At 52.4% G+C, this 54,696-nt stretch carries 67 protein-coding genes, 1 tRNA gene and 6 pseudogenes (1 of these 74 only partly in view); 61 read left to right on the plus strand and 13 right to left on the minus strand.

What is annotated here, in order from left to right:
• From AU509_RS12120 to AU509_RS12135, 4 genes and pseudogenes are all read right to left on the minus strand, one after another.
• Positions 1 to 286 (minus strand): annotated as a pseudogene (locus tag AU509_RS12120) (hypothetical protein); the annotation flags it as partial.
• A 191-nt stretch (positions 287 to 477) separates the two neighbouring features.
• The gene (locus AU509_RS12125; protein WP_094118440.1) at positions 478 to 816 is read right to left on the minus strand and encodes a transcriptional antitermination N peptide; all 339 of its coding nucleotides are present in this window, start codon (positions 814 to 816) and stop codon (positions 478 to 480) included.
• Positions 817 to 1,326: 510 nt separating this feature from the next.
• Positions 1,327 to 2,271, minus strand: coding sequence for a hypothetical protein (locus tag AU509_RS12130; RefSeq protein WP_094118441.1), 945 nt, complete (start codon positions 2,269 to 2,271; stop codon positions 1,327 to 1,329).
• A 163-nt stretch (positions 2,272 to 2,434) separates the two neighbouring features.
• Entirely contained in the window at positions 2,435 to 3,145 is a 711-nt protein-coding gene (locus AU509_RS12135; RefSeq protein ID WP_094118442.1) for a LexA family protein, read from the minus strand.
• 106 nt (positions 3,146 to 3,251) lie between these two features.
• Between AU509_RS12135 and AU509_RS12140 the strand changes: the two genes are divergently transcribed.
• The 39 genes and pseudogenes from AU509_RS12140 (at position 3,252) to AU509_RS12335 (ending at position 25,086) form a co-directional block, all read left to right on the plus strand.
• The gene (locus AU509_RS12140) at positions 3,252 to 3,449 is read left to right on the plus strand and encodes a Cro/CI family transcriptional regulator (RefSeq protein ID WP_094118443.1); all 198 of its coding nucleotides are present in this window, start codon (positions 3,252 to 3,254) and stop codon (positions 3,447 to 3,449) included.
• Between the two features lie 114 nt (positions 3,450 to 3,563).
• A complete protein-coding gene (locus tag AU509_RS12145) occupies positions 3,564 to 3,842 on the plus strand; it encodes a CII family transcriptional regulator (RefSeq protein WP_094118444.1) in 279 nt (92 codons plus the stop codon).
• A gap of 32 nt (positions 3,843 to 3,874) precedes the next feature.
• A complete protein-coding gene (locus AU509_RS12150; protein ID WP_094118445.1) occupies positions 3,875 to 4,582 on the plus strand; it encodes a GIY-YIG nuclease family protein in 708 nt (235 codons plus the stop codon).
• Between the two features lie 12 nt (positions 4,583 to 4,594).
• Positions 4,595 to 5,322 (plus strand): annotated as a pseudogene (locus tag AU509_RS19105) (helix-turn-helix domain-containing protein).
• Entirely contained in the window at positions 5,319 to 6,035 is a 717-nt protein-coding gene (locus tag AU509_RS12165) for a replication protein P (protein WP_094118446.1), read from the plus strand. The pseudogene AU509_RS19105 and the gene AU509_RS12165 overlap by 4 nt, the downstream one beginning before the upstream one ends.
• Entirely contained in the window at positions 6,025 to 6,168 is a 144-nt protein-coding gene (locus tag AU509_RS18180; protein ID WP_162896361.1) for a hypothetical protein, read from the plus strand. The genes AU509_RS12165 and AU509_RS18180 overlap by 11 nt, the downstream gene beginning before the upstream one ends.
• The gene (locus AU509_RS12170; protein WP_094118447.1) at positions 6,158 to 6,409 is read left to right on the plus strand and encodes a hypothetical protein; all 252 of its coding nucleotides are present in this window, start codon (positions 6,158 to 6,160) and stop codon (positions 6,407 to 6,409) included. The genes AU509_RS18180 and AU509_RS12170 overlap by 11 nt, the downstream gene beginning before the upstream one ends.
• Positions 6,406 to 6,624 carry a hypothetical protein gene (locus tag AU509_RS12175; protein WP_094118448.1) on the plus strand — a complete coding sequence of 73 codons (219 nt, stop codon included), beginning with the start codon at positions 6,406 to 6,408 and terminating at the stop codon, positions 6,622 to 6,624. The genes AU509_RS12170 and AU509_RS12175 overlap by 4 nt, the downstream gene beginning before the upstream one ends.
• A gap of 3 nt (positions 6,625 to 6,627) precedes the next feature.
• Complete coding sequence (locus tag AU509_RS19110) at positions 6,628 to 6,801, plus strand: DUF551 domain-containing protein (protein ID WP_094118449.1); 174 nt, start codon at positions 6,628 to 6,630, stop codon at positions 6,799 to 6,801.
• 76 nt (positions 6,802 to 6,877) lie between these two features.
• Entirely contained in the window at positions 6,878 to 7,177 is a 300-nt protein-coding gene (locus AU509_RS12185; protein WP_094118450.1) for a hypothetical protein, read from the plus strand.
• Positions 7,178 to 7,355: 178 nt separating this feature from the next.
• Positions 7,356 to 7,628, plus strand: coding sequence for a hypothetical protein (locus tag AU509_RS12195; RefSeq protein WP_094118452.1), 273 nt, complete (start codon positions 7,356 to 7,358; stop codon positions 7,626 to 7,628).
• Positions 7,629 to 7,631: 3 nt separating this feature from the next.
• A complete protein-coding gene (locus AU509_RS12200; RefSeq protein WP_094118453.1) occupies positions 7,632 to 7,829 on the plus strand; it encodes a hypothetical protein in 198 nt (65 codons plus the stop codon).
• Positions 7,826 to 8,275 carry a recombination protein NinB gene (locus tag AU509_RS12205; protein ID WP_094118454.1) on the plus strand — a complete coding sequence of 150 codons (450 nt, stop codon included), beginning with the start codon at positions 7,826 to 7,828 and terminating at the stop codon, positions 8,273 to 8,275. The genes AU509_RS12200 and AU509_RS12205 overlap by 4 nt, the downstream gene beginning before the upstream one ends.
• A 575-nt stretch (positions 8,276 to 8,850) precedes the next feature.
• A complete protein-coding gene (locus AU509_RS12215) occupies positions 8,851 to 9,450 on the plus strand; it encodes a recombination protein NinG (RefSeq protein WP_094118456.1) in 600 nt (199 codons plus the stop codon).
• On the plus strand, positions 9,447 to 9,863 hold the full coding sequence (locus AU509_RS12220) for an HNH endonuclease (RefSeq protein WP_094118457.1): 417 nt from the start codon (positions 9,447 to 9,449) through the stop codon (positions 9,861 to 9,863). Before AU509_RS12215 ends, AU509_RS12220 begins: the two co-directional genes overlap by 4 nt.
• Positions 9,860 to 10,000 (plus strand): hypothetical protein, encoded by a 141-nt coding sequence (locus AU509_RS18185; RefSeq protein ID WP_162896362.1) that lies wholly within the window; start codon positions 9,860 to 9,862, stop codon positions 9,998 to 10,000. Before AU509_RS12220 ends, AU509_RS18185 begins: the two co-directional genes overlap by 4 nt.
• 106 nt (positions 10,001 to 10,106) lie before the next feature.
• Positions 10,107 to 10,916, plus strand: coding sequence for an antitermination protein (locus tag AU509_RS12225; protein ID WP_094118458.1), 810 nt, complete (start codon positions 10,107 to 10,109; stop codon positions 10,914 to 10,916).
• 159 nt (positions 10,917 to 11,075) lie between these two features.
• A tRNA-Ile gene (locus AU509_RS12230) sits at positions 11,076 to 11,153 on the plus strand.
• Between the two features lie 154 nt (positions 11,154 to 11,307).
• The gene (locus AU509_RS12235; RefSeq protein ID WP_100053526.1) at positions 11,308 to 11,637 is read left to right on the plus strand and encodes a phage holin, lambda family; all 330 of its coding nucleotides are present in this window, start codon (positions 11,308 to 11,310) and stop codon (positions 11,635 to 11,637) included.
• A complete protein-coding gene (locus AU509_RS12240) occupies positions 11,624 to 12,061 on the plus strand; it encodes a lysozyme (protein WP_094118460.1) in 438 nt (145 codons plus the stop codon). The genes AU509_RS12235 and AU509_RS12240 overlap by 14 nt, the downstream gene beginning before the upstream one ends.
• Positions 12,062 to 12,089: 28 nt before the next feature.
• Positions 12,090 to 12,539, plus strand: a complete 450-nt coding sequence (locus tag AU509_RS17845; protein WP_100053525.1) for a lysis protein — start codon at positions 12,090 to 12,092, stop codon at positions 12,537 to 12,539.
• Positions 12,536 to 12,685 (plus strand): DUF1378 family protein, encoded by a 150-nt coding sequence (locus AU509_RS12250; protein WP_094118462.1) that lies wholly within the window; start codon positions 12,536 to 12,538, stop codon positions 12,683 to 12,685. The genes AU509_RS17845 and AU509_RS12250 overlap by 4 nt, the downstream gene beginning before the upstream one ends.
• 58 nt (positions 12,686 to 12,743) lie before the next feature.
• Positions 12,744 to 12,896: a hypothetical protein gene (locus AU509_RS18190; protein ID WP_162896363.1), complete on the plus strand. Its 153-nt coding sequence runs from the start codon at positions 12,744 to 12,746 to the stop codon at positions 12,894 to 12,896.
• Between the two features lie 189 nt (positions 12,897 to 13,085).
• Positions 13,086 to 13,790: a phage antirepressor KilAC domain-containing protein gene (locus tag AU509_RS12255; RefSeq protein WP_094118463.1), complete on the plus strand. Its 705-nt coding sequence runs from the start codon at positions 13,086 to 13,088 to the stop codon at positions 13,788 to 13,790.
• Between the two features lie 354 nt (positions 13,791 to 14,144).
• Positions 14,145 to 14,750, plus strand: a complete 606-nt coding sequence (locus AU509_RS12260; RefSeq protein WP_094118464.1) for a hypothetical protein — start codon at positions 14,145 to 14,147, stop codon at positions 14,748 to 14,750.
• Entirely contained in the window at positions 14,750 to 16,222 is a 1,473-nt protein-coding gene (locus tag AU509_RS12265) for a terminase (RefSeq protein ID WP_094118465.1), read from the plus strand. Before AU509_RS12260 ends, AU509_RS12265 begins: the two co-directional genes overlap by 1 nt.
• 10 nt (positions 16,223 to 16,232) lie before the next feature.
• Entirely contained in the window at positions 16,233 to 17,669 is a 1,437-nt protein-coding gene (locus tag AU509_RS12270; protein ID WP_094118466.1) for a DUF1073 domain-containing protein, read from the plus strand.
• Between the two features lie 37 nt (positions 17,670 to 17,706).
• Positions 17,707 to 18,591 carry a phage minor head protein gene (locus AU509_RS12275; protein WP_100053527.1) on the plus strand — a complete coding sequence of 295 codons (885 nt, stop codon included), beginning with the start codon at positions 17,707 to 17,709 and terminating at the stop codon, positions 18,589 to 18,591.
• A gap of 22 nt (positions 18,592 to 18,613) precedes the next feature.
• Entirely contained in the window at positions 18,614 to 20,023 is a 1,410-nt protein-coding gene (locus tag AU509_RS12280) for a DUF2213 domain-containing protein (protein WP_094118468.1), read from the plus strand.
• 6 nt (positions 20,024 to 20,029) lie between these two features.
• On the plus strand, positions 20,030 to 20,467 hold the full coding sequence (locus tag AU509_RS12285) for a hypothetical protein (protein WP_094118469.1): 438 nt from the start codon (positions 20,030 to 20,032) through the stop codon (positions 20,465 to 20,467).
• A gap of 9 nt (positions 20,468 to 20,476) precedes the next feature.
• Positions 20,477 to 21,554 (plus strand): annotated as a pseudogene (locus AU509_RS12290) (major capsid protein).
• An 8-nt stretch (positions 21,555 to 21,562) separates the two neighbouring features.
• A complete protein-coding gene (locus tag AU509_RS12295) occupies positions 21,563 to 21,778 on the plus strand; it encodes a hypothetical protein (protein WP_094118470.1) in 216 nt (71 codons plus the stop codon).
• Positions 21,759 to 22,130, plus strand: a complete 372-nt coding sequence (locus AU509_RS12300) for a DUF7370 family protein (RefSeq protein WP_094118471.1) — start codon at positions 21,759 to 21,761, stop codon at positions 22,128 to 22,130. The genes AU509_RS12295 and AU509_RS12300 overlap by 20 nt, the downstream gene beginning before the upstream one ends.
• A gap of 168 nt (positions 22,131 to 22,298) precedes the next feature.
• Entirely contained in the window at positions 22,299 to 22,649 is a 351-nt protein-coding gene (locus AU509_RS12310) for a hypothetical protein (protein ID WP_094118473.1), read from the plus strand.
• Between the two features lies 1 nt (position 22,650).
• The gene (locus AU509_RS12315) at positions 22,651 to 23,019 is read left to right on the plus strand and encodes a hypothetical protein (protein ID WP_094118474.1); all 369 of its coding nucleotides are present in this window, start codon (positions 22,651 to 22,653) and stop codon (positions 23,017 to 23,019) included.
• On the plus strand, positions 23,016 to 23,399 hold the full coding sequence (locus tag AU509_RS12320; RefSeq protein WP_094118475.1) for a phage tail termination protein: 384 nt from the start codon (positions 23,016 to 23,018) through the stop codon (positions 23,397 to 23,399). The genes AU509_RS12315 and AU509_RS12320 overlap by 4 nt, the downstream gene beginning before the upstream one ends.
• 21 nt (positions 23,400 to 23,420) lie before the next feature.
• Positions 23,421 to 24,158, plus strand: coding sequence for a phage tail tube protein (locus tag AU509_RS12325; protein ID WP_094118476.1), 738 nt, complete (start codon positions 23,421 to 23,423; stop codon positions 24,156 to 24,158).
• A 49-nt stretch (positions 24,159 to 24,207) separates the two neighbouring features.
• Positions 24,208 to 24,888: a DUF6246 family protein gene (locus tag AU509_RS12330; RefSeq protein ID WP_094118477.1), complete on the plus strand. Its 681-nt coding sequence runs from the start codon at positions 24,208 to 24,210 to the stop codon at positions 24,886 to 24,888.
• Positions 24,889 to 24,900: 12 nt separating this feature from the next.
• Positions 24,901 to 25,086 carry a hypothetical protein gene (locus AU509_RS12335; RefSeq protein ID WP_094118478.1) on the plus strand — a complete coding sequence of 62 codons (186 nt, stop codon included), beginning with the start codon at positions 24,901 to 24,903 and terminating at the stop codon, positions 25,084 to 25,086.
• Here the strand turns inward: AU509_RS12335 and AU509_RS12340 are convergent.
• Entirely contained in the window at positions 25,083 to 25,271 is a 189-nt protein-coding gene (locus AU509_RS12340) for a hypothetical protein (RefSeq protein ID WP_094118479.1), read from the minus strand. The two genes, AU509_RS12335 and AU509_RS12340, sit on opposite strands and share 4 nt — an antisense overlap.
• Before the next feature lie 147 nt (positions 25,272 to 25,418).
• Between AU509_RS12340 and AU509_RS12345 the strand changes: the two genes are divergently transcribed.
• Both AU509_RS12345 and AU509_RS12350 read left to right on the plus strand, forming a co-directional pair.
• Entirely contained in the window at positions 25,419 to 25,757 is a 339-nt protein-coding gene (locus AU509_RS12345) for a hypothetical protein (protein ID WP_162896364.1), read from the plus strand.
• 65 nt (positions 25,758 to 25,822) lie between these two features.
• The gene (locus AU509_RS12350) at positions 25,823 to 26,107 is read left to right on the plus strand and encodes a hypothetical protein (RefSeq protein ID WP_139824051.1); all 285 of its coding nucleotides are present in this window, start codon (positions 25,823 to 25,825) and stop codon (positions 26,105 to 26,107) included.
• Between the two features lie 44 nt (positions 26,108 to 26,151).
• Here AU509_RS12350 and AU509_RS12355 read toward each other — a convergent pair whose 3' ends face one another.
• Positions 26,152 to 26,529, minus strand: a complete 378-nt coding sequence (locus AU509_RS12355; RefSeq protein WP_094118481.1) for an Arc family DNA-binding protein — start codon at positions 26,527 to 26,529, stop codon at positions 26,152 to 26,154.
• Between the two features lie 116 nt (positions 26,530 to 26,645).
• Here AU509_RS12355 and AU509_RS12360 point away from each other — a divergent pair, with 116 nt between their 5' ends.
• From AU509_RS12360 to AU509_RS12380, 5 genes and pseudogenes are all read left to right on the plus strand, one after another.
• Entirely contained in the window at positions 26,646 to 26,819 is a 174-nt protein-coding gene (locus AU509_RS12360; RefSeq protein ID WP_094118482.1) for an Arc family DNA-binding protein, read from the plus strand.
• The gene (locus AU509_RS12365) at positions 26,809 to 27,474 is read left to right on the plus strand and encodes a BRO-N domain-containing protein (RefSeq protein WP_094118483.1); all 666 of its coding nucleotides are present in this window, start codon (positions 26,809 to 26,811) and stop codon (positions 27,472 to 27,474) included. Before AU509_RS12360 ends, AU509_RS12365 begins: the two co-directional genes overlap by 11 nt.
• 79 nt (positions 27,475 to 27,553) lie before the next feature.
• Positions 27,554 to 28,336 carry an ORF6N domain-containing protein gene (locus AU509_RS12370; protein ID WP_094118484.1) on the plus strand — a complete coding sequence of 261 codons (783 nt, stop codon included), beginning with the start codon at positions 27,554 to 27,556 and terminating at the stop codon, positions 28,334 to 28,336.
• Between the two features lie 418 nt (positions 28,337 to 28,754).
• Positions 28,755 to 30,188: pseudogene (locus AU509_RS12375) on the plus strand (tape measure protein); the annotation flags it as partial.
• Positions 30,185 to 31,828 carry a phage tail tape measure protein gene (locus tag AU509_RS12380; RefSeq protein WP_094118486.1) on the plus strand — a complete coding sequence of 548 codons (1,644 nt, stop codon included), beginning with the start codon at positions 30,185 to 30,187 and terminating at the stop codon, positions 31,826 to 31,828. The pseudogene AU509_RS12375 and the gene AU509_RS12380, both read left to right, overlap by 4 nt.
• Positions 31,829 to 31,849: 21 nt before the next feature.
• On the opposite strand, the gene AU509_RS12385 is transcribed toward AU509_RS12380, so the two are convergent.
• Complete coding sequence (locus AU509_RS12385) at positions 31,850 to 32,080, minus strand: hypothetical protein (RefSeq protein ID WP_118895066.1); 231 nt, start codon at positions 32,078 to 32,080, stop codon at positions 31,850 to 31,852.
• A 55-nt stretch (positions 32,081 to 32,135) separates the two neighbouring features.
• On the opposite strand from AU509_RS12385, the gene AU509_RS12390 reads away from it, so the two are divergent.
• The 7 genes from AU509_RS12390 (at position 32,136) to AU509_RS12415 (ending at position 39,690) form a co-directional block, all read left to right on the plus strand.
• Positions 32,136 to 32,486 (plus strand): phage tail protein, encoded by a 351-nt coding sequence (locus AU509_RS12390; RefSeq protein ID WP_094118488.1) that lies wholly within the window; start codon positions 32,136 to 32,138, stop codon positions 32,484 to 32,486.
• Positions 32,483 to 33,187, plus strand: a complete 705-nt coding sequence (locus AU509_RS12395; RefSeq protein WP_094118489.1) for a phage minor tail protein L — start codon at positions 32,483 to 32,485, stop codon at positions 33,185 to 33,187. Before AU509_RS12390 ends, AU509_RS12395 begins: the two co-directional genes overlap by 4 nt.
• A complete protein-coding gene (locus tag AU509_RS12400; RefSeq protein WP_094118490.1) occupies positions 33,187 to 33,918 on the plus strand; it encodes a C40 family peptidase in 732 nt (243 codons plus the stop codon). The genes AU509_RS12395 and AU509_RS12400 overlap by 1 nt, the downstream gene beginning before the upstream one ends.
• On the plus strand, positions 33,861 to 34,385 hold the full coding sequence (locus tag AU509_RS12405; RefSeq protein ID WP_094118491.1) for a tail assembly protein: 525 nt from the start codon (positions 33,861 to 33,863) through the stop codon (positions 34,383 to 34,385). The genes AU509_RS12400 and AU509_RS12405 overlap by 58 nt, the downstream gene beginning before the upstream one ends.
• 63 nt (positions 34,386 to 34,448) lie before the next feature.
• A complete protein-coding gene (locus tag AU509_RS12410) occupies positions 34,449 to 37,595 on the plus strand; it encodes a TipJ family phage tail tip protein (protein ID WP_094118492.1) in 3,147 nt (1,048 codons plus the stop codon).
• Positions 37,596 to 37,860: 265 nt separating this feature from the next.
• On the plus strand, positions 37,861 to 38,559 hold the full coding sequence (locus tag AU509_RS17985; RefSeq protein ID WP_139824052.1) for a hypothetical protein: 699 nt from the start codon (positions 37,861 to 37,863) through the stop codon (positions 38,557 to 38,559).
• 15 nt (positions 38,560 to 38,574) lie between these two features.
• Entirely contained in the window at positions 38,575 to 39,690 is a 1,116-nt protein-coding gene (locus AU509_RS12415) for a tail fiber domain-containing protein (RefSeq protein WP_139824053.1), read from the plus strand.
• Positions 39,691 to 40,147: 457 nt separating this feature from the next.
• Here the strand turns inward: AU509_RS12415 and sapB are convergent, their stop codons facing one another.
• The 3 genes from sapB to pspF form a co-directional block, all read right to left on the minus strand.
• Positions 40,148 to 41,113: a putrescine export ABC transporter permease SapB gene (sapB, locus tag AU509_RS12420; protein WP_094118494.1), complete on the minus strand. Its 966-nt coding sequence runs from the start codon at positions 41,111 to 41,113 to the stop codon at positions 40,148 to 40,150.
• The gene (sapA, locus tag AU509_RS12425; RefSeq protein ID WP_094118495.1) at positions 41,110 to 42,807 is read right to left on the minus strand and encodes an ABC transporter substrate-binding protein SapA; all 1,698 of its coding nucleotides are present in this window, start codon (positions 42,805 to 42,807) and stop codon (positions 41,110 to 41,112) included. Before sapA ends, sapB begins: the two co-directional genes overlap by 4 nt.
• A gap of 152 nt (positions 42,808 to 42,959) precedes the next feature.
• Positions 42,960 to 43,949: a phage shock protein operon transcriptional activator gene (gene pspF / locus AU509_RS12430; protein WP_094118496.1), complete on the minus strand. Its 990-nt coding sequence runs from the start codon at positions 43,947 to 43,949 to the stop codon at positions 42,960 to 42,962.
• Positions 43,950 to 44,172: 223 nt separating this feature from the next.
• Between pspF and pspA the strand changes: the two genes are divergently transcribed.
• From pspA to tyrR, 7 genes and pseudogenes are all read left to right on the plus strand, one after another.
• A complete protein-coding gene (gene pspA / locus AU509_RS12435; protein WP_094118497.1) occupies positions 44,173 to 44,838 on the plus strand; it encodes a phage shock protein PspA in 666 nt (221 codons plus the stop codon).
• A gap of 64 nt (positions 44,839 to 44,902) precedes the next feature.
• A complete protein-coding gene (gene pspB, locus AU509_RS12440) occupies positions 44,903 to 45,130 on the plus strand; it encodes an envelope stress response membrane protein PspB (RefSeq protein WP_085651870.1) in 228 nt (75 codons plus the stop codon).
• Positions 45,130 to 45,486: an envelope stress response membrane protein PspC gene (gene pspC, locus AU509_RS12445; protein ID WP_085651869.1), complete on the plus strand. Its 357-nt coding sequence runs from the start codon at positions 45,130 to 45,132 to the stop codon at positions 45,484 to 45,486. Before pspB ends, pspC begins: the two co-directional genes overlap by 1 nt.
• Positions 45,487 to 45,630: 144 nt before the next feature.
• A pseudogene (locus AU509_RS12450) lies at positions 45,631 to 47,038 on the plus strand (YcjX family protein).
• A pseudogene (locus tag AU509_RS12455) lies at positions 47,035 to 48,073 on the plus strand (TIGR01620 family protein). The pseudogenes AU509_RS12450 and AU509_RS12455 overlap by 4 nt, the downstream one beginning before the upstream one ends.
• A gap of 101 nt (positions 48,074 to 48,174) precedes the next feature.
• On the plus strand, positions 48,175 to 49,416 hold the full coding sequence (locus tag AU509_RS12460; protein WP_085651866.1) for an MFS transporter: 1,242 nt from the start codon (positions 48,175 to 48,177) through the stop codon (positions 49,414 to 49,416).
• A 100-nt stretch (positions 49,417 to 49,516) separates the two neighbouring features.
• Positions 49,517 to 51,091 carry a transcriptional regulator TyrR gene (tyrR, locus tag AU509_RS12465; protein ID WP_085651874.1) on the plus strand — a complete coding sequence of 525 codons (1,575 nt, stop codon included), beginning with the start codon at positions 49,517 to 49,519 and terminating at the stop codon, positions 51,089 to 51,091.
• Between the two features lie 191 nt (positions 51,092 to 51,282).
• On the opposite strand, the gene AU509_RS12470 is transcribed toward tyrR, so the two are convergent.
• Positions 51,283 to 51,819, minus strand: coding sequence for a GNAT family N-acetyltransferase (locus AU509_RS12470; protein ID WP_085651865.1), 537 nt, complete (start codon positions 51,817 to 51,819; stop codon positions 51,283 to 51,285).
• Positions 51,820 to 51,860: 41 nt separating this feature from the next.
• A complete protein-coding gene (locus AU509_RS12475) occupies positions 51,861 to 52,739 on the minus strand; it encodes a helix-turn-helix transcriptional regulator (RefSeq protein WP_094118498.1) in 879 nt (292 codons plus the stop codon).
• 117 nt (positions 52,740 to 52,856) lie between these two features.
• Between AU509_RS12475 and AU509_RS12480 the strand changes: the two genes are divergently transcribed.
• Positions 52,857 to 54,314 carry an MFS transporter gene (locus AU509_RS12480; protein ID WP_094118499.1) on the plus strand — a complete coding sequence of 486 codons (1,458 nt, stop codon included), beginning with the start codon at positions 52,857 to 52,859 and terminating at the stop codon, positions 54,312 to 54,314.
• A gap of 54 nt (positions 54,315 to 54,368) precedes the next feature.
• On the opposite strand, the gene tpx is transcribed toward AU509_RS12480, so the two are convergent.
• Positions 54,369 to 54,696, minus strand: the 3' portion of a protein-coding gene (gene tpx / locus AU509_RS12485; RefSeq protein WP_094118500.1) for a thiol peroxidase. The gene runs 176 nt beyond the window's last position; only the last 328 of its 504 coding nucleotides appear in the window; its start codon lies off the right edge, out of view; the stop codon is at positions 54,369 to 54,371.

Genomic DNA, 54,696 nt, shown 5'->3' on the forward strand with positions numbered 1-54,696 from the left:
GCCCACACCATTCACTAATGGATTCAACCGTTGGCATATCCATGTTGTTCAGGGTCTCGATCATCTTGTTGCCAGCAGATGCTTCAGCCTGGGGCAGTTCTGGAGTTCCAAAAAATGACTGGTACATTTTTTCAGTAAGCCAGCCCGCATCTTCAAATCGATTATCGTTAAGCAACCCCTGGTGGATATCCGCATAGTCGCCACCTTCTGGAAATTTATTCAAAAACCAGCGATATCCATCAATGCATGCTTCCCAATTTTTTACCTGCTCTTTGGTGATTTTCATGTTTATTCCTGAAATTTAGGCGTAAAAAAAGCCGCATATAGCGGCGTGGTTTCCCGGTGTTGGCGACAATTCGCCGTTAATTCATTCGAATATCAGCTCCCACAGATAGAACGCTGTGGCGGTGATTACTGACAGCCCAGCGAGGACCGCCATAGCTAGAAGAATTTCCATAACAGCCCTCGCTAGGTTGATTAGATTAGTGGGATGGATTTCCCTTTGAACTTCTGCGTTCCGCGACAGGTGATGTTCTCGCATTTGCGATGGCCGGCAGCGTAGATAGCGACGTTAGGCAGACACTGTCCGGCGGATGGCTGAACCTTCTCAGTGCGAGCTGGCTTCATCTTGCCTTCGATGGTGCCGATCGCCTTATCAACGCGGCCTTGCGCCGGTTTGCACTCTGCGCCAAACACCGCATCAATGATCCCGCACAATGAGTCACGTTCGATTGCGGCTTCCCGGCGGCGCGCCTGACGACGTGTCTTGGCGTTACCGCGTGGTGATACTGATTTGCTGTAGATAATCGTTGCCATGATTTCCCCCTCAGATGGTTTTGGTGGTGTGGTGTAGCGGCTGGCATTGCCTAATTCGCTGTACCTGGTGTTGGCGTCACCACACCCCAAAAACATCTTGGTAATTTCGCGCTTTGTCAGCGCATCAGATTCTTAATGAGCATCCCGTTGCCGGGAGCGGCTGGTTGTTTCGTTTGCCGCGTCGCTGTTTCGTTGCGATGAATAAACAATACCGCAAGTATTAATCATGATCAATACCGCAAGTAATAAAAATATTACCGATAGTATTAATTTGGTGATTTCTAAGGGAATTTAATTTTTGCGGCGGGCTTGGGTTGCGAATGCGTGTAGGGGAGGGCGGGTGGTTAACGATGTCATCACTGGTCAACGGTTAACCAAGCGTGACATCGTTAACCTAAATATTGGATCGCCGACAGGATCAGGCTACATGCGGGTTTGCAGAGGATTTATAGCGAAAATTGTACGTGCGGTGGATCACCAAAAAACCCGGCGTGGCCGGGTTGGATGAAATTAGGGCTTAGAAATTTGAAGTGGCTTGAAGGCTTCGATTAATTTTTGTGCATCGTCTTTACCGCCCGCAAGTAAATTTGCCTTTTTGAGTATATATGGAGGGAACTTTGTAGGGAGATACTCGTGCCTAAACCACCTTCTAAACTCCGGTAGAGATGAGTTCGGATAAGCATTGATAATCTGAGGATTTGATTTTGCTTGGGCAAAATCATCTGGGTAAAAATGCTCACAATCTGTGGCATCCCCAAATTTGGAGCTAAGAGAATTTTTTTTCCAAAAATTTGCCCAGCATGAGCCTACGCTTCCGTCAGGTACGGTATGCGCGTTTACTAATAACCCTGCTTGTATCAAGTCTACCATCATACCTGATATTTCATTGAAAATTATGTAGAATCCGTCAGGAACAGATCCCATTTCTTTCAAAATTGAAACGCGATCATGATAATGTTTCCAGGGGTCTTCTGGTTTATATTTCAGTGCCTCATAAATATATTCTTTGAGGCCTTTCTTCGCTAATTCTCTATAAGATCTTAGGGCTGTTTCCGATTCTGCCTGCTTCGACTCGAATGCGTAATATTCAATGATAGCCATGCATACAACGTCAGGATATGCATGATTCTCTGTTCCTTTTTTCATCACTGGGATAAAAAGCTTAGGTTCTGCAAAACCTTCCCTTAGAAGGTAAGAACCAATAAACGTCATTTTCCCTTTTTTAAAAATTCCAGACTCAACAGAATCATACCATTCGTCTGTTATTTCTTTGATTCTAAGGCGTTGAACACCACAAACTGTAGCCAGCCCACTCTGTGTTAGATACGGTATTCCATTGTCTAGGACTCCCATTTCAACGCCATGGATTACACCTTCTTGCTTTATATCTAGGTCTAAAGGGATGGTGTGATTAGAGGGCGATCTCTGCGACTTCTTTTTTTCTGGTAACGACATGATAATTAATCCTTTATAGGGGGTTCCCCCTCATATTCCCTAGCAAACATATTACGACCCGATCTATTGTCAGGTTCGCGCTGTGTGTAAATAATCGGCAACTGCTGAAAAAAATTAGGCCGCATTTCTGCGACCTGTTTCTGTCAATGTATCCACGTTTTTACTAAACAAACCGCATCTTCGACTCGACGGCCACGCCGATTATCTTGCAGTTGCCGTTTATCGGAACGATAGGCCAGTTTGGGTTCAGGCCTTTCAGGTAGCGATGTCCACCTTCGATCACCAGTTTCTTAAACGTAGCTTCGTTGACGTCAGACATCTTGGCGACAACTAGGCTGCCGTTCACCGCTTCGCGGCCCGTGTCGAACAACACATAGCTCCCCTGCGGGACGCTGACACCTGTGGGCGCCGTCATAGAATCACCCTCGACCAAAAGCCAGAAAGCTTTACCTTGAATATGCGCGTCAGACTCAAGCCACGTCGATATCTCATGGAGGGTGTAGGGTTCGATAGCCTCCGCCCATGCTCCGGCCTGTATGCTGCTTATGACGGGGTATTTGGGGGATTCTTTATGCCGTCCTGCGTAAGTAAAGTTTTTTTCTATAGACCCTGCGTACTGCGCTGCATCTTTCGCAAGTGACGGGCTGAACTCTGCTATTGAAGCCTTGAGAGCGTTAGCGAATGCTGATGCAACAGCAACGTTTAAAGCGTTCCGTCCATTCAAGTAATGACCCACCGCCCCCTGAGTTATATCAAGAGCATCAGCAATCGTCTGTTGGGTGACGCCCAACTCACGCTTTTTTGCCTCATACAAAGACTTTAAGCGCTTAGCGTCATCGATCTGTTCTTGTGAAAGCTTCTTTTTCTTTTCCATGACCTGATTGTAATACCTGAGTTATTTAAATATGAAATACCGCAAGTATTGATATAAATAATACTCGTGGTATTATTGTCGTATGCGTAATCACATGGAGCAGAAGATGGAAAAGATTCCATTAGCTGATTACGTCAGGGAGAACGGGCAAGCCAAAGCGGCTAGCGAAATAGGCGTTCACCAGACGGCAATCAGCAAGGCAGTTCGCGTTGGCCGGAAAATCTTCATTACCAGAACTCCGGATGGAAAGGTTGAAGCAGAAGAACATCGACCTTTCCCAAGTAACAAGCATTTAGCCGTATAGCACCACCGCTCTTTACCAATTTGCACCGCCGTCAACGCGGAACACTACACAAGCGACAGCATCGGCTGATCGCTCAATTAACAATGCAATATTTAACTAGGGAAATTATCAAGTATGGAAAGTGCAACTCAAAGCAAAAACGCGAGACGTATCGAATCCGCGCTGCTTAACAAATTAGCTCTCATGGGCCAGAAAGCTTTTGCTGCTGCAATGGGGGTTCCTGAGTACCAAGTAAGCCGCTGGAAGAACGGTTTCTTCAGCCAAGTGAGCCTGATGTTGTCCGTGCTGAATTACGGCATTGATGACGATGAGATGGCGGAATTAGCCAAGCGGCTGGTGGGGTATCTCGAAAATGAAAAAACGCCGAGCTGCGGTAACAGCTTCGACGCTTAACGGAATTACTGGATCAATTCACAGGAGAGATTATGCACCTAGAACCCATTGAAAGGCAACCTGACGTATTACAAGAGATGCCAATGCCGGCCAATTTTCGCATGGCGGGATGGGTGTATGTGCTTAGCAACGAATTCATGCCGGGTATCTACAAAGTAGGAATGACGACAACTAGCCCTGAAACAAGGGCTAAGGAGCTTTCATCTGCAACGGGTGTTCCTTTTCCGTTCGTAATCGAAGCTGCTTTCCACTGTGAGGACCCTGCATCTTCTGAGCGAGCCATACACGAAGCTCTTAAGGATTGCAGGGTCAGCCAATCTAGGGAGTTTTTCCAATATGACCTTGAAGGCCTAATTGATGAATGTAGGCAGCACTGTGATGCCAAGGTTGGAGATGAAGTTCAGATTTTAGCAATGGACTACGACGTCATCTCTTTTGAAAGCCTGAAAGGCCTTGATTTGAATGATCTCTTTGAAGATATCGGAATCAATATTTTTGGTGACAAGTTGGCTGTAGCCGAACGTCTAATCAGGTTCGGTGCTGAATTCATAATCAACAGCTTGAACACCAAAAACATCTCTGCTGTTTTTTTCGAGAATAAAGCTTATGCCGTCGAAAATGCCGAAGCTGCATTTGTCAGACGGCATGAAGAAGAACTTAGGGAATGGGAAGAACAGCAAATCGCAGCAGGAATATACGGCCCTCAGCAACCCCCGATTGACGAGCCATTACCTTTCTAATCCGGACTAATTATGAGCATGAATTTGATGGCCAAAGCCATGAACATCAGAGTTGGCAACCCATTGAGGAAGCTTGTGCTGATCAAGTTGGCTGATAACGCCAATGATAAGGGTGAATGCTGGCCTCTTACCAGCATATTGCTGATCAGTGCGAAATAGGACGATCAACGGTAAAAAGCCACATAAGAGCACTTGAAACATTAGGGCTCTTGCGAAGGGAGTTCCGCAGGAATGGAGAATTAAACCAATCAAATCTTTTTTATCTCACGCTAGACAATTCTTGCATAAAACGAGTTTCCGAGGGTGGGGCAGGAGCTGCCCTAGGGCATGAGTTGCCCGAGGGTGGGGCAGGAGCTGCCCTAGGGGGTGGGGCAGGAGCTGCCCCCAGAACCAGTCACTCTTTTGAACCAGTCATAGAACCTAAACAAACACCAGTCGCATCCGCTCCTTCTGATAAGTCAGTTCAATCTTCAAAATATTCTTTTGAAGGTAAAGTCGTGAAGTTAAATCACGATGACTTTCACAAATGGGCGACTCTCTACTCCAGCATTGATTTGGTGTATGAACTGCAAAAACTAGACATTGAGTTCAGCCGTGAAAAACCTAAAAACTGGTTCGTTACGGCAAGTCAGAAATTGAGCTACCAAAATAAACAAGCGATTAATCGCGGCATAAGACCCGGATCTGTAAAACAATCTCCACACTGGAACAGCCCTGAATCGTGGGAGGAATTCCTATGAGTAAACGCCTGATGTCGGTTATCCAGAATCGCGATGGCAAGTCCCTCGCAGCGATGTACAGCGGTCATCCAGCCAACGTCCAGAACATCGTCAATCCAGAGGCTGAGAAGCTGGTTGACGCGTTATTTCGCCAGTTGAGGCAAGTATTCCCCGCGGCTGGGAATACCAATCTACGAACCGAGGCTGATGAAAGCGCGGCTAAAAAGCAGTGGATAGCCGCATTCGCTGAGAACGGAATCCGAAGCAGAGAACAGCTTTCGGCAGGAATGCAGTACGCCCGAGCCAATTCATCACCGTTCTGGCCGTCTCCTGGGCAGTTCATCGAGTGGTGCCGCCAGGGTGAGGTTAGCAAGTACGGATTACCGGGTTCTGACGAGCTCTACCTGATGGTCATGAAATACAGCGCAGAACGGGGATATTACGAAAGCCCGGAAAGATATCCGTGGCCCAGTAACGCCTGCTGGCTGATGGTCACCAAGCTCTACTCGCAAATGCGGTCGTTCAACCTCACGGAATCAGAGCTGAGAAAACGATGTGAACGCGAGTTGAAAGATATGGCTCGCCGCGCGGCAAGAGGTGAAACGTTCCCGGCGCCAGTGGCTCAGATACCGAAGCTGCATATCCCGGTGAGCGGCGAGAAGGGGTTAGACAAGATCGCAGAGATTCGACGCAAGCTGAAAATTGGTAAAGCAGGAGCACAACATGACAGTTGATTTTAATCAGGCAGAGATTTCAGTCCTTCTCGAAGCAATCGAAGGGGCGCTTAGCGAAGGTTGGGCAGACGATGAGCTGGAGTCAGCATTCGAAAAGCTGAAAGAAGCTGAGGAGCAGGATGATGAGCGATAAAACCATTTACGTAACCAAGTACGCCCTGACGAAAGGTCCGTTCGAGGTAGAGGCTGAAGTTCGCGATGATGGTAAAAGTGCATATTGGCGTGATAATTATCATACGAATTCCGCATACGGCAAGGAGTTCTACGCCACCAAAGAGTCAGCCATTGCCGACTGCGAACGTAGACGCAAAGAAAGGCTGGCGTCACTCAAGAAGCAGATCGCCAAGCTGGAGAAGATGGAGTTTAAGTTATGAGCAAAATGAATTTTGAGCAGCGGGAAATCCGGCGTGCAATGACTGGGCGTAAGTACGTTTCTGACATAAATCACCCTGCAGAAATAGCTGTAACAGTTTTTGACGTAAGGAAAGCCGGCCGCGGTCTTTCCGTATTGTTCCATATCGGGCAAACGTCTGACTATCTTGGCCTACGCGAATTCCTGCGCCGCTACCCGCACATGATTGAGGATTGAGTTATGAGTGATTGGATTAAGTGCAGCGAGCGGATGCCTGCTGTGAGTGGTTATTACCATGTTATTTGGAATGGAAAACATATAAGCATGGCACCGTTCTTGTTTGGGTCGTTTCAGTGTATCGACCCAGAAAAAATAACCCACTGGATGCCACTCCCTGAGCCTCCAAAGGAATAAACCATGATCACAACCTACAGTACTGAACTAATCACGGGCCTGATAGCGATATCGGGCCTTATTTTTTGGAGCTGAAATGGAAAAACTATCAACAGCCCGACAAATCATCGAGCACACCGACTTTGCTGAATTCCCGGAGACGGTGACCCACGCGAGACTATGCGCCGCGTTTGCTCGACTGGATGGTCGGTCGATACCCAAGGCGTTGCGTGCTTTTGCTCAGGCGCGGGTAGAGCGCGTGAAAAATGCCGACCTTAAGCGATCGCTCAGGGAAATGAGCAAGAGCATGTTTCCAGAAGGTGACATCAGCCGGATCAAAGGCTGCATCAGCCGAATGGAAAGCTTCGTCGCCCGCGAATTGGGGGTGAGGAAATGACCTATTTTTTTATGGTTATGGTTTTGTCCAGCCAGTCTATGAATATGCAGATTGCACCAATGGAAAGCATGGAGCAGTGCCAAGCAGCAATCAAGGCGACTGAAGTTGCAAGTGATCAGCGATCGTGGAGTGAAACATCACCTCGGGTCAACAACATAAAATGCGTGGAGGTTGAACGATGAGCACAGAGCAGATGCGGGAAGAGTTTGAGCGTTGGGCAGAATTGGTTGGTGCGTTGCCATGGGGCCATATGAAAAAACAGCGAACGCCGAGCGGTGGCTATTCGGTTCAAGTGTACGGCTACATGTGGACAGCATGGAAGGCGAGTAGGTCTGAATTATTCGTTGAATTTCCGTCGCAAGAAAAATACGACGATCCGCTATCAGCACACGACGCAATTAACGACTGCAAAGACATTCTCAGCGCAGCCGGAATAACAGTGAAGGAGTGAGCTATGAATGAGCAAAATTCGCGAGTAAAAATCGCGCTTGATGCCTTGGGAAGAATGATGTGGCACCACGACGAGTGGGTAGAGATTGCCAGAAGGTATCGGTTTGTCCCTGGTGTAAAAGAAGCCAATCGGCAAGCCCTCCGTTGCAAAGCGCTGGGTTTGGTTTTTCACGACAGGATACTTAACAGAAGGCCGCTATGACTAAACAGGTTTACTTCCTCGTAGACCAGCCAAGAAAGCAGAACGCCATCCAGTATATCCAGCAGTTACCCACCGATCCGAAGAAACCCCTCACCATAACAATCCAAGAGAAGACCAGAAGCCTTGAGCAAAATGCTCGGCTCTGGGCAACCCTGCGCGACATCAGTGAGCAGGTGGTTTGGTATGGGCGAAAGATGGACTCGGAGAGCTGGAAGAATGTCTTTACTGCCGTACTGAAAAAGCAGGAGACGGTGCCGGGGTTAAATGGCGGTTTTGTAGTGCTGGGTCAGTCTACGCGCAAGATGAGCGTTCGTGAAATGAGTGACCTCATTGAGCTAATGAACGCATTTGGTGCCGAGCATGGCGTTCGGTGGAGCGAAGAATCCCGGCAGGCCATCGAATGGTCAATCCGCTGGGGAGAGCAGAACAAAGAGGTGAAAAAATGATACGAGACGAGGTGATCAAGACCCTGTCAGATAATGGAGAAATGACGGGGGCGCAGATTTGGAGCTACTGCAAACACTACGGGCATAGTTATCCGGGTGTGTATGGATGCATCAAACAAATGACGCAGGAAGGCGTGATTATTCGGTCTGGTGAGCAAGGTGGGTACACATACCGCATGGCGCCGCGAGTCGACACTGGCAGTCGCCGATTCGATACCCGCTCACACAATCCGCTGGTCCTCCTGTTCGACCGCCGCATCCGCGAGGTAAGGGGGATCCATGAAGTCTGCATGGCAGCGCATTGAGAACAACGCAATATTCGCCGTACCCCGCCGCAGAAATAAGCTGAAACGAACCCCAGCCGCCAATCAGGTAAAGACATTTGACTATGTCCACGGGCTGCTTACGCGCAAATTTGACCGATTACGGAGCCGGAAGTATGGAAGACCAACAAAACAATGAGGCCAAGTGCCAATGCTGCCGGCAGCCGATCCCCAGCACCTGCACCCATGTTTGCCCGAAATGTGCTGACGTGCTGATCGAGGGTGAGGTGGCGGAACGGATAAGGAGCGAGGATGGCGACTGAAAAGAAACGACCCCGACGGCGATGCAAGGTCTGCCGCGAGTGGTTCCACCCTCGATTCCCTAACGAGCAGTGGTGTAGCCCGGAACACGGCGCAAAATATGGATTAATGCTCAGGGAGAAAGAAAAGCTCAAGGCAGAGCAGCGAAGGCGAAAGGAAGCACAGCAGGAACGCAGAACAACAAAGATTCGAAAACTCGAAGTTCAACCCCTCAGTTATTTTCACAAGAAAGCCCAGCAAGCATTCAACCAGTTCATCCGGGAACGAGACATTGACCAGCCGTGTATCAGCTGCGGTCGATTCCATGACGGCCAATGGCACGCAGGACACTATCGCACCGTCGGCGCATCACCTGAGACCCGGTATGACGAAACCAACTGCCATCGGCAATGCGCCCCCTGCAATAACCACCTATCCGGAAATATCGAAAACTACACGCCGAACCTAATCGCCAAAATTGGCCAGGCTGCTTTCGATCGCCTGATGGGCCCGCATAAGCCGAAAAAATGGACGCGGGAAGAATTGCAGGAGTTGGCGGCGGAATACCGGAGAAAGACGAGAGAGCTCATTAAGCAACGGGAGGAGTCATGAAGCTCACCAAAAAACAGCGAAGCTTGTTGCGCATGAAATTCGGCGGGAATTGTGCGTACTGCGGATGTGAACTGCCTGAGAAGGGGTGGCACGCAGATCACGTCAAGCCTGTCTACCGTAAGCTGGAATTCGGCGAAAGACAGCCTAACGGTCAGAGAAAAATTGTAGCGACGGGCGATCATTGGGTGCCGGAGAATGACACCTTTGAAAACCTTGTTCCGGCATGCGCTCCCTGCAATCTGTTCAAATCGGTATTCGACATCGAGGAATTCAGGAACCAGATATCACTACAGGCCGGTAGGGCGCTTAAGACATCGGTAAATTTCAGAACGGCGGAGCGTTTCGGGTTAGTTCAGGTTATCGAAAAGCCGGTGGTGTTTTGGTTTGAAACGTACAGCCAGGAGGAGTTATGACCGCCTATGAAGAGCACACACTGAAGGAGCTGCGTCAAAAGGAGATTGATCAGGCCAAAGCGTTAAGCCTAACTCAGGAGCGCATCAGGGAGATCGTCAACCGGCACAATCTGAACAAACAGCGGGGTGATTCATGAAAGCGTGGATAGCGAATCTTCTCCGGCACTTCCGGCCCATTAATCCGGTAGTCCATCCGCCTCACGTTCAATCGTGGGACTGCAGCCCGAGGAAAAGGAGAAAGCAGTGAGACTCGAAAGCATCCCGAAGTACTTCTCTCCCAAATCTCCGAAACTCTCCGATCAGTCCCCAGCAACAGCAACAGAATCTCTATCAATCAGTGAAGTGATGGCCGCAATTGGTATGACACACCAAGCGGCCGGTGTTGGGCTGGATTTGTACTTGGCAAAGGTTGGCATATCTTCGCCGGATAAAGCAGTAGAAGGCTTGTTCGAAATCGCTAAGCGCCTGGCAGGGCGCCATAAAGCAATCTCACAACTTGAGGAGGATATTAAACTAAAGCTGCTGCAAGTCATCGCAACATTCGCGTATCAGGACTACTCGCGTAGCGCGGCCAGCGTTAAGCGATGCCCTGATTGCGATGGTGGCTTTGTCGACCTGGAAGTGTTCACCATGAAATCAGCAATGGGTAGGCACCCTGGCCCCGTCACGAAGATAATGCGGGTGGATTCACCCAAGGATATCTACAAGCATGCAAGTGTGCGCGAAGTGGTGCGTACGCAGTGCCAGACCTGTCTCGGGAAGGGGGTGATAAGCAACTCATGCCGGTGTCATGGAAAGGGCGTTGTGGTGGACAAGGAAAAGACAGAAGCCAACGGCGGCGCTCCGGTATTCAAAGAATGCCCTCGGTGTGCAGGGAAGGGGTACGCCAGATTGCCAGCAGAGAACGTCAGGCGGGCGATTTGCTCGGTGGCTATGGATTTGCCCGAGACAACATGGCGACGCACTTACAAGTCGTTCTATGAGCTGCTAGTAACGGAGTGCCACAAACAGGAGGCTGCGGCAGATATTGTTATCTCTAAAGTCACTAAGTAGAGAATTATTTTCTATGTGAAATTGATTTTGTAGAAGATAGTTATTTACAGGCTGGCGATAATTGGTTAGGATGCCACCAATGATGGGCGCTTTGTGAGTGTTCATTAGATAACTAGCCAAATTCGAAGCCTCGGCCACCCGCCGGGGCTTTTTGCGTTTGGGCTGTAAGCTCATTTGGTATGAGCAAGCCCCTCATAAGGGCGAGGCAGGCAGGTTCGAATCCTCCACGGCCCACCAACTTCAAGGCTGCGCGAATGCGTGGCCTTTTTTATTTAGCGACCAGGCAATCACTATCATGACTCCCCCTGTCAACTCTGGCCTGAGTCGCTAATCCCTAATCAACAACACACAGCGCCAACCAAGCAATTAGTCGGGAGGCGGAGCTATGCGTATGCAAAACAACGACTACGGCTTTTGGGCGGATATTGCCAACGGCCTGAAGAATTCATGGCCTCAGCTTTTTGGGGCCATCCTCGCCGTCCTCATCCGCTACGGGATGCTGATTTACAACGGAACGGAGAAGAAAAACGAATGGATTGAAGGGTTGGTGTGCGGGCTGTTGACGCTAGCTATCACAAACTCTCTCGATATGTTCGGCCTTCCCATCACTGTGTCGCCAGCGATTGGCGGTGCTGTCGGTTTTATCGGTGTTAAGAAGCTGAGCCAGATGGCGATCAATGCGTTCAATAAGCGATTTGGTGGTGGCGATGAAGATAAGTGATTCTGGTGTTTCATTCCTGAAAAAGGAAGAGGGCGAGCGCCTTGTCGGTTATTCCGATGTCCGAGGCATACCAACTATCGGGGTCGGTCATACGGGCACCGTTGATGGCAATCCTGTGACGGTTGGAATGAAGATCACGCAGAATCAGTCAACCAAGCTGCTGCTTGATGATCTGGCGTGGGTATCCACTGCTATAGATAAAAACGTCCGTGCTGAGCTTAACCAGAATCAGTACGACGCGCTCACCAGCTTAATATTCAACATTGGCGCAACTGCTTTTCGTTACTCAACAGCCCTGAAAAGGCTAAACGCAGGTGATTACACCGGCGCAGCAGATGCTTTCCTTATGTGGAAGCGAGCGGGTATCGACCCAGATCGATTGCTTGGCCGGAGACAGAGAGAGCGCGCTCTGTTCTTGTCATGAGTCGGGTTATTGCTGGTGGCGTCGCTTGATGTTCATTTTCCTTAGCCTTCTATCCATGCTTTCCCTTCACTTGTACGAAGAATATCAGGGAGAGAAATCGCGGGCTGAACGCGCTGAGCAATTAGCGGACGCAAAACAAAAAGCGATCGACACATTGCAGGAAAGGCAACGTGAAGTTGCATCCATTGACCAAAAGTACACGCAGGAGCTTGCAGATGCGAAACAGACTATTGCTGACCTGCAGCGCGATGTTGATTCCGGTGCTAAGCGGCTGCGCGTCAACGCAACCTGTCGTCGTGTGTCCAGCGCCACCCCCACCGCCGGCGTGGCTGATGAGCCCCGCGCCGAACTTACTCGAACCTCTGAGCGGAATTATTTCACCCTCAGAGAACGAATCGCTACAGCAGAAAAGCAAATAGCTGGGCTGCAGGGGTACATAAAAACCATCACCTCATCCTCAAATGGAGAAATCCGATGACTTTAATCGAAGCTGGCATGCTGTACTTCAGCACTGCGGTTGGCGTGCTTTACCTGGTGTCTGGCGGCTACAAGTCAATTAAGGCTTACGTCGAGAAGAAAATCGACGCAGCTGCCGCTGCTAAGGCGTCCACCAAAGCAGAGTAGGCATTGCAGCGGATATTCACCGAGTGTCCGCGATAATGCCCACTACAGGTAACGGATTATGATTCACGAAGAACAGACCATCACCATTGCAATTCTGGCGGAACAGCTGAGGGAGTTACTGGCGCTGCAGGGTCATGACATAAGCCCGGCGGCGAGCCGAGACCTCATTGAGCACGCAGTCACACAGGGCGTCATGCTGGCGATCGCCTAAACACCAAACCAAATATCGAGCCTCGGCATAGTCCGGGGCTTTTTTGTATCCGCATTTCACCGCGCATTCTCCGCGCAATCACCAAGGGCCTTTCGGGGTAGAGCTTGAGATAGGGCAGTGGTTATCGCTGACCGCTCTTGGGCTGCCTACATCTGGAGAACAGGCTCTACCACCAAAAGGTATCAGCGAATGGCATATCCAACAGTAAACAGCGAAGTCTCCATGACTAGCTTGGACTTTCTGAAAAGCATCATTAATCCAGCCCGCGCCGAGTACGGGGAGTCAGAAGTTGAAAATCGGCACTTCCTTTCTCGCGTTGAGGACGAAATTGATGATTTGGGGGTCGCGGAAACTTTTTACGTGACCACCGAACAGGGCGCCAGTCGCGCCGTAAAAGGCTACATGCTCAACATGGAGCAGATGACCTTAATCGGAATGCGGGAGTCAAAAGCCGTACGCCGTACTGTGCTGGCTAAATTGAAAGTGATGCATGGGCCTCAAATCCCGCAGTCTCTTCCCGAAGCGCTTCGCCTTGCCGCTGACCTTGCAGAACAGAAAGCGCAACTGGAGACCAAGCTAGCTATAGCGGCGCCAAAAGCTGAGTTCGTAGATAGCTACGTCGAGGCATCCGGCAGCATGGGTTTTCGTGAGGCGGCAAAGCTCCTTAAGGTTAAAGAGAATGATTTCCGAGCATTCCTGCAAGACAACGAGATCATGTATCGCCTGGCCGGAAAGCTAACCCCTTACGCACAGCACATTACTGCAGGACGGTTCGTGGTAAAGACCGGTGAGGCTGGCAATGGTCATGCATTCACTCAGGTGAAGTTCACGCCGAAGGGAATTCAATGGATTGCCGGACTTCTTGCTGTAGCGAATATGGATAATGCGGCGTAGCCAGCAAAAAATGCGCCACCGTAAAATTAATGAATTAGAGAGCCACTTTCACGACGGCTCTTAGCGATTCCCCAGGGGCCGTTCAGTCCCCGTCCTATGTGTTAGCGATGACACGCAAATTCCCCGTAGAGCGCACATAGCGAATCAAAAACTGGAATACGCCGAGTTTTACCAGCGATTTCGACTCACATGGCGGTCGGCCCGAACCGTGGCGGAAGAATCGGGCTTATTTTATGAAATTCTGCAAAGAGCATTCTATGAGTGCTTTTTACAGAACAAACATACTGAATCCTCGGGTGGCGGTATTGCCTTTCCCCGGGGATATATCAAACAAACCAGCAGGAAATATTATTTATGGCAATAAAACCCGACTGGGAGGCTATCGAATCGGCTTACCGGGCTGGTTTGTTGTCTATCCGCGAAATTGCATCACAGCACGGCATTACCCATGGCGCCATCAATAAGCGAGCAAAGCGAGATGGGTGGGAAAGAGACCTCAAGGCGAAGATTAAAGCAAAGGCTGATGCGCTGGTATCCAAACGAGAGGTATCCAGCAAGGTATCCACTGAAACGGCTACCAGCGAACGGATACTGATTGAGGCTAATGCTGAAGTCATTGCCACAGTCCGTATGGAACATCGCGGAGACATTCGCCGGGCAAGAAATCTCGCTAACTCACTGTTTGATGAGCTGGGTGCTCAATGTGGCGATGTGTCGGCACTCGAAAAGCTCGGCGATATCATGTTCGACCCTGACGACAATGGGCGCGATCGCCTCAATGAGCTTTATCACAAGGTCATTAGTCTGCCGGGGAGAGTTAAGTCGATGAAAGACCTCTCGGACACCTTGAAGACGCTTATTGGCCTTGAGCGCCAGGCTTACGACATCGACGGGCCGGAAGGCGACAACTCCGTTAAGAAACTATCTGACCTGATGGACTCCTTGTCTCAGGGGGCCTGATGAAACCTGAGCACCTCAAGCTACTGGCTGATAAAGACTGGCGGCTCAATAATCTCTATTGGATCACCGACAAAGAAGGTAAGCCGACGCGCTTCAGGATGACGCCAGAGCAGCGTGAGTACTTCGAAGGTATCCACACCCGCAATATCATTCTCAAAGCGCGTCAGCTCGGTTTCACGACTGAAGTGTGCATTATCCAGCTCGACGCGGCGCTGTTTGAATCTGCAAAGTGCGCGTTGATCGCCCACACACTGAATGATGCAAAGCGGCTGTTCCGCGAGAAAGTGAAGTTCGCCTTCGACAATCTTCCTGAAGAAATCAAAGCGGCCAACCCGGCCAGTAATGACTCTGCCGGGGAGTTGGTATTTAAAAAGGGCGGATCGCTATACGTCAGTACGTCATTCCGTGGCGGTACGCTGCGTTACCTGCACGTTTCCGAGTTCGGGAAGATATGCGCCAAGTATCCGGACAAGGCCCGTGAGATTGTCACTGGTGCGTTTGAGGCGGTATCAACCGGATGCTTTGCCACTATCGAGAGCACGGCAGAAGGGCGGGCTGGTTACTTCTTCGATTACTGCCAGACTGCCGAAAAGGCATTATTGCAGGGGAAAACGCTTTCCCCGCTGGACTGGAAGTTTTTCTTCTTCTCCTGGTGGAAGAATCCGCAGTACGCAATTGACCCGGTAGAGGCGTTACCGCAGCGCCTGATTGATTACTTCGATGAGATGGAAGCCAAGCACGGCGTCACCCTCGATGAGCGCCAGAAAGCGTGGTATTGCGCCAAAGAAAAGACTCTCGGCGATGACATGAAGCGTGAGTATCCAACGATACCCGCTGAAGCATTCCAGCAGTCAGTCGAGGGCGCTTACTACGCCAAACAGTTCCGCTGGCTCTACACCAATAATCGTATCGGTGAGCTACCGGACAACTCACATCTTCCCGTCCATACGTTTTGGGATATCGGCGTAGGTGATTCAACGGCCATTTGGTTTGTTCGTGAGGTAGGTGAAGAGTTTCACGTCATCGACTACTACGAGAACTCAGGCGAAGGTTTACGACACTACATGAAAGTGCTGAAAGACAGGGGTTATGAGTACGGCGAACATTGGGCGCCGCACGATATAGACAACCGGGAGTTTGCAGGCGATGGAAAAAGTCGCAAGCAAATAGCCGCCGAGGGGTTTGAAATCGATGGGATGAAATACTCCATCAGATTTAAGGTGGCCCCAAAGCTTGGGGTAGACACAGGCATTGATTCGGTGCGTGAAATTCTCCCTAAATGTGCTTTCGACAGCCACAAGTGCGAGCTTGGTATCTCACACCTAGAAGGTTATCGAAAAGAGTGGGACGACAAGCGCGGTTGCTGGAAAGACAAACCCCTTCATGACTTCACCTCTCACGGATCTGATGCATTCCGGTATTTCGCTGTATCCAAGAATAACCACAAATCTACAGGCGCAATCTTCTTCTGAGGGCTAATCAGTGAGTAATTCAAACAACGAGGTTTCATTCCTCGTCAATGCCGTTGCTGATTTAGTCGGACGGCAAAGAATGCTTTATGCCGGGCAGTTCAACGGCAACACGAAGCGAACCAAGTTATGGGACGAATTCGGTTATCCAGACTCGGTAGACTTCGGCATGCTCTACCGCGCTTACCGGCGCAACTCGGCGGCATACGCCGGGGTTCATAAGACGCTGGACTCATGCTGGGTTGACAAGCCAGTTATTATCGACGGTCCGGAAACATCCGAATCGAAAGCCACCAACGAATGGGAATCCACGGTAACGCGCTTGCTCAAGAAGCACTGGTCAAAAATTAAAGACGCCGATCGTCGGAACCTAATTGGTCGTTACTCAGCGTTGCTTCTGCAAATCAAAGATGGCCGTGACTGGGATCAGCCAGTTGATACCGCGTTAGTTAAGCGCCTGGGCGACAGCGCTCTGGTGAAGATGATACCGGCGTGGGAGTCTCAGATTAAGCCCGGCAACATCGACATCGATACTCATTCGCCTACTTACGGGCAGCCAGTAAACTATCAGTTCAATGAGCAGCCGGTGGGTAATGACGGAACGTACGGACACGTTCGCCATGTCACTGTGCATCCCGACCGCGTAATCATCCTGGCTGAGGGTTCAGAGGACGATAACATCCTGTCAGGAATCCCGCTCAACGAGGCCGGTTATAACGACCTGCTGGATATCGAAAAAGCGAAGGGTGGTAGTGCGGAAGGGTTCCTGAAGAACGCCAGTCGTCAGCTAGGCGTGTCGTTTGACTCAAGCACGGATATGACCACGATTGCTCAGCAGGCGGTTGCAGCTGGATATAAAGATCTAGGTGAGGCGATGAACGATAAAATCGCCAAACTAAATCAAGGCTCAGATTCGGCACTGGTGACCCAATCAGGTACCACATCTGTGCTTTCTGTAGCTGCCGCTGACCCCACCCCTACGTGGACGGTTTCAGCCAACAGCTACGCCTCAACCATCAGATGCCCGTTCAACATTTTGTTCGGTAAGCAGACAGGCAACCTCGCATCCACTGAGGATAAAAAAGCATGGGCCGCTACTTGCAACGAACGGCGTGCAGGTTTTCTTTCATGGTTGATTGGCGCTGTGACTGAGCGATGGTGGGCGGTAGGGATAATTGACCCGCCCAAGAGCGGAGAAATGTCGGTAGTTTGGTCTGACCTGCTAGCTCCTGGTGATAGCGAGAAGCTCGATAACATGAGCAAGATGGCCGACATCGCCTTGAAAACCCAGCAGGCCTATGGCACCCCAGCCGTTGATGCTAACGAGGTCCGCATGGCCGGTGAATTAGACCCGATTCAAGAACAGGACATCCCGGAGACGCCACATGTTGACCCTCTCACTGGAGAACAAACAACCGACAATCCGGACGCCGATAGTACCCAGGAATAAAACAGACCCGACCCAATCCTCTCGCGCCGTTGGCAAGATGCGCAAAGATATCCGTAACCGTTATTACCGGATTAAGCTGGCGTTGAAGCAGGTTATCGACCAGAGGATGACCGGCAGTGATTCCGCGATAAACAGTCAGTCCAGCTTCTCGTTACATGGCAATACTCTCTATCAGGTCAACGCCGGAGCGTACATCTACGACATGTCAGCCGCGCAGTTGGCAAGCCTGCTACAGATTGTTCAGACTATCCTTGATGACCACCTTTTGGACGGCGGTAGTAATAACCTGTGGGCGCTAGATTATGTCGCCGCTGAGTACAATCGGGGGACACTAGCAGCATTTACTAATTTATCAGTGCAATCACCCATCTACGCGTCGCAAACAACGCTGTCGGCTCTCCTGTCGTCTCCTGCATATCAGAATCAGGTTGCTGCTGCGTATGTATCGACCTACAGCGACTGGAAAGGCATATCCGACCGGGCGCGGGCAGATCTAGCTAACGTCATTGCTGATTCGATTGGCCGAGGCATCAACCCGAGAGAGACTGCAAAGATAATCAGTCGCCGCTTGGATGTTAGTCAGGCATCCGCCGAGAACATCGCGCAAACAGAGCAGGTCGGCGCGCTGCGCAAGGCTCAGTGGCTTGAAACGGATTGGGCAAAAGATAGGCTCGGCCTGAACACAGCCGTAATGTGGATATCTGCTCTCAAGCCCACAACACGCGCATGGCATGCATCTCGGCACGGGAGAACGTACCCCACTGAAGAGGTGGAGGCGTTCTACGCCGAACGCGGGAATCGCTATCGGTGCTACTGCTCTCAAATCCCCGTAGTTCTCGACTCCGCGGGTAAGGTCGTTAATCCCGGACTTGTTGAAAGACTCGAGTCAGAACGAAAGAGCTGGTTCCAGCAAGAGAATTAATCACCATCAACGAGGACACAGCATGAAGCGCAATCGCGTTAACGTGCTGACCGTCGTCAACTCCGCTTCAAACATCACCACTGAAACCATCGACGGCAAGCCACATATCGTGGTTCGCGGCATCACGCCTGTCGTAGATGACATCGTGATGAATCGGAAGTTGTACCCGGCAGCAGAAATTGGCAAGGCCTACAACACCCTTGAGCGCAACCCGATGCCTCTCGGCCACCCTAAAGTGGATGGCAAGCACGTATCAGCTCGGGATGTGCGGGCGGTGAACAACTACCACGTCGGTGCGTGGCTACAGAACGTCAATCACACCGACGGCAAGGTCACCGGCGACATGTACGTCGATCGCCAGTACGCAGAGTCTAGCGACAAGGGCAAGCGACTAATCAACCGTCTGGATGAAATGATTGCTGGTACCAATGCAGAGCCCATCCACATTTCGACCGGCCTCCTGTATTCCGGCATCGCGGCCAACGGTGAATCGAAGGGCAAAAAGTACAACGAAATCGCCACCAACATGATGTTTGACCATGTTGCGGTGCTTCTGGATGAGCCCGGCGCGGGAACCCCAGAAGAAGGCGTTGGTATTTTCGTTAATGCCGATGGTGACGAGCAAGAAATCGAGATTGCGAACCTGTCGGATGGCTACGACTGCACCCGCGAAGGCGCTCTGAATAAAGCCAAATTCTTTTTCACCAACGCTTCAAATTTCTCTTTCGATGATATTCAACGCGCCCTGAGCGACAAGCTCAGAGAAGGCCGCACTGATGACAATTGGCTGTGGCCTGAGTCTGTATGGCCCGACACCTTCATCTACCGAGACCAGTCCCGATATTTCAAGCAAAAGTACCTCATCGATGATGACGGCAAGGCTGTTTTTGTCGGCGAGCCACAAGAAGTCGTGCGCAAACCAACTGAGTACGAAGTTAAAACCAACGGAGAAACAGACCCGATGAAAGACCTGATCGTTAACGCGCTCAAAGCTGCCGGCAAACCGACTGATGGCAAAACCGATGCCGAGCTGATGGACGCATATAACCAGATGGCAGCAGAAAAGGCGGTTAAAAAAGACGAAACGCCTGAAGAGAAAGCCGCGCGTGAGAAGAAAGAGGCCGACGAAAAGGCGGCGAAGGATAAAGCAGCTAAAGACGCCGCAGCTAATGCAGAAGAGGTTCCGGCATGGGCCAAGTCTCTGGCTGAGCGCGTTGAGAGTGTTGTTAACAGCCTGAACGCCAACGCAGACAAAGAGAAGGGCGAAAAACGCGCTGCCGTTAAAGCCAAATTCGGACTTGATGACCTGGCGGTGAACGCGCTGGATGGCGCGGCACTGGATGGCCTCTTTGCTCAATGCGCTACTTCACGGGGTTTGAGCGGTGCGTTTAACCACTCAACCGAACAATCCATTTCTGAAATGCCGGAGTAATGACTGATGGCGATTAAAGACGGTAAACACGTAATTCACGCGGGCGGTATTTTCCCTAACCCGTTACTCAATCGCGAAGGCGCAGCGGCAGCGGCAACCACGCCAGGCACTGTTGGCCACTTCGTATCCGGCAAGTTCACCGCCTCCACCAAAGGCGATGATGACGCCGTTCTGTATGTGGCGAATATGGACTACTTGCGCTGCAAAAACGTAGATGAAGTCATCCCGGCCAATGAGCTGGTGGTCGGCATCCAACCTTTGCAAGGCATGTTTCTGAACGTCCGAGCAGCTGCTGGCACCTACACAAAAGGCATGGCGGTTGCCGTAGTCGACGGACAGATCACCCCAGTGACATCAGAAACTGCTACCCCGACCTTTGGCTACGTCGAAGAGTCATCCATCACCGCAGCCGCTGGCGACCTCGTCCGCATCGTGTTCAAGTAAGGAGACACAATGTTAGTTTTCTCTAAATCAATCGGTGAAAAGACCGGTAACCTGGCGGTAAATAGCTATCAGTTCGCGCAGCTGGCGCAAGAGCGTCAGGCGGCAGTCAACCACCAGGGCGTTAACGTGATGCAGGAAATTTCTGATCGCGTTAACACAGCAGCTCAGCTTAACGGCATCAACGCTGTGCGTTCCCCGGCAGACCTGTACAAAACCTTTGATCAGACCGTTCTGCGTCAGTTTGAGAACAAAGATGAATTCACTTTGCTGAACGACCTTACGCCGCTGTCTCGCTCTGTCCGCATCAATGCGACGGTCTACGAATACGCTAAGTCCGGCGGCAAAATGTGGGGGCACACCTCCATGAGCGGTCAGATCGGCGCGGCGCTGGATGCCACGGCTTACGATTACGACGGCACGATGGTTCCGGTGCATGACACTGGCTTCAAATTCAACTGGCGCGACCCCCGGTTGAACAACCCGGACGCATTTGACGTTATTGCCGATGCGCAGGCTGAATCTTCAGCTCAGGTTCGCCGCACCTACGTCGATTACATCTTCAACGGCTTCCGTGACGACAGCGGCAACTATGCGCAGTTTGACGGCAAAACGTGGAAGGGTATCAAGAACGACGAGCGCGTCGCTCAGGTCACATTGATCACCAACCTCGCCACCTCAACCGATCCGAAAGCAATCCGCGCACAGTTCATTGCGCTGCGTGACGTGGTTCGCGTGACCAACATGCAGTACGGCGACCAGACCTGGTATGTATCTCAAGAGATCATGTCAAATCTGGAGCAGGACTACAGCGACAACTACGCCGCGCCAACCCTGTACGAAAAACTGCTGAAGCTGTCCGGTATCTCGGCAATTAAGGTCGACTCTCAGCTGTCCGGAAACGAAGTGATCATCATCGCTGTCTGCTGGCGTAGTGGCTCCGATTGTCGGTCAGGCGTTCGGCACCGTTGCCGACCCGCGTCCGTTCTACAACAGTGATTACGTATGGCGCACATGGGGCGCTGCTGGTCTGATGGTTAAGACTGACATCGCCGGTCACTTCTCCGTTGTCCACGCTTCTGGCGAGTAAGGGGATATATGGCACTGGTAAAAGTTATCGCAAATAACCTATTCGCCGGTGCCAATTTCCAGAAGCTGGAGGTTGGTGGCCAGGTTGAGGTTTCAGACGATGTTGCCAACCGCTGGGTGAGTGCAGGGCTGGCCGAGCGAATTGGCAATGTTTCTTTCGAGGTGGCAACGCCATCAAAACGCGGAAGAAAAAAGCGGGGCGAAAATGGTGAAGATAGCGATTGATGACGTAAAGCCGATGATGGCTGAGCTGGGATTCACGCTGCCTGATGCTGTTCTGCTGCTTCTCATTGATCAAGCGAATGGCGTATCTGAATGTATGGACGGGGCGGGGTATTCAGACAGCCTAAAACAGCTGCTGCTTATCTACGCCGCTGTGCGGCTTGCCGCCCTGTCCGGCGCCAGAAAGATATCTTCTCAATCTGCCCCGTCTGGGGCTTCACGCTCCTTCGCTTACGATTCCTCCGGTACTGACTATCTCTACAAGCAGATTCAGGCATGGGACACGCACGGGTGCCTGTCTGGCCTGCCGCTGTCTAGTAAGTCGGTCGGCTTCTTCGACGTGGTAGGAGGGTGAAATGGAATGGATTTTACCTTCTGTGCGCACCCCGAAGCCTTATGTTCGTGTCTGGCTTGTAACTGACGCCGGCATCCAGACGACGGGGTACGTCAGTGGTGATGGTTCATGGGTGTTCCTGTGCAAGCGGGTAGCAGCCACCAACCCAACAGTAGCGAGGTGGAGAGAGTGAGCAGCGTCGCTAACTGGTCATATACCGCCAAGGCAACCATATGGAGAAAGCTGGAGGGGGCCAATGAGTATGGCGACCCAATGGGTTACTCCCCGCCAGAAGTGATCCTGTGTGATTACGAGGGTGGATTAAGCAAGCGAATAGGTAATATCGGCTCTGAGGTGGTAATCAAGAACACCGTATGGACTGAATATTCTGCCATTGGAGCAGGTGATTACGTTCTTATTGGTGAATCATCCGAACCTGACCCGATATCCGCTGGCGCTGATGAAGTGATGCAGGTTATCCGCTATTCCGACACCTTCGAGCGAACCGCTGATGATTGGGCGATCCTTACGGGAGTTTGATATGGGGATAAAGGTCAGAGGCGTTCGTGAAACCCATATGAGCGTCAACGAGTTCATCAGCGACGTTAGGGGAAAGAGGGCCATAAGAGCAGTTCAGGCTGCGATGTTAATCGGAGGGTCGCAGGCCGCGCTGTACACCCCGATCGACACCTCAACTTTGCTTAATTCCCAGTACCGCGAACTGGGCTTAAATGGAACAAGGATCACCGGGAGAATCGGTTATTCAGCCAATTACGCCGTCTATGTTCACGACCCTAACATTCCGCAGAATTTCCGCAGGGCCACCGCCCAGAAAGAATTCCTTAAGAAAGGTGTTGATGACGTGAAAGAGCAAATGGTTGCAGCAATCAAAAAGGAGCTGATGCCATGACCCCACCAATGCACACCAGGGTTAGAAATTACTTCCTTAATGCCGGGCTTGCTGATGGTTTTGTTGTCCAGCTTCTTATGTGGACAGACACGCCAAAGAAGAATGAAAGGATGATGGTTTTCCGTCCTAACGGAGGTACGTCAATCCGTAATGGGTTGGGTTCGCAACACTTCGTGATAGTTGATGTGATCGGCGCCAAGGGTGGCAATCCCGCCGTAGACGCCGCAGTGCAATCCATCATTGACTACGTCCAACAGAATCCAATGGCTGACGACTGTGTCGGCTACCTGGAAAACCTCGGAGGCATCCCCGCCCCCGTTCTCACCGAAGAAGGCCGGTTAGTTTACAGGCTCCAATTCGTCGCCACATTCGGCGACTAGTCAAAACACAGAGGACCAAATATGGCTAATTGCCAGAATAGCAACGAACGTTTGTTCGGTGGCGCCGTCGTGCTTGAAGTTGCCGACGGTTGCAGCGATACGCAGCCGCAGGAATCAGAATGGAAAGCGCTGGCCGCCGGTACGAGCAAGGGGTGGGACTTCTCGCCCAACACAGTGACATCTGACGCTGACGACGGCGGCGGTTATGTCGAAAGCATCATCACCAACTCCGACTTCACCATGAGCTTTGAAGGCGAAGTCCGCAAGCAGGACAAGCTGGACCAGTACGGCGTAGGCCGATTCATCAAGTACTTCGCTGCGGAACTGTCGGCGCGGCGTCAGCCGGGGATCTGGGTTCGTATGGAGTACGGCCCGGTCACCTTCATTGGCTACATGGTGGTCACCGCGCTGAGTTCTGATGGCGGCACTAACGATATCGTCACCCTGAGCACTGAGTTCAAAGTTGGCGACGCCAGCACCATTCAGGTTATCGACTCCGACGAGACGGTAGCTGCCACCGGCGTAACGGTATCACCGGCCACCGCCTCTGTCGCTGTGGGTGCCACCACTCAGCTGACGGCTACGGTCGCACCATCCACCGCTTCCAACCAGTCTGTAACTTGGGCGTCGTCTAACACGGCGATCGCTACGGTCAGTTCCACTGGTCTGGTTACCGGCGTTGCCGATGGCACCGCGACTATCACGGCCACCACAGCTGACGGCGGCTTCACGTCCACGTCCGAAGTCACGGTTGCGTGATCATTACAAGGGGTGGCGTGCTGCCCCTGATAATGATTACGGAGAACATATGACGCCTCACAAAGATATCGGAGAGTGCCTGATTTCTTCAGGTGATAGGGACTATTTCTTTCGGCCATCATTTGCGGCCATGACAAAAATCGGGACGCCGGAGGAAATCGTCAGGGCGTTCTATGTGCTGCACAAAGATGAGCTTGCGCCGCTGATATCGCGCATCAAAAAGGTATACCGGGTGACACCACCGTGCGTGTCGAGGTTCATCACCAGACCGCAATTGATAAAGCCAGTCCTGTATGCAGCTATGGATGTGATTCAGTCCTGCTGTGACGAAGATGTAACGCCGCTGGTGGGCGAGATTATCCCTTCACGAACCGGCAAATGGGCCTTTGTTTATCGCCCAGGGAGAATGAGCTTTAACGACATGGTGATTATCGCCAGATCGCTAATTACCCATGGCATTATCGGCAAAGCCAAAGTTCGTCAGTTACAGCGCAATGAGGGCGGCGGTGCCACGACGGAGTTTAACGCTTTCGAATACATCACCTCGGCGCGTACGCATTTGAATCTCAGTCGTGAGGAAGCTGAACGGCTGACCATGACAGAGTTTCAAATGCTGCTGGCGGCGAAATACCCAGACCAGAAAGGATTCACCCGCGAAGAATACGACCAGGTCGCAGATGACTACCTGGCTAAGAAAGCCAAGCGAATTGCCAATGCAGGCAAAAAATAAGGACGAAAAACCATGAGTAAAACCGAAATGACATCAGAAACCACAAAGGGTGGATATATGAATTTTTATGAAATCCCAGAGCCGATTCAAGCCATCATGGCAGAAACGCTAAAAGAGGCGCTCTTGACGGGCAGTACAAAAGAGCCAGAGGAAGTGGCTCTTATCATCAAACGTGCCTTCGAAAAGCTAATGAGTTAGTAAATCCCGCCCTGTGTTTGAGGGTACTTCTCAGTTAAATGCTTCTCAATGATGTCGTAAATGCGTAGAAGCTCCTCCGCATTCATTTCATAGCCGGCATCAATCTTGCCGGCTCTAATCAACTCAATAACCAACTGTTGAGCGGCTAATTCTGGGTGTGCCTTAGGATTTATGATGTCCGTCATTTTTAACTCCTTTTGTGTGTGAGCTAACAACTTACCCTGAGATTCCGAACGATCCCATCCTGATATATAAACAGCACTAACCAATCACCTTGAGGGCCTAGCTAGTTGTGATAGGATTGTTCTGATTGCAATCAAAGGGGTAGAGATATGAAGAAGATTTTATTGGTCACTGCTATTTTTTTATCGCTTAACGCTGCCGCGTCAACAAGCTATACAAAGGAGCAGCTCAACTCCATGGACGCATCAGGGCAGTATCCAGAGCAAGAATCTCCCGTAACAAAAAGCGTAGAGAACGTAGATTTCAAAAGCTGTAGAAATAGCACTTATGGTGTCTACAGCCAGATCTTGGGGAACTATCCCGCAAAAGAGATTGTCGATACTGGAATCCTTTATGTCGTAAAGCTTTGGACTAATGATGGTGTAATTACAGTTTCCTGTTCTGAGCCTGACGGCAAGAAAATCGTAACTCAATCGTCTTATAAGTAAGGAAGATGTGGTGTGTAAGCATTTTACTAGGATTGCGTGGTCATTTTCTGATGAGGGATAGCGCTATGAGAAATGGAATTTTTGTTTTCTATTTGGCGATTTTATTGCCATTTATGTCCATGGCAGAAAACCGGTCTAGTGACATGTTGGACCAGCTACATAACGGTGTTTGCAAAGAACATCCAAAACCAGAGCTTTGCAAAAGGGTTGTCGGGATAATAATGAAAAGCGTCCAGCAGAACGACACACTTTATGGTGAGTGTGTGAAAAATAAACCGACCTCGCCGGAAGAGGCAATGTATTGCCAAGATTCAAAAGATTTAAGAGAAAAAATAGCAGCATACAAATGACAAGATAAATTTGTATCGGATCATTAGGTTGATAAAAGGCCCACTCAGGTGGGCTTTTTTCCCTTAGGCACAAGTTCATAAATCTCTAAAAGTCCACCTATAGCTGCCTCAGCTGCGTCTTTAGCTATCTGTTCTGAAGCATCTTCGATTATCCCTTTGGCAGCATTTTTCAGGAATTCGTTTAGCTCTGAAGAGGTAATTGTTATTTCCTTATCAGGATCATAAGGAAATTGTTCTATGGGTTCGTTGGCTATATCGCCAAAAATGGAATCTTTGATTAGCGCATCCTGCAGTATCTGCACGATCTCCGAGTTCATTGAACGGCCATGAGCCTTTGCTCTGGCAGCTACAGCGTCACGCATCCCGTCAGGCATTCTAACCGTGAACCTTTCTACGAAAGCTGGATCTTCTTTTTCCGTCATTTTTTTGAACCGTAATAATATATACAAAACAAAGTAGCATCATATTGACATTATCTACAATGACATCATAATGGTGTCAGGCATCAAAATGATGTCATCACTATAAGGGGAAGTAAATGCAAGACGTACTTTACACCGGGCGTAAGAACGATAGTTTTCAACTGCGTCTACCTGAGCGCATGAAAGAGGACATCCGGCGCATGGCTGAGATGGATGGAATATCGATTAATTCTGCGATCGTGCAACGTCTGGCGCGTTGTCTTCGTGAGGAGCGTTCAAGTGGGAAGTAAAAACGACGAAACCCGGCAGTGCGCTAACACCAGCCGGGCCTCTATCGAACGTAACCTTGCGGGAAACATCGACATGAATAGTTTAACTAATTACGAGCTGAAGTTCCACAACACCACTTTTCATCCTGTAGTTGATGGCGGCTCTATTTGGCTGACATCTACCGAGTTGGCGAAAGCGCTAGGATATGCTGATACAAAGGCTGTAAGCATCTTATATAACCGTAATCAGGACGAGTTTACACCCGGAATGTCATTGGTTATCAATATGACAACCAACGGTATAAACAATAGCTTACGTAAGAAAAAGGTTCGTGTATTTTCAATTCGCGGCGCTCACCTCATCGCCATGTTTTCTGATACCCCGGTAGCCAAAGAATTCCGTCGATGGGTGCTCGACATTCTGGATCGTGAAGTTGCGCACGGTAACGTACCGTCAGATTTCGATTTCCATAATGCTGCGAATGCAGCGCGATCTATAAACCATCTTCTTTCGGAGATTAAGGATATTTGGAGGGGTGGGTTAGAGGATGCCTTGAGGCTGATGGAGTACAAAAGCCGTGGCGATATTAGTGATCGCTTGGCTTACATGACATTCATTACACTGCCGCTTGAAAAGGCGCTGGTTAAGGAAGATAGAAAAGGAAGGATTCACTGATAGGCGTATGGGATGGCGCAAAAAGAAAAACCGCCAGTGGACGCTGGCGGCTTACATCAACTGTTGACTGGAGATTCTAATGCAACAATCAACTGCGTTAAATGTAGCAAACCCCGTTCTTAATGTCGATCCTGACATGTGTCCAGTTATTGAGTGGTGCGGCGTCCGCGTTGTCACCACTGAGACTCTTGCAAAAGGATATGGTACGGACGAGGTTAATATCCGCGTCAATTTGAAGAATCACCGAGAAAGATTCAACGAGGGAGTTCACACCTTTACTATCGAGGGTGAAAATCTTCGAAATTTGCGAGTAAACAATGTTAACGCACAAATTTCCAGCAAAGCTCGCTCGTTAACACTGTGGACAGAGAAGGGCGCCGCCCGCATGTCCAAGATTGTAGACACAGATGAGGCTTGGGGATTCTTTGAGAAACTTGAGGATTCATATTTTCGGCCGCAGGAATTTAGCGCATTGCCACTGTCGTATGAGCAAGCGCTTGAAGACCTTCTTTCTAAGGTTAAGGAAAACAGAATCATCGCCCAGCAGCGAGATTATGCCATCGAAACTAAAGCGTGGATTGGTAAAAGACGGGAGGCTACTGCGATGGCCACCGCTTCAGTGGCGACACGAGAGAAGAACAGGTTGGCTGAGCGGTTGGGCGAAGGCAAAAATTACGCTGCAATTATCCCTGTAGAGAAAAAGACAGGCCGGGAATTCAAATGGCAGCCGTTGCGTAAATGGTGCCGTGATAGCGGTGTTGAACCAAAAGAAGTTGATGATAAACGTTTCGGCACGGTCAAATCATGGCCTCGTGATGCGTGGATGGCTGTTTATGGAATAGATATTAAAAAACTATTTTAGATTAACGACTAACCCGCCACGGCGGGTTTTTTATTGCCCGGAGAAAGTGATGAGCGAAAACCTTGGCGGGATTTACATCGACATTGAGCTTGAATCAGCTCAGCTTCTCGATGGAGCAAAAAAGGTTAATGAAGCACTGTCTGGCATGGGCTCCAACGCCGGTAAAGCGTCAGGAAATTTCGACGGTGTCGGTAAGTCTGCGAATAGCGCCGGTAAGTCGATAGCCAGATCGGCAGATGATGCGAGTCAGGCTGCCAAGATGATGGAACGGCTTGGTAACGAAGTCGCTATCCTCGAAGAGGCAAACGAAAAAGGCGCCCGCAGCGCCGTTGTGCTGGCGGCTCAGCTACGTGCTGGCTCAACTGCTACATCTGCGCAGACGAAAGAAATCGGTGAGCTCGCCGGAAAACTGTACGACATGAAGACGGCTCAAAATCAAGTCGCCACATCAGCATCAGCATCCACCTCCGTTCTTACCGGTCTGTCTAGGGTGGCAGCCGCAGTATCAGCTGCGCTTTCAGCTCGTCAGGTTTCGGCGTATGCCGATGCATGGACGACGCTCAGCAACAAATTAGCGAATGCCCGCCGAGCAAGCGAGAGCGCGGCAGACGTAACTGATCGCGTCTTCAATATATCACAGCAAACACGTTCCAGCCTGGAAGGTACGGCGACAATCTACGCTAGGCTTGAGCGAGCCACCCGCAGCTATGGGACCAGTGTCAGTGATCTGTCCAAACTGACTACCATCATCAGCCAAGGGCTCATCGTATCCGGAGCAACCGCTAGCGAAGCGGAAGGAACGATGATTCAGCTTTCGCAGGCGCTGGCATCAGGAACCCTTCGCGGACAAGAATTTAACTCAGTTAACGAGCAGGGAAACCGGCTTATCGTAGCGCTTGCTGATTCAATGGGCGTGTCTGTCGGGCAGATGAAAGCACTGGCAAATGCCGGGAAACTCACCACGGATGTGGTTATTAATGGATTGTTGTCTCAGGGTTCAAAAATAGGGCAAGAGTTTGCCAGAACGACGACGACCATTGGGCAGGCAATGCAGACTGCCAGCAACAATATCACCAAATTTGTTGGTTCATCGTCCACTGCCAAAACCGGAATCAAGATCTTTAACGATACCGTAATCACGCTGAGCGAAAGCCTAGATGCCGTTTCTAATATCGTACTCGCCGTCAGTGCGGTTATGGGGTCTCGATACCTTGGCGCGCTAACCGCATCAACAACAGAAATGATCAAGAACGCAGCAGCGGCATACAAGGCTGCCTCGGCGCAAGGCGCGATGACGGCAGCAGTCACTGCGGCCAAAGGTGCGTTTTCTCTTGTAGGAGGACCAGCTGGTGTGGCAGCACTCGCGGCCAGCGCGATTTTCTATTTCTATGAGAAGTCCCAGCAGGCTAAGCAAGAAGCCATCGACTTTGCTGACAAACTTGATGGCGTGATCGCCAAAATGCGGCAAATGAATGATATTCAGCTGTCCGGCACAATCGCCGACCTGAATACATCCCTGCGCGCGCAGCAAGATCGCCTATCTGAATTGAGCGCGGCGCATCAAGAGAACATCAACGGCCTGTACAACGCACAACAGGCAATGAAGAACTCCACGGCTGGGTCGTGGGCGTATCAATCAGCATCAAAAGCCGTGTCTGAGTGGCAAGATAAGGTGGCTCAGTCAGCGCGAGACACAGATGATGCTGAGACAAAGCTAAGCAAAACAAAAAGCGCTCTCGGTATGGCCCAAGCTCAGTTGAGTGGGCAACTTAAAGAAGGCGTTGAGTTACTGGCTAAAGATGCTGAGAACGCCGGTGTGGCTGCGGGGATGATGAGCCATCTAGCAAGATGATCGATATTGCATCTGCCGCCAAGGAGAACTTCAACTCATCAAGCTTGCAAGTGCCAAGAAATGAAAAGGGCGATAAATACCTCGAAAAAATCAAGGAAGAGAATGACCTCCTGGCGATCACCGACAAAAGGGAGCGTGCGATAGCCGAGGCCAGGCAAAAGGCGCTCAATGATGGAGTGGGGCTTTACTCAAACCAGATGAGGCAGATTGAAGAAGCTGCCGCGAAGAATTACGACCTGAAGGAGTCAGAGAAGGGAAGGGATAAAGCCACCAGAGACGCAGCGGCAGCAGGTAAGAGCGCAGAGAAGCAGGCGGAAAGAAACGCCCGTGTCTTAGAGGATTATCGCCAAAAAGCTGAGCTGAGCGCTGACTCAACGAGTGACTTGTCAAGAGAGCAGACGATACTTGCCGCAAAGAGCAAGCTGATTAACCCGACGCCGGAGCAAGTGGCTACCGTTGAGCGAGACGCCGCCGCCGCATGGGATAAGGCAGCGGCGCTCAAGGCGCAAAGCTCTGTTCCTGAACTGAAAGAGAATGCCGACTATTCCAAGCAAAAGCAGCAACTGGAGCTTTTGAAATCCGCCAAGGACTCGCAGGGCAATTTGCTCATTAGTCAGCAGCAATATAACCAGCAGTCCGAGCAGTTAGAGCAAGACCATCAAACCAAACTGGCGGAAATAAGGGCTAATCAGGCAGTCACTCCGCAACAGGATGCCGCCGCTAAGGTTGACCCTGTTCAGCAGCTGGCTAATGAGAACGCGCGAAAGCTGGCGCTAATTCAGCAGTTCGAAGCCAACAAAACATTAACCCACGACCAGGCTGAAGCGTTACGGAATGCGACGGATACCCAATACGAACAGCAGCGCATCGCTGCCCAGTGGACTATCTACCGAAACCAGAGCGTGGCAAATGAGCTATTGGCTTCTTCCATTGAATCATTCAGTAGCGGGGCATCTAGTGCCATAACTGGCCTGATCAACGGGACTCAGAGCCTTTCTGAGTCCTTCGCGAACCTAGGAACCTCTATCTTAAACGGCGTTGTCAGCAGCCTTGTTCAGATGGGGACGCAGTGGGTTATGTCCACGCTCATGGGGCAGGCGGCGCAGGAGAGCGCAATAGCTGCAAATCAGGCAACATCAATTGCAGCCTTAGCAGCTTCGACATCCGCAGGTATCGCATCGGCATCTGCTCTTTTAACCGCATGGTCCCCGGCCGCTATGGCCGCGTCAGTTGCTTCGTATGGAGGTGCGGCGACCGCAGGCTTAGCTGGCTACACCACGGCGATGACTGCGGCTCAGACGATGTCTATTGCTGGAGCGAGAAAGAACGGCGGCCCTGTATCGGCCGATTCCATGTACCGCGTCGGTGAAGGCGGCAAGCCTGAGATATTCAAGGCGAGCAACGGCAACCAGTACATGATCCCCGGCGACAACGGCTCTGTTATCAGTAACAAGGATATCGGGGGTTCCGGTGGAGGTGGTGGAGGGGTGGTTATGAATGTTGCGTTCAATATTCAGACGTCGGGAGGAATTGATGATGCCACCCAGAAACAGATGGCAAAGACCATGGAAAACGTGGCCATGAAAGTAGTTAAAGAGCAAAGCTCTAGGCCGGGTGGCATTCTACAGCCGAGAAAATAGACGGTGCGAGTTCGGCCTTAGTTACTCGAACGCCTTAGTTCCAATCTCTATAATTTCTTTAACTTTGATGTGCATTTCTTTCATGTACTCCCTGATTTCATCATCTTCATCAGGGTCGGCGATAGCAGGAGATGCACAATTTGCCAATCCTTTCAGTAGTTCTTTCTGCTCATTAGTTAGCACGGAAATCACGAAGTGAAGCACTGTTTGCGCCGCTAATGAATCTATAAGCAATTCTTTATTTTCGGACATATATATCCCCATTTGTCAGAATTTTTTAAATCTAATTATAGACAGGATCCACCAAATGCCAGAAACATTCACATGGAGTCCCCAAAAGGGCTTCACGGTTACCCGTACGCCAAATGTATCTGTCGTGAGTCTTGGCGACGGGTATGGACAGCGGCAGGTCAAGGGAATTAACCCTTTGATGGACAGCTACTCACTGACTTTCGTTGGCGTCGATGGACTATGTGGCAGGGCCAACATCGCGAAGGATGCCGAGGCGTTCATTAAGGCGCGTGGCGCCGTTGAGTCATTCTACTGGACGCCATCAGATACCGGCATTCAGGCTCTTTTTGTGTGCCGGTCATGGACGATGACAAAAACCGGGCAGAAATATGATCTGTCCGCCACGTTCGAGCAGGTTCCGCGATGAGAGACATACCAGCAGAGCTAATCATTGAGAGCGTTGATGCCGGAGTTGGCGCAATGCTTGACCTCTATGAGGTTGACCTACAGAGCTTCGGCGGTGATGTGATCCGGTTTCACTCCGGCACTAACGGTTACTTCGGTGATGTGGTGTGGCAGGGCCGTGTTTATTCTGCCTACCCGATCGCTGTAGAAGGGTTTGAAACCAAGTCGGAAGGGACATATTCACGCCCTACGATGACGGTCGCCAACATATCCGGGCTAATCACCGGTATAAACCACGATTTCGATGATGCATTAGGCGCGGTGGTTACACGGCGTCAGGTGTTGGTAAAGCACCTTGATGCGGTGAACTTCCCAAACGGGAACCCTGAAGCAGACAGCACGATGGAGGCGGTTTCACGTTATGTCATCGAGGAAATGGCGGAAGAAACTTTCGAGACGGTTACGTACAACCTCGCGACCCCTGTTGATTGCGACAACGCTGTCATCCCGGCCAGAACCATTCTTGCCGACGTGTGCCAATGGCAATATCGCGGGGAGGGGTGTGGATATAGCGGCGGCGCCGTAGCGGACGAGAAAGACGCGGCCACTTCGGACCTGTCCAAAGACAAATGCTCAAAACACCTATCCGGGTGCCGGCTGAGGTTCCCTAAGCCAAACTCATTGCCGTTTGGCGGCTTCCCAGGCTCGTCTAAGGTGTCCTGATGACTGATATCGAAAGCGAATGCCTTAACTATGCTGCCTCATCAAGCGATGAGGTGTGCGGGCTGATTATTGAAGATAGTCGGTTGTTCAGATGCCAAAATATTCACCCTGAACCAAGCCTGCATTTCCGGATAGACGACAGGGAATGGATGGCGGCGGAAGACCTTGGCGAGGTAACGGCGGTATTTCACTCCCATCCCATTGATAAACTTGTTCTGTCTGGCGCCGACCGTGTGGCACAAATTTCTACCGGAATTCCTTGGTGGCTGGTCAGCGCAGGGAGACTGAGGAAATTTAACCCCGTCCCGCATCTTTTAGGCCGGTCTTTTGTCCACGGAACAATGGACTGCTACACGCTGTTCCGTGACGCATACCACCTCGCCGGGATAGACCTGCCCGATTTCGAAAGGGCTAATGGCTGGTGGGTGAGGGGAGAAAACCTTTACATCAAGAACGCGGTAGCCACTGGGTTTCACGAGGTTGGATTTGCAGATATACAACCTGGTGACGTGATCATCCGCCGCGCCTTCGCAGAGTCCGACCCATGTCACGCCATGATCTACCTCGGCGATAACATCGTTCTTCACCATGAAAACGCAGGTCGTCTCAGTAGAAGAGAGCCATGCCGCCCTGCCTACATCAAGTTAACCCATTCCATTTGGAGGCATGAACAGTGCTCAAATTTAGATTTGCGGGGAATTTACGACGACATTTCCGCCAAATTGAGTTGAATGTTGAAACCGCCGCGCAGGGACTGAGGCTTTTGTTGGCGCAGTGTCCTGAATTCAAGCGTGATTTCTACAAGACGAAACTCCGCATCAGAATGGCCGGTGATGATATTCACCCCGACCAAATCGACTTCCACATGAACCGTAAGTTGCGAGACGGTTCGACGGTCCTGCTTGCTCCTGTAATTGAGGGTTCTATCGGTACATCCTCACCTATATTTTCGGCTATAACGATGGGGCTTTTGGTTGGGGCTTACTCCTCATATATGGCGGGGAAAGTCAAGACATCTGCCGAATCAGATTCAGAATCAGACTCGATAACCAACAACTCATTCACAAGCGCTGATAATCGCGTAGGTCAGGGACGCCCTGTACCCTTGCTGTTGGGTGAAATGGTGGTCGGTAGCAATGTGATTAGCCTCGGGATCGATACATCTAACAATGCTGATTGGGAAATATCGATCAGCTAACCCCCAATTTTTAACGAAAAAATAAATAGCCGCCTTCGGGGCGGTTTTTTTATGGAGAAAGTCATGGCATCAGGCGGCGGAAGTTCCAGCACGGCCACGCTCGTAGACGACAACCTAAAGTCAAAACAGTTTTTGCGAGTATTGGATTTGGTCTCGGAGGGGCCAATATACGGGCCTGTAGACCAAGAACACCTTTCATCATTTCTACTCAACGACTCCCCAGTTACAGATTCTTCAGGCAATACCAACATCAATGGCGTAAGCGTCGCGTGGCGGCCTGGTTCGGGCACCCAAGCGGCGATAAACGGCTTTGACGCAATCGAGGCGACGACGATAGTGAACAATGAGGTCGCGTACGACACGCCATTGGTTCGCACCGTCACGGACTCGGAAGTAGACCGGGTAAGAGTTAACCTTGGGGTCTCAGGGCTGTTATCTCAAGACTCAAAAGGCAACCAGAGCAATACATCAGTGACGATGGTTATCGAGACACGAACCAACAACGGCTCGTTCTCTATTGCAAAAACGGTCACGATCACCGGGAAAATTTCGGGTGAGTACCTGGAAGCTCACACCATTGACGCCCCAGAAACAAAGCCGTTCGACATTCGCGTACGTCGTACAACCCCAGACAGCACCAGTGATTTATTGACTAACGGCACCGTCTGGAACAGCTACACAGAGATTTCTGACTACAACCTTTCTTACCCATATGCCGCTATTTGTGGGGCGGTTATCGACCGTGATCAGTACACGGACACCCCGACAAGGACCTACCACTTACGTGGATTGATCGTAGACGTTCCTGATAATTACGACCCGATAAACAGGACTTACTCAGGCCTGTGGACTGGTGGCTTCAAATCTGCGTGGACGAATAACCCGGCATGGATATTCCGTGCATTGGTGAAGAATGAGCGTTACGGCCTTGCGAGACAGGCTGGGTATATTGATGTAGACGACGGCAGCTTATACACGCTATCGCAGTTCTGCGATCAGGTGGTTGATGATGGATTTGGTGGTGAGGAGCCGCGATTCACTTTGAACGCCTATGTCACAGAGCAGACGAGCGCCAGAGACATTCTGGATGATATTGCTGGAATGTTCAGAGGGATGGCCTTGTGGGATGGGATGCGTTTCACCATCATGCTGGACAACCCACAGGACGCGGTGGCCGCAGTAACAAATGCTAATGTTGTTAATGGCGTGTTCAAGTACAGTGCATCCAAGCGTTCAGAACGGTACAACGCCGTGGTCGTGTCTTGGACGGACCCTAATAACGGGTGGTCAGAAACGAAAGAGTTTGTATCAGATGACCAGCAGATCGACCGGTACGGGTACATCGAGACAACCCTGGAAGCGTATGGATGCACCTCGCGAGGGCAGGCATACCGCGCTGGAAAGTGGATGATTGAAACGGCTAAGCGAGAAAGCCGCAGCGTCAATTTTCAAATGGCTCGTGATGCGATTGCGTTCATGCCTGGTGACGTTATCGAAGTCATGGATAACAAGTATGCTGCCGCCCGCCTTGGCGGCCGAATTATCTCTCATTCGGGCGCGACCATTGTTGTCGATGCCGATGTTTCTACTGTCGCCTCTAATGGTGACTCTATGAAAATCATGGGTTCAGACGGCAAGATGGTTAGCTATGAAATTTCTGCCATTAACGGCGCTAAAATCACACTCAGTTCAGCACCTGCATGGGTTCGAGATGGAACTGTTTTCGTAATATCTTCAGCTTCCGTAGCCACGCGTTTATTTAGGGTGATGGGTATTGCTGAGGATGAAAACAACTCAACTTACACTATCTCGGCAACTCTACACGATCCAAACAAACAGGCCATCGTTGACGAGGGCGCCGTATTTGAAGCGCCGAACGATACGCTAAATGGTTACCGAGTCCCGAACGTTGAAAACCTCAAAATCACCAACACCAATAGTGAGACCGTGCAGGTAACAGCCTCATGGGAGACTGCAACAACGACCCGGAATATCCGTTTTGAACTTCGCGTTTATAACGAGTCCGGGCAGGTGGTCAAACAATATGAGACTGACCAGTATCGGTACGAATTCTACGGCCTGGATGCCGGGACATATAACCTTGGCGTCCGGGGGCGTAACGATAATGGGATGAAGGGCTCCGAAACCCAGGTCAGCATGGTGATTGGCGCGCCGTCGGCCCCCACCTATATACAGTGGACACCTGGTATATTTCAGGCAGATATCGTCCCAGTGATGTCTGTGACGGCCACGACTGACACAACATTCGAATTCTGGTACAGCGGTGAAACTCAGATCGCCAGCCTTAACCAAGTTGAAGATCAGGCCCAGTATCTTGGCCGGTCCAATCAATGGGTAATCAATGGGCTAAAAGGCGACACTACTTATTACGTCTATGTTCGAACGAGAAATGCGTTTGGTTCATCTGCGTTCGTTGAGGCGTCAGGTCAGGCGTCATCTGATATACCCGGCATGATTGATTACATTGATGATGCGATTAGGGAATCAGAGTCATTTGAACGTCTCACTTCCAACATTGACACAAACATTGAAGGAATATTGCAGAATGCGATGAATCTCGACGCATCTGTCGATCATCAATTTGAGGCGTATGGGCGCAATCGAGCAGATATCATCTCTGTCCGTCAGACCGTTGCCGACAACGATAGCGCATACGCACAAAAGTTTGAGCAAATCCAATCCCAGTCAGACCAAAACACCTCATCCGTTCAACAAATATCAAGTGCATATGCAGATCTTAGCGGCAAGCTATCGGCTCAATGGGGTGTAAAGGTACAGGCTGACAATAACGGCAACAAATACGTTGCCGGGATGCAGTTAGGTGTTGAAGGAAATGGCGGCACTACGCAGTCATACGCCTTATTCAGCGCAGATAACTTTGGTATTTACAACACCAATAATGGAACTTACCAGCTTGCATTCACCGCTGTAAATGGACAGGTGTTTATGAGGGATGCTTTTATTGATTATGCATCTATGACTTTGGCTAAAGTTGGATCTTGGTATTCATCTAATTATGTGGCAGGAACTTCCGGTACAATAATGAAGTCTGATGGCACCTTTGAAGTTAATGGCTCAAGTAGCGGCGAAGGGAGGATGTATATTACAAATAAGAGAATATCTGTGTACGACGAAAATGGTAATATAGCTGTGGTTATGGGTAAGAAAATAGAATTGGAGGTAAAATGAGTTACGGAATACAGACTTTTATAAATGGAACCTCATTTGATGCTATTAATAGTATTGACTTCAATTACGTAATAGACTCGTTTACTGTTAGCTCGTCAGGGTCTAAATCATATTCATTGCAATATGGAATGCAAATGAATGCGGTAATATTCAACGAAAACACTCCTACAAATAAGGAGCTTGTTTTCAATATATCGGTGTCTGGCTCAACATTAACATGGAGCGTCAATGCAACCGTCACGATAATAGTTTTTGTGAGTTACTAATGACATTCTCAGCGCAGATAATGAAAAATGGACGACTGGCAATTGCTCCCACGTTTACTCCAATGGTGCTTGTTCAGGTAATTGATGTTGCTGCTGGGGCTGGAGGTATACCCACCATCGTACCATCATCAAGCCCATTCATGGCGTTCCATAGGAGTATAGAATCGTCCATGGATGGGATCAATTGGGTTGTAGATAGTTCGGGTGCATACGTTGTTCTTAACTTTAATTCGGCGGCTATGAAGTCAACTTCCGGTCGTATTTATATATTCTCAAACTTTGTAGTGAATGTTCCTGAATACGGTCTTTATGTATACAGTGAGGGGAGGGTCGTTTATCACAACAACTGTCTTCCTTTGAAAGTTAACACTATATCTTATAATCAATCAGAAATAACATCTTCGGCACCTTTAGCAGTGTGCAGTTGCGTAACTGAGGTGGTTGAGGAATTTTATCCTGATCCGGATCCATATAGTGCTAAATTTCAGGTCATTGAAAGAAGGAGGGCTTCGGCAGGGTATGAATCTGGTAGTTACAAGGTCACCTTTATGGGGGTTCTTAGCCATGTTGAGAATTTAATAAATCACGATATAGATCCGCCAACTTATCCGATAGTAAATATGTGGAATGTTAATACTATAGCATATATAGAGTGCTCTTTATATGACCAGTATTATAAGCAGGCATTGGGATATTAATTTCCGGAGATATATATGTCATCAGGTACGATCACATTAACGAATAACTCGGCTGTAGTGAGTGGTTCGTCAACATCTTTTTCTTCAGATTTAACTGCTGGTGATTTTATTGTGTCCGTCATCGGTGGAGTTACTTACACGCTGCCGGTAAAGACAGTGGATAGTGGCACTCAGTTAACACTGATTAAGGCCTATAATGGGCCATCTACATCAGGGGCCGCATGGAACGCCGTACCAAAAGACACAATGACGGCGATCACGGCACAACTGGCCTCTCAGGTTACTTATGCCATCAGGGGATTGAACCTAGACAAGAATAATTGGCAGCAAATACTGAGTGGTTCGGGAACTGTGACCGTTAATCTCCCTGATGGAACAACATATTCAGGACCAGCCTGGAAGGGCGTAACTGATCAGATATCTGCAATAAACATCTCGTTAGCAGCGGTAAATTCGGCAAAACTGGGGATAGCTAATAACCTTTCTGACTTGGCGGATAAAGCAGCAGCAAGAACCAATTTAGGTGTAATACCGTCCAGCGGAGGAACCTTAGCCGGCCCTTTAAACTGCACAACAGGATTTCCCCTGACTGTCCCATTCAACGGAGATTCATCTGGTTATGGAGTTTGTAAAGGAGTGGATAATTTCCAAGCATCTTACCAGTACTATATTTCATCAGGAAATTTTCATAGCGCGAGGATACTTCTTCAACAAACATCATCAGGGACTAGTTATGTTTGGACTTTTAGAAATGATGGTAACGCATATTCTGGTGGTAGCTGGGTAAACGGATCGGATGAAAGACATAAGACAAATATCAAGGTAGTAGATAATGCCCTTGAGTCTGTTGTCGGGTGGCGGGGGTGCACATATAACAAAAAAGACGGGGTAGCTGAAGTTGGGCTAATTGCTCAGGATGTGGAGAAAAATTGTCCAATTGCTGTTTCAGAATCACCCAGAGAATTTAGTGACGGAACGGTAATTGATGATTTTAAATATTTGAACACATCTGGAGCGGCCGCCGCGTATCACACGGAGGCGATAAAGCAGCTACTGGATCTGATTGAGGAGTCTATTTCCAACCCCGAGTCAGCATTGGCTAAAATAAAAGAAATAAAGGGTGGTGACTGAAAATAACATGGGTTTTTATTATAAAATTACACATGTTATTAACATGATATAACCAATATGCTGTAGCAAGCATGCGAACTCAACCCTATAACGAGGCAATCCTCAATGTTCGCCCCGCGTGCCACGGACGGCTCTGATTCACTCACAAAATTTCATCAATCCAATCAGCCCACCACTGCATCATTTTTCTGCGTTTATCAAGATATAGTGCGGTGGTTTTGCAAGTCGCGCTGGTGGGTTGGGGCTAGATATTAGCCGTCCGCCCGCCAGTCCGCCCGCCCGCCAAGTCAAATCACATTCCCTCTCATGCTCTCGTAACCTCTGACGATTCGCGAAATCGAAGTAATAAAAGACTTAAATATAATGTGTACATCAAAGTGTGCCTAATTTGATATCTTTGTCTTTGTATAAAGATAATTGCATGATAATAAATGAAAAAATATTTATTATATAAGTCTTATCTGAGAGCATACCATTCCTTATGTTTCAATGGGTTGGTCATCGCACCCCAGATATCAGACAGCACGCCAATGGAAGACACCATCATACCGATCACCATCACGCCTGCCGAAATCGCGGCATAGTCCTGCTGGCGGATGGCGTTCACCAGCCAGCGTCCCGCGCCCGGCCAGCTGAACACGACTTCGGTGATCATCGCCAGCGTCAGCATGGCGGAAAATTGCAGCCCCAGCTTGGGCACAATGGGCGGCAGCGCGTTGTGCAGCAAATGACGACGGATGATGGTCGTGCGCGATAGCCCGCGCGTGTAGGCCGCCTTGATGTAGCTTTTGCCGATAATTTCGGTGGTGCTGATCCGCATCAGCCGGAACACTTCGGTCGTGGGAGCGACGGACAGCACCGTTACCGGCAAAATCAGGTGGCGGACGGCGCTCATCATCATCTCATCCCGGTAGGGGGACTTCGCCAGCCAGGCGTCTATCAGCGAAAATCCGGTGACGCGCGGCACCTGATAGAGCAGGTCGAAACGGCCGGATACCGGTAGCCAGCCCAGGTGCAGCGAAAAGAATAGGGTCATCAACAGCGCCAGCCAGTAGACCGGCAGTGAGAACCCCAGCAGCGCCAGGCCGCTCAATATCTTGTCCTGCGTTTTGTTTTGCAGAATACCGGCGGTGATCCCCAGCACGATGCCGATGACCAACGCCAGCGAAAAGGCCAAAACACACAGTTCGATGGTGGCGGGCAGCACCTCTTTCAACTGCTCGCTAACGGGCTGTCCGTTGATGCTGGACAGGCCAAGGTTCCACTGGAACAGGCCGACGATATAAAAACGGTAGGCGTCAAACAGCGCCACGCCGCGCAGCGGTGCGTGGGGCGTGAAATAGAGCAGGCTAAAGCCGACCAGGGTCAGCAGAAACAGCGTCACCACCAGCAATAGCAAGCGGCGCAAGGCATAGATAATCACGGCGCGACTCCTTCCGTCGGCGGCGGTTCCGGCAGTTCGGGCGCAGCAGGCTTCGGCGCATCGCTTTCGCGGTAGACCCCGGCGAAAGAGGTATTGCCGAAGGGACTGAGCACCAATCCTTTCATGTCGTAACGATAGGCCTGCATACGCAGCGACGACGCCAGCGGCAGCACCGGCAGCTGGTCGGCCAGAATCTGGTGCGCTTGCTGATAATAATCAATGCGTTTGGAGAGCTGTTGTGACGACAGCGCGTCCTGTAACACCTGATCGAATCCGTTATCGCACCAGTGGGCATAGTTGGTTTGCGAGCGGATGGCGGCGCAGCTTAACAGCGGACGGAACACGCTGTCCGGGTCGTTACTGTCCGTGGCCCAGCCCGCGAGGGTCAGGTCGTGATTCATTTCCATCAGACGCGCTTCCTGAAAGCGTCCCTCAACCGGTATCAGCGTCACTTCAACGCCGACCTGAGCCAGATCGGCCTGAATCAGCTCGGCGGTTTTCACCGGGCTGGGGTTGTAGGACTGTGACGTACTGGGCACCCACAGCTGAAGGTGCAAATTATTCACTCCCAGTTCCTGAAGCATCCGACGCGACTTATCGGGATTGTAAGCGGTGATCTGCGCTTCGCTGTTATAGGCCCAAGAGGCGCGCGGCAGAATGGACGCGGCGGTCTCCGCCGTACCGTAATAAATCGACTGCATCAGACGGTCGTTATTAATCGCCAGCGCCAGCGCGTGGCGGACGCGCGGGTCGTCCAACGGCGGTTTTCGCACGTTGAACGCCAGATAGGCGACGTTCATGCCCGGACGCAGCGACAGACGCAGACGCGGATCGTTACGCAGGATGCTGAGCTGACTGGCGGCCGGATAGGCCAGAACATCGCACTCGCCGGTCAGCAGCTTGGACAGGCGTCCGGTCCCGCCCGCGCCGAGGTCGAAGACGACCTGTTCCATGCGCGGCTGGCCGCGCCAGTAGTCGTCATTACGCTGTAGGCGCACAAACTGCCCGTAGCGGTATTCGTTCAGCATATACGGGCCGGTGCCGACAGGCAGGCGGTCGATCAGCTCCTCTTTGTCCTGCTGTTGCAACTGCTGGGCATATTCCGCCGACAGGATGGGCGCGTAGTGTGTTGCCAGATGCCACAGGAAGGAGGCATCGGGTTTGTTCAGCCGGATCTCGACGGTGTAGTCGCCGATTTTGCGAATACTCTGCACCGTGTCGGCGAACTGCAGACTGTCGAAGTAGGGATATTCGCCGCCGTTGATGTCGTGGAACGGGTGGTGGGCATCCAGCATTCTCTGGAAGCTGAACAGCACGTCGTCTGCGTTCATCGCACGGGTGGGCGCAAACCATGCCGTGTGCTGAAACGGCACATCGTGGCGCAATGTGAAGCGATAGGTCGCGCCGTTATCCAGAACTTCCCACCGCTGGGCTAGCTCGGGAACCAGTCGATAGGTATAGGGATCTACGCCCAGCAGGCGGTCATACAGCTGTGCGGCGAGGGTATCCACCATCACGCCGCTACGCGCCATCTGCGGGTTGAACGTCGTCAGTTCATCGTTGACGCAATACACAAAGCCGCTGCTGCGGATATCTTCCGGCGGCGTCGGGCTTGGCGTGGGCGGCAACGGTGCAGCCAGCGCGGAACCGGTTAACCAGATCAACGCTAGCGCAAGAGTATATTTTCCAGACATACGGGAGTTTTCAGGCAATATGCGATAGACAGAGTGTAACGCACTCTGCGCCTCGCCCCAATTTCTTGTCGCCAACCGTTGCCTTTTTCACCATCAGAGACAAGCGTCCCTGCGTTATATCGTCCCCGCTGCCATCATCGCCGTGTCTTAATTCAGACCTCATTCACGCTGATGGCCTGTTTTTTCAGCAGTCCGCGTAGCTGGTGGTAGCTCAGTCCCAACAGCTCGGCGGCCTTGCGCTGATTAAAGCGCGATTGAGTCAGCGCTTGCTGCAACAGTTGTCGCTCCTGCTGGCTCAGCCAACCGCGCATATCCAGCGGCAATGCGGGCAGGGTGTCTGATTTGGCGTCCGGCACCGTCGGCGTGGCTGAGGGTTGAAACGGGTTGATGATGATATGGTCCAGCGGCTCGCTACTGGTGCCGTGGCGATAAACGGAACGTTCCACCACGTTTTTGAGCTCGCGAACATTCCCAGGCCAGCTGTAGTCGAGCAGGGTGCGCTGCGCCCGCTCGGTCAGGCCGGGGAAGAGGGGAAGTCCCAGCTCCCGGCACATCTGAACGGCGAAGTGGTCCGCCAACAGCATGATGTCCTGCTGACGTTGGCGTAGCGGAGGAAGCTGCACCACGTCGAATGCGAGGCGGTCCAGCAGGTCGGCGCGAAATTTTCCCTGCGCCGCCAGCGCGGGCAAATCATCGTTGGTGGCGCACACCAGCCGCACGTCGACCTGCAACGATTGCCCGCCGCCCACGCGTTCCAGCACGCCATATTCAATGACGCGTAGCAGCTTTTCCTGCACCAGCATCGGCGCGGTCGCCAGCTCATCCAAAAACAGCGTGCCGCCGTCGGCGCGCTCGAAACGGCCGAGATGCCGCTTTTGAGCGCCGGTGAATGCGCCAGCCTCATGGCCGAACAGCTCCGAATCCAGCAGGTTCTCATTCAAGGCGGCGCAGTTGAGTGAAATGAACGGCCCCTGCCAGCGGGGAGACAGATAATGAAGGCGGCTGGCGATCAGCTCTTTACCGGTGCCGCGTTCGCCGATCACCAATACCGGTTTGCTGAGTTGCGCCAGTTGAGACACCTGCTCCAGCATTTCGAGGAAGCTGTTGGCTTCCCCCAGCAGAGAATCTTGTTCGTAAGCCACGAAATCACCTTGTCATATTGACTAACTGTTAGCGAGTTTAACCAGCATAGCAGCCGGGCATCATGACGTAAAAAAGAATAATGCTTTTAAATTCAGTTAATTATTTTATTTTGCGACATTGGCACGGAGATTGAATTACCTCATGGAGATAACGTGACCCGATACGCCGGGGCGGATCCAACGGGCGTACCAAGACGCCGGAAATCATTAAGAGGATAACACTATGGGTATTTTTTCTCGTTTTGCCGACATCGTTAACGCCAACATCACCTCCTTGCTGGACAAGGCGGAAGATCCCCAGAAGCTGGTTCGGCTCATGATTCAGGAAATGGAGGACACGCTGGTTGAAGTGCGCTCCACCTCAGCCCGCGCGCTGGCGGAGAAGAAACAGCTGGCGCGTCGCATCGTGCAGGCGCAGTCTCAGCAGACGGAATGGCAGGAAAAAGCCGAACTGGCGCTGCGTAAAGATAAAGAAGATCTGGCCCGCGCCGCTCTGATTGAGAAGCAGAAGCTGACCGATCTTATCGTCGTACTGGAGCAGGAAGCGGAGAACGTGGATGAAACGCTGGAACGCATGAAGCGTGAAATCGGCGAGCTGGAAAATAAACTGACCGAAACCCGCGCCCGCCAGAAAGCGCTGACCCTGCGTCATCAGGCCGCCAGCTCTTCGCGCGATATTCGCCGTCAGCTGGATAGCGGCAAGCTGGATGAGGCGCTGGCGCGCTTTGAGCAGTTTGAGCGCCGCATCGACTCCATCGAAGCGGAGGGTGAAAGCGTGGGTTTGGGCAAACAGAAAACGCTGGACCAGCAGTTCACCGAACTGAAAGCGAACGATGAAATTGACGCGCAGCTGGCGGCATTGAAAGCTAAAGTAAAACCTACGGAGTAACCGCTACGGGCTGTCGCCATCGGCGGCAGCCTGAGATACGCATCATGATTATTAAGGAGAGAAAATGGGCGCCTTGGTTCTGACGATGATACCGCTGACCATTTTTCTGCTATTCGTCGCTCCGCTTTGGCTTTGGCTGCATTACAGTCAGCGAAAAAACCGTGCTCAGTTGGGGACGGCGGATATGCAGCGGCTGCACACATTGACGCAAGATGCGCAGCGTATGCGCGAACGTATTGAAACGCTGGAAGAGATTCTGGATGCGAAACATCCGAACTGGAGACAATCCTGATGAGACTGAACCGGAGTTTTAAAAAGCTGTATCTGATGCCGGAAGAGGGCATGATCAAAGGCGTTTGCGCCGGACTGGCCCACTATTTCGACGTGCCGGTGAAGCTGATCCGCCTGATTGCCGTGCTGTCGATCTTTTTCGGCCTGTTCTTCTTTACCGTGGTGGCGTACATCGTGCTGAGTTTTATGCTGGAGCCGGCACCGCCTGACGCCTACGGGACGCCGGACGCGTCTCCCAACCAACTGTTGGATCAGGCGGATGCGCAGCTGATGGAGAGCGAACGTCGTCTGCGTGATATCGAACGTTATATCACCTCTGACACTTACGGCGTGCGCAGTCAGTTCCGCCAGATGTAATCCCCTCTGCCACGGTCAAGCCTGCGCCGACGCCGTGGCACGTCTGTTACCCCGGCACGTGCGCTTTCGCATTTTGCTATCGGGCACCATAATAGCGTTTACCCACCATCACCCTCTTAAACGACACACAGGGAAAGGAGAGTCATGGCAAATCCCCTAAATCGATTGCAGCAGGACATCGGCGCGCTGGTGAATCGCGGCGTCGATCGTCATCTGCGTCTGGCCGTCACCGGCCTGAGCCGCAGCGGCAAAACGGCATTTATCACCGCGCTGGTCAATCAACTGTTGTCGGTACACAACGGCGCGCGTTTGCCGCTGTTCACGCCCGTCCGGGAAAATCGGCTGCTGGGCGCGCGGCGCATTCCTCAGCGTGACCTGGGCGTACCGCGTTTCGCCTACGACGAAGGCATGGCCTCGCTGTACGGCGAGCCACCCGACTGGCCGACGCCGACGCGCGGGGTGAGTGAGATCCGACTGGCGCTGCGTTACCGCTCCAATGATTCGCTGCTGCGGCATTTCAAAGACAACTCCACGCTGTATCTGGAAATCGTCGATTATCCGGGGGAGTGGCTGTTAGATCTGCCGATGCTGGAGCAGCGCTATCTGGACTGGTCCCATCAGATGAGCGGGTTGTTGCAGGGAGAACGGCTGACGTGGGCGCAGCCTGGCTGACGCTGTGCGAACAGCTGGACCCGCTGGCACCCGCGGATGAAAACCAGCTGGCGGCGGTGGCTCAGGCTTACACGGATTATCTGTTGCGCTGCAAACGGGAAGGTCTGCATTTTATTCAGCCGGGCCGACTGGTGTTGCCCGGCGATCTGGCGGGGGCGCCGGTACTGCAATTCTTCCCCTGGCCGCTAAAGCGCGATGGGCAGGAGTCCGCGCTGGCGCAGGCTGACGCCTCGACCAATATCGGCATGTTGCGTCAGCGTTTTGACTACTACTGTCAGCATGTGGTGAAAGGTTTTTATAAGCAGCACTTTGTGCGCTTCGACCGCCAAATCGTGCTGGTGGATTGCCTGCAACCGTTGAACAGCGGCGTTCAGGCTTTTAACGATATGCGTCTGGCGCTGACGCAGCTGATGCAGAGCTTTCACTATGGCAAACGTACGCTGTTCCGCCGTTTGTTCTCTCCCTGCATCGACAAGCTGATGTTTGCCGCGACCAAGGCGGATCACATCACCACCGATCAGCATGCCAATCTGGTGTCGCTGTTGCAGCAGTTGGTGCAGGACGCCTGGCAAAACGCGGCGTTTGAGGGCATCAGCATGGAATGTGCCGGGATTGCCTCCGTTCAGGCCACGCAAAGCGGTCTGGTCGACCACCAAGGCAGAAGATCCCGGCGCTGAAAGGCCATCGATTAAGCGATGGCGAGCCGCTGACGGTCTATCCCGGCGAAGTGCCGTCACGATTGCCGGGACCGGCATTCTGGCGGGAGCAAGGGTTCCATTTTGATGCGTTTCGACCGCCGGAGATGAGCATCGATACGCCGCTGCCGCATATTCGCCTGGATACGGTGATGGACTATTTACTGGGGGACAAATTGCGATGACTGAACCGCTGAAACCGCGTATGAGCTTTGAAGAGGCGCCACCGATGGACTTGCCGCCGACGCTGCGTCCCAACGTGACTTTCGACGAGCAGGCCGCCCAGGAATTTACGCCCACGCTGGCGGAGAGCGAGCCAGAAGAGGGCGTAGCGGAAGCGGCAGTGAGCGGCGCGTTGCGCCCACGTCGCAGTTTGTGGCGACGCATGGCGATGGCGGGCGTCGCGTTGTTCGGCGCCAGCGCCGTCGCGCAGGGTATCCAGTCGCTTCACCATGCGTGGCTGAGTCAGGACTGGATTTCTCTTGGCGGCATCGCTGCCGGAACGTTGATCGTCGGCGCGGGCGTCGGGTCGCTGGCGATGGAGTGGCGTCGTTTGTACCGTCTGCGTCAGCGGGCGGAGGCGCGCGACCGCGCCGCCGAGCTGTTGCACAGTCACGGGATGGCGCGGGACGTGCGTTTTGCGAGCATCTGGCGCGGCAGGCTGGACTGGACCACGGACACCCGGCGATGCAGCGCTGGCTCGCCTCGCTGCATGAAACCCACAACGATCGGGAAGTGGTGGCGCTGTATGCCGAGCTGGTGCAACCCGTACTGGACATACAGGCGCGGCGCGAGATCAGTCGATCAGCGGCCGAGTCGGCCTGATGGTCGCCGTCAGTCCGCTGGCGCTGGTGGATATGGCGTTTATTGCCTGGCGTAATCTGCGGTTGGTCAATCGGATCGCCGGTTTGTACGGCATTGAGCTGGGTTATTTCAGTCGGATTCGCCTGTTTCGTCTGGTGCTGCTCAACGTGGCTTTCGCCGGCGCGTCTGAGCTGGTGCGTGAAATTGGTATGGACTGGATGTCGCAGGACCTCGCAGCCCGTCTGTCCGCGCGCGCCGCACAGGGGATGGGGGCGGGACTTCTGACGGCTCGTCTCGGCATCAAGGCGATGGAGCTGTGTCGTCCGCTGCCGTGGCTGGACGATAAGCCGCGCCTGGGGGATTTTCGTCGCGAGCTGGTAGGCCAGTTAAAATCAACGCTCGCTGCTAAAAAATAATTCGCCTGACCCGATGTCGCCCACGGTGATCGCAGCAGGGGAAAAGCGTATATTGCACTCACGATAACACCAGGCTGTCCGCCTTTTCATGTGATGCCACTATGCGTAATAACCGACTGCGGTTGCCGCTTTTAATCCTGTTCGCTTTGCTTGCCCTCGCGCTCAATCTGCGCAGCCCGCTCACCGCCATCGCGCCGGTTATCGACCAAATCCGCACCGATTTAGCCATCAACGTCACCGTGGCGGGACTGCTGACCACCATTCCCGTGCTGTGCTTCGGCTTGCTGACGCCGTTGGCCTCAATACTGATCTCCCGCATCGGCATCGAACGGGCCATTATGGTGTCGTTGATTGGCGCGGCGTTAGGGACGCTGTTGCGTCCGGCAGGCGGCGTCACGATGGCGCTGGTGGGGACACTGGCGATTGGCGCGTCACTGACCGTCGGCAATATCGTCTGTTTGATGGTGATCGCCCGGGACTTTAATCAACGCCGCAACATGGCGACTGGACTTTACACGGCGGCCATTAACGTCGGCACCATGCTGACTTCCGCGCTGACCGCGCCGTTGGCGCTGCTGTTTGGCTGGCGAGTCGCGCTGGCCGTCTGGTGCGTGCTGGCGATCCTGGCGCTGGCTGTCTGGGGACGCGTCATTCAACGCAAACGCGGCGCGCGTCATAATGAAGAGGGCGCGCCGGCGGCGCTCAAGGTTCAGATGAGCCTGTCGCCGTTGCCCTCGCTCACATTCTGGCGGCAGCCCATTTTGTGGTATCTGGTGACGGCCTTTACCGTCCATCTCTTTATTTATTACGGTATGACCGCCTGGCTACCGGCCTACCTGACGCAAGAAGCAGGAATGAGTCTCGCCGAAGCCGGATTGATTGCCTCGGTATTCCAAATCACGGCGCTGATCGGGTCATTCGGCGTACCGCTGGTGGCGTCGCTGTGGCGTGTGCCGCGGGCGCTGTTGCTGGCTATCGTCGGCATATTCTGGATGCTGACGCCAGCAGGCATGTATTACTGGCCGCATCAATGGCCGCTCTGGTCGTTGGCCAGCGGTATCGCGCAGGGCGGCGGGTTTACCGCCATTTTCATGCTGATCATGGACCATGCCCGCGATCTGGATGAAAACCGGCGTTTCTCCTCCGCCGTGCAGGGCGTCGGCTATACGCTGGCCTCGGTCGGGCCGCTGGTCACCGGCGGGCTGCATACGCTGTTCGGCAACTGGGCCGTCAGTTTTCTGCTGCTGTCCGCGCTCGCCATTCTGATGCTGGCGATGGGGATGGCTATCGGTCTGTTGAAGCGGAACGTGCCTTCCCCAGCCGAAAACCCGACGTCAGACTAAAGTGTCAACTTTTGCTGACACTCTGCTTCATCCGACGATGGCGAATAGGGTATCATTCGGTTTTCGTCCCCCCCGCGCGCCTGATGAAGAAGGTATGTTGATGCGTCTGGAAGTTTTTTGTAAAGACCGTATGGGCCTGACCCGTGAACTGTTGGATCTGCTGGTGCTGCGCAACATCGATCTGCGCGGTATCGAAATTGCCGCCGCCGGACGAATTTATCTCCACGTTGATTCGCTGCGCGTCGAGGATTTTCAGGCGCTGATGGCCGACATCCGGCGGACCGAAGGCGTCAGCGATGTCCGTACGGTGGCGTTCTTGCCGTCCGAACGCGAGCACCGGGCGTTGAAAGCGCTGCTGGAATCTATGCCCGAAGCCGTGTTTTCCGTTGATCTGAAAGGTCACGTCGAAATGATGAACGCGGCGGCGCTGTCCCTGTTTGGACAGACAGCGGAAAAAGTGCCTCAGTTAAATATCAGTCAGCTGGTCGGCCGCTATGCCTTCAGCCGCTGGCTGGAGCAGGGCGCTAAACCGGAAACGGAGCGGGTGGTAGTCTGCGGCCGGGACTTTCTGCTGGAGGTCACGCCGTTCTACCTGGACGATGACAGCGGGGAAAAGGTCGCATCGGGGGCGCTGGTGATGCTCAAATCCACGGCGAGAATGGGGCATCAGTTACAGAATTTGTCTGCGAACGACGACCGTGTTTTCGACACGATCGTGGCCGTCAGTCCGACGATGCGTCAGGTGATGGAGCGGGCGCGTAAGCTGGCGCCGCTGGATGCGCCGCTGCTGATCGTCGGCGAAACCGGCACCGGCAAGGACATGCTGGCGCGCGCCTGTCACTTACGCAGCCATCGCTCCGGGCAGCCATTTTTGGCCCTGAACTGCGCTGCGCTGCCGGACGACGTGATGGAAAGCGAGCTTTACGGCCATGCGCCGGGCGCCTACCCGAACGCGCTGGAAGGTAAAAAAGGCTTTTTTGAGCAGGCGAACGGCGGGTCGGTGCTGCTGGATGAAGTCGGGGAAATGTCGCCGCAAATGCAAACCAAACTGCTGCGTTTCCTCAACGACGGGACATTTCGCCGCGTAGGCGAGGAGCATGAGCTGCACGTCGACGTGCGGGTCATTTGCGCTACGCAGAAGAACCTGATGGAGCTGGTTCAGCGCGGCCAGTTCCGGGAAGATCTTTATTATCGTTTGAACGTGTTGACGCTGGAACTGCCGCCGCTGCGCGCATGTCCGGAAGATGTCATGCCGCTGGTCGAGCTGTTCGTCGCGCGCATTGCGGACGAACAGGGAATGCGTCATCCGCGCATCGCGCCCGAAGTTCGGCAACTCCTGCCTCAGTACGGCTGGCCGGGCAACGTGCGGCAACTGAAAAATATTATCTACCGGGCATTGACCCAGTTGGAAGGCGACGAGCTGACCTTGCAGGACATCGACTTGCCCGCCTTTTCTTCCGCGCTGGCGCACAGCGAAACGCTGTTGGAAGGCTCACTGGATGACATCACCAAACGGTTCGAACGCTCCGTTCTGACTCGACTCTATCAGAGCTATCCCAGCACGCGTAAGCTGGCTAAGCGGCTGGGCGTCTCCCACACCGCCATCGCCAACAAGCTGCGCGAGTATGGGTTGAGTACGCGTAAAGCGCCGAGTGACGAAGAGTCCTCGTCTTAAACCTTCAGTTTTAGCGTCGGGCCGTTGTCGTCATCCTCTGACGGCTCGCCGCTGTTCTATGCGTGCATCACGCAACCTCCGACGCAGACGTCAGCACCTCGCCCGGTTTTAGCCGCGCGGTCGCCTTGATTTTCATACATGTTGATTGCGGAAAACGACGCGACGAGGTAGTCACGTCGTTTTCTGGCGGTTTAACGCGCGGGGATCAGCGAGTAAACGGCGGCGTCGGTCGGTTGGCCGTGGATGACCAGACGGTTGTAAGCGATACCTTCAAAACGCGCGCCCGTTTTTTCCGCTATGCGGCGGCTCGGCAGGTTGTGTTCAGCTGCGATGATCTCCAGTCGGGTCAGGCCCAGCTGTTCGAAACCGAAGGCGGTGATGGCCTGCACGGCCTCCAGCGCGATTTGCTGCCCCTGCTCTGACTGACGTACCCAATAGCCGATATTTCCCATCTGATAGCCGGACTGAATGCTGTTGATGCCGACGGAGCCCATCAGCCGCCCCGATGTTTGTTCGAAGATGCCGAGATCGTACGCCATGCCTTCATGAATTCGCAGCGCGCTCTGAGCCACCCAGTGCGAAATCTCGGGAACGTTGTATTCATCCGTACACCACGACAGCCAGCGTCCGATGGTCTCTCTGGACTCTTGAACCGCCTCTGCGATCTGCGGAATATCGCCCGCGGTGAATGGGCGAATAAAAAATCGTGGCGTGATTAACGGAAACATCGGGCGTTCTCCTGCTTTTCAAAAGGGGCAACCAGTACGGCTCAGACGGGGAAATCCAACTGAGCCAGTTTTTCCAGCGTCTGTTTATCCTGCTCTTCCGCAGGCATATAGACCAGCATCCGATCGCCATTATGGCTGGCTGTCCACCAGTTAATCTGCCGCAGAGAAATGACGCCCAGCCGCGGGTGCTGAAAACGCTTCACCTTATTGATCACGCCTTGGATCTCGTAGCGTTGATGCCACAATTGCCGGAACTGCTCGGATTCATTCAGACAGCGCTGCAACAGCGTGTCCCACAGCGGTTCGCCGCTATGTTCTGCCAGCCGCGCTCGGAACATGGCCACCATGTTGGGCAGAAATTCCTGCAAGTCCGCCAGTCCTTTCTGCCAGTTCGGGTGCGTAAAGGCGAGATAGATGCAGTTGCGATCTTCGCGAGGGATATGATTCAAATCGATATTGAGCAGCCGACACCAGGACTTATTGAAACCCAGAATGCTGAAGCGGGCGTTAACGATAACGGCGGGATAGGGATTGAGCTGGTCCAGGATCGTCTGGCTATCTTCGTTGATCTTCTCGCAACTGGCGCGCACTGTCGGCGAAAAAGGCAGTTCCGCCAGCATGAACAGATGCCGGGTCTCCACTTCGTTGAACTGGAGCGCCTTGGCGATCGCCAGCAGCGTTTTGGCCGACGTTTTGATCGGGCGTCCCTGTTCCAGCCAGGTGTACCAGGTAATACCGACATCGGCCAGCAGGGCGACGTCTTCGCGACGCAGTCCCGGCGTACGCCGTTTGCGCGGGGTAGACAGTCCCAGTCGCTCCGGGTCCAGACTCTCCCTGCGTGTGCGCAGAAATTTCCCCAGCGTGAGCCTGCGATTTTGTTCGGTATTGTCGAGAGGAAGGGCCGTCGTAAGTTCCGACATATCAAGGACTCCGAGCCAGGCAGGTGGAATTTATACCAGGATAATCAAGAACTGGTACCCGTTTGAATTAACCCCGATGCTAGCGCTCGTGGATGATGATTACAATGGGTGTACATAATGAAACAAGGTTCACTAACACACGGGTTAAGTCGTATTGGTCTGGTGGTATTACTGGCCGGACAACTCCTGCCTATGATTGATTTCTCCATCGTTAACGTCGCGCTGGAATCCATTACCCACTCGCTCTCCGCGAGTCCCGCTGAACTCGAATTGATTGTCTCGGTTTACGGTGTGGCCTTCGCCGTCGCGCTGGCGATGGGGGGACGTCTGGGCGATAACCTGGGGCGGCGGCGGATTTTTATGGTGGGCGTCGCCGTATTCGGCGTGGCCTCGCTGCTGTGCGGTATCGCTCAGTCGGTATGGCTACTGCTGTTTGCGCGGGCATGGCAGGGGATTGGCGCGGCGCTGGCTATCCCGCAAATTCTGGCGACGATCCATGTCAGCCTGAGCGGACGACGGCATGCCCGGACGCTCGGCATTTACAGCGCCATCGGCGGACTGGCTTTCATTATCGGGCAGGTTCTGGGCGGGACGCTGCTGAGTCTGGATATCGGCGGATACGGCTGGCGTAGCGCCTTCCTGGTGAATTTACCGTTCTGCCTGCTTATTTTGATCTGCGCGCCGTTTTGGGTACCGGATACCCGCAGCGAGAAGCGTAAGGCGATTGATTTACCGGGCACGGCATTGCTGGCGCTGGCCTTATCATGCCTGCTGTTTCCTCTGGCGTTGGGGCCGCTGTGGCACTGGCCGCTAAGCTGCGTCGTCGCATTGTTGGCCAGTTTTGGGCTGTTTGCGCTGCTGTGGCGGGTCGAACGACGACAGGAAAAACGGCAGCAGGCGCCTTTGCTGCCGCCGGCGCTGTTCCGACTGCCGAGCGTTCGTTTCGGTTGCGCCATTGCGCTGCTGTTCTTCTCCAGCTGGAGCGGCTTTATGTTCATCGTCGCCTATGCCCTGCAATCCGGCGCGGGATTTTCGCCGCTAGCGTCAGGCAACAGCTTTATCGGATTGGGGGGGGCTTATTTTATCTCATCGTTGCTGAGCGGTCGGGTCACGGAGCGCGTGGGCAACATTCCTACCCTGATTATCGGCTGTGCGATCCAGATGAGTGGTCTGCTGCTGCTGATGGCGACGCTGGCATGGGTCTGGCCTGCGCCGACGCTGTGGACGCTGTTGCCTGCGACCTGTCTGGTCGGGTTCGGTCAGGCGTTCATCGTCAGCAGCTTTTATCGCATCTTTTTATCGGATGTGCCGGTTTCTCATGCCGGATCGGGCGGCGCGTTGCTGTCTACTTTGCAGCAAACGGCGATGGGCATGGGCCCCATCGTATTAGGTTCCGTGCTAGTTCATCTTCTGCATTCCACGGAGGGGCGTTACGACATTGCGCTGATCGCCTCGTTGGGCGTGGAGTGGAGCCTGATGTTGCTATTGGTGGTGGGCGCATGCTGGATGCATCGTCGCCACGTGCGGTCTAAAGCCTATCAGGGGAAGGGGGCGGTTCAGATCGTGAGTGAGTGAGGAAGAACAACATCCCGGCGCCGATGGCCGGGATGTTGTGGCAGGGAATTCCACTTATTTCAGGGAAGCCAGCGCCTTATCGTAGTCCGGTTCGGTCGTGATTTCGTCGACCAGTTCGCTGTGCAGCACAACGTCATTTTCATCCAGCACGACGACGGCGCGCGCCGTCAGTCCTTTCAGACCGCCCTCGGCGATAGCCACACCGTAGTTTTCTTTGAACTCCGCGCCGCGCAGTGTAGACAGCACTTCCACGTTGTTCAGCCCTTCAGCGCCGCAGAAGCGCGCCTGAGCGAAAGGCAGATCGGCGGAGACGCACAGTACGACGGTGTTGTTCAGCTCAGAAGCCAGCTGGTTGAATTTACGCACGGAGGTCGCGCAAACG

Source organism: Lonsdalea britannica (genome assembly GCF_002111595.1).
GTDB classification, from domain to species: Bacteria; Pseudomonadota; Gammaproteobacteria; order Enterobacterales; family Enterobacteriaceae; genus Lonsdalea; species Lonsdalea britannica.

Excerpts from the sequence above, each read along its gene's own strand:
- AU509_RS12125 (WP_094118440.1), bottom strand. The coding sequence starts at position 816 with ATGGCAACGATTATCTACAGCAAATCAGTATCACCACGCGGTAACGCC.
- AU509_RS12130 (WP_094118441.1), bottom strand. The coding sequence starts at position 2,271 with ATGTCGTTACCAGAAAAAAAGAAGTCGCAGAGATCGCCCTCTAATCAC.
- AU509_RS12135 (WP_094118442.1), bottom strand. The coding sequence starts at position 3,145 with ATGGAAAAGAAAAAGAAGCTTTCACAAGAACAGATCGATGACGCTAAG.
- AU509_RS12140 (WP_094118443.1), top strand. The coding sequence starts at position 3,252 with ATGGAAAAGATTCCATTAGCTGATTACGTCAGGGAGAACGGGCAAGCC.
- AU509_RS12145 (WP_094118444.1), top strand. The coding sequence starts at position 3,564 with ATGGAAAGTGCAACTCAAAGCAAAAACGCGAGACGTATCGAATCCGCG.
- AU509_RS12150 (WP_094118445.1), top strand. The coding sequence starts at position 3,875 with ATGCACCTAGAACCCATTGAAAGGCAACCTGACGTATTACAAGAGATG.
- AU509_RS12165 (WP_094118446.1), top strand. The coding sequence starts at position 5,319 with ATGAGTAAACGCCTGATGTCGGTTATCCAGAATCGCGATGGCAAGTCC.
- AU509_RS18180 (WP_162896361.1), top strand. The coding sequence starts at position 6,025 with ATGACAGTTGATTTTAATCAGGCAGAGATTTCAGTCCTTCTCGAAGCA.
- AU509_RS12170 (WP_094118447.1), top strand. The coding sequence starts at position 6,158 with ATGAGCGATAAAACCATTTACGTAACCAAGTACGCCCTGACGAAAGGT.
- AU509_RS12175 (WP_094118448.1), top strand. The coding sequence starts at position 6,406 with ATGAGCAAAATGAATTTTGAGCAGCGGGAAATCCGGCGTGCAATGACT.
- AU509_RS19110 (WP_094118449.1), top strand. The coding sequence starts at position 6,628 with ATGAGTGATTGGATTAAGTGCAGCGAGCGGATGCCTGCTGTGAGTGGT.
- AU509_RS12185 (WP_094118450.1), top strand. The coding sequence starts at position 6,878 with ATGGAAAAACTATCAACAGCCCGACAAATCATCGAGCACACCGACTTT.
- AU509_RS12195 (WP_094118452.1), top strand. The coding sequence starts at position 7,356 with ATGAGCACAGAGCAGATGCGGGAAGAGTTTGAGCGTTGGGCAGAATTG.
- AU509_RS12200 (WP_094118453.1), top strand. The coding sequence starts at position 7,632 with ATGAATGAGCAAAATTCGCGAGTAAAAATCGCGCTTGATGCCTTGGGA.
- AU509_RS12205 (WP_094118454.1), top strand. The coding sequence starts at position 7,826 with ATGACTAAACAGGTTTACTTCCTCGTAGACCAGCCAAGAAAGCAGAAC.
- AU509_RS12215 (WP_094118456.1), top strand. The coding sequence starts at position 8,851 with ATGGCGACTGAAAAGAAACGACCCCGACGGCGATGCAAGGTCTGCCGC.
- AU509_RS12220 (WP_094118457.1), top strand. The coding sequence starts at position 9,447 with ATGAAGCTCACCAAAAAACAGCGAAGCTTGTTGCGCATGAAATTCGGC.
- AU509_RS18185 (WP_162896362.1), top strand. The coding sequence starts at position 9,860 with ATGACCGCCTATGAAGAGCACACACTGAAGGAGCTGCGTCAAAAGGAG.
- AU509_RS12235 (WP_100053526.1), top strand. The coding sequence starts at position 11,308 with ATGCAAAACAACGACTACGGCTTTTGGGCGGATATTGCCAACGGCCTG.
- AU509_RS12240 (WP_094118460.1), top strand. The coding sequence starts at position 11,624 with ATGAAGATAAGTGATTCTGGTGTTTCATTCCTGAAAAAGGAAGAGGGC.
- AU509_RS17845 (WP_100053525.1), top strand. The coding sequence starts at position 12,090 with ATGTTCATTTTCCTTAGCCTTCTATCCATGCTTTCCCTTCACTTGTAC.
- AU509_RS12250 (WP_094118462.1), top strand. The coding sequence starts at position 12,536 with ATGACTTTAATCGAAGCTGGCATGCTGTACTTCAGCACTGCGGTTGGC.
- AU509_RS18190 (WP_162896363.1), top strand. The coding sequence starts at position 12,744 with ATGATTCACGAAGAACAGACCATCACCATTGCAATTCTGGCGGAACAG.
- AU509_RS12255 (WP_094118463.1), top strand. The coding sequence starts at position 13,086 with ATGGCATATCCAACAGTAAACAGCGAAGTCTCCATGACTAGCTTGGAC.
- AU509_RS12260 (WP_094118464.1), top strand. The coding sequence starts at position 14,145 with ATGGCAATAAAACCCGACTGGGAGGCTATCGAATCGGCTTACCGGGCT.
- AU509_RS12265 (WP_094118465.1), top strand. The coding sequence starts at position 14,750 with ATGAAACCTGAGCACCTCAAGCTACTGGCTGATAAAGACTGGCGGCTC.
- AU509_RS12275 (WP_100053527.1), top strand. The coding sequence starts at position 17,707 with ATGCGCAAAGATATCCGTAACCGTTATTACCGGATTAAGCTGGCGTTG.
- AU509_RS12280 (WP_094118468.1), top strand. The coding sequence starts at position 18,614 with ATGAAGCGCAATCGCGTTAACGTGCTGACCGTCGTCAACTCCGCTTCA.
- AU509_RS12285 (WP_094118469.1), top strand. The coding sequence starts at position 20,030 with ATGGCGATTAAAGACGGTAAACACGTAATTCACGCGGGCGGTATTTTC.
- AU509_RS12295 (WP_094118470.1), top strand. The coding sequence starts at position 21,563 with ATGGCACTGGTAAAAGTTATCGCAAATAACCTATTCGCCGGTGCCAAT.
- AU509_RS12300 (WP_094118471.1), top strand. The coding sequence starts at position 21,759 with ATGGTGAAGATAGCGATTGATGACGTAAAGCCGATGATGGCTGAGCTG.
- AU509_RS12315 (WP_094118474.1), top strand. The coding sequence starts at position 22,651 with ATGGGGATAAAGGTCAGAGGCGTTCGTGAAACCCATATGAGCGTCAAC.
- AU509_RS12320 (WP_094118475.1), top strand. The coding sequence starts at position 23,016 with ATGACCCCACCAATGCACACCAGGGTTAGAAATTACTTCCTTAATGCC.
- AU509_RS12325 (WP_094118476.1), top strand. The coding sequence starts at position 23,421 with ATGGCTAATTGCCAGAATAGCAACGAACGTTTGTTCGGTGGCGCCGTC.
- AU509_RS12330 (WP_094118477.1), top strand. The coding sequence starts at position 24,208 with ATGACGCCTCACAAAGATATCGGAGAGTGCCTGATTTCTTCAGGTGAT.
- AU509_RS12335 (WP_094118478.1), top strand. The coding sequence starts at position 24,901 with ATGAGTAAAACCGAAATGACATCAGAAACCACAAAGGGTGGATATATG.
- AU509_RS12340 (WP_094118479.1), bottom strand. The coding sequence starts at position 25,271 with ATGACGGACATCATAAATCCTAAGGCACACCCAGAATTAGCCGCTCAA.
- AU509_RS12345 (WP_162896364.1), top strand. The coding sequence starts at position 25,419 with ATGAAGAAGATTTTATTGGTCACTGCTATTTTTTTATCGCTTAACGCT.
- AU509_RS12350 (WP_139824051.1), top strand. The coding sequence starts at position 25,823 with ATGAGAAATGGAATTTTTGTTTTCTATTTGGCGATTTTATTGCCATTT.
- AU509_RS12355 (WP_094118481.1), bottom strand. The coding sequence starts at position 26,529 with ATGACGGAAAAAGAAGATCCAGCTTTCGTAGAAAGGTTCACGGTTAGA.
- AU509_RS12360 (WP_094118482.1), top strand. The coding sequence starts at position 26,646 with ATGCAAGACGTACTTTACACCGGGCGTAAGAACGATAGTTTTCAACTG.
- AU509_RS12370 (WP_094118484.1), top strand. The coding sequence starts at position 27,554 with ATGCAACAATCAACTGCGTTAAATGTAGCAAACCCCGTTCTTAATGTC.
- AU509_RS12380 (WP_094118486.1), top strand. The coding sequence starts at position 30,185 with ATGATCGATATTGCATCTGCCGCCAAGGAGAACTTCAACTCATCAAGC.
- AU509_RS12385 (WP_118895066.1), bottom strand. The coding sequence starts at position 32,080 with ATGTCCGAAAATAAAGAATTGCTTATAGATTCATTAGCGGCGCAAACA.
- AU509_RS12390 (WP_094118488.1), top strand. The coding sequence starts at position 32,136 with ATGCCAGAAACATTCACATGGAGTCCCCAAAAGGGCTTCACGGTTACC.
- AU509_RS12395 (WP_094118489.1), top strand. The coding sequence starts at position 32,483 with ATGAGAGACATACCAGCAGAGCTAATCATTGAGAGCGTTGATGCCGGA.
- AU509_RS12400 (WP_094118490.1), top strand. The coding sequence starts at position 33,187 with ATGACTGATATCGAAAGCGAATGCCTTAACTATGCTGCCTCATCAAGC.
- AU509_RS12410 (WP_094118492.1), top strand. The coding sequence starts at position 34,449 with ATGGCATCAGGCGGCGGAAGTTCCAGCACGGCCACGCTCGTAGACGAC.
- AU509_RS17985 (WP_139824052.1), top strand. The coding sequence starts at position 37,861 with ATGACATTCTCAGCGCAGATAATGAAAAATGGACGACTGGCAATTGCT.
- AU509_RS12415 (WP_139824053.1), top strand. The coding sequence starts at position 38,575 with ATGTCATCAGGTACGATCACATTAACGAATAACTCGGCTGTAGTGAGT.
- sapA (WP_094118495.1), bottom strand. The coding sequence starts at position 42,807 with ATGTCTGGAAAATATACTCTTGCGCTAGCGTTGATCTGGTTAACCGGT.
- pspA (WP_094118497.1), top strand. The coding sequence starts at position 44,173 with ATGGGTATTTTTTCTCGTTTTGCCGACATCGTTAACGCCAACATCACC.
- pspB (WP_085651870.1), top strand. The coding sequence starts at position 44,903 with ATGGGCGCCTTGGTTCTGACGATGATACCGCTGACCATTTTTCTGCTA.
- pspC (WP_085651869.1), top strand. The coding sequence starts at position 45,130 with ATGAGACTGAACCGGAGTTTTAAAAAGCTGTATCTGATGCCGGAAGAG.
- AU509_RS12460 (WP_085651866.1), top strand. The coding sequence starts at position 48,175 with ATGCGTAATAACCGACTGCGGTTGCCGCTTTTAATCCTGTTCGCTTTG.
- tyrR (WP_085651874.1), top strand. The coding sequence starts at position 49,517 with ATGCGTCTGGAAGTTTTTTGTAAAGACCGTATGGGCCTGACCCGTGAA.
- AU509_RS12470 (WP_085651865.1), bottom strand. The coding sequence starts at position 51,819 with ATGTTTCCGTTAATCACGCCACGATTTTTTATTCGCCCATTCACCGCG.
- AU509_RS12475 (WP_094118498.1), bottom strand. The coding sequence starts at position 52,739 with ATGTCGGAACTTACGACGGCCCTTCCTCTCGACAATACCGAACAAAAT.
- AU509_RS12480 (WP_094118499.1), top strand. The coding sequence starts at position 52,857 with ATGAAACAAGGTTCACTAACACACGGGTTAAGTCGTATTGGTCTGGTG.